Origin of the sequence: Aureimonas jatrophae, assembly GCF_900104035.1 — a bacterium.
Classification (GTDB): Bacteria; Pseudomonadota; Alphaproteobacteria; order Rhizobiales; family Rhizobiaceae; genus Aureimonas; species Aureimonas jatrophae.
Genome location: NZ_FNIT01000017.1, coordinates 1 through 52048 on the forward strand (window position 1 = coordinate 1; position 52048 = coordinate 52048).

The window sequence follows — 52048 nt, forward strand, 5'->3', positions numbered from 1 at the left end:
ATGCATCTTGGGATCATCGGGGACGACTTCACGGGGTCGTCGGATGCGGCGAACACGCTGGCGCGGGGTGGCTTGCGGGTCGTGCAGTATGCGGGGGTTCCGTCGGGTCCGGCGGAGCGGGGTGTCGAGGCGGGCGTGGTGGCGCTGAAGTCGCGCACGATCGCGGCCAGTGAGGCGGTGGCCTTGTCGCTGGGTGCGCTGGACTGGCTCCTGGCGCAAGGCTGCCGGCAGATCCTGTTCAAGGTGTGCTCGACGTTCGACTCGACGCGGAGCGGCAACATCGGCCCGGTGGCCGAGGCGCTGCGGGCGGCGCTGGCGGCGCGGCTGGGTGCGGGAGCGGCGGCGATGGGCCCGGTCCTGGTGTGCCCGGCCTTTCCGCGCGCGGGGCGCTCGCTCTACCAGGGGCACCTGTTTGTCGCCGACGCGCTCCTGTCGGAGTCGGGCATGCGCGACCACCCGCTCACCCCCATGCGCGATCCCGACATCCGGCGCTGGTTGGGCTACCAGACACAGCTCGGTGTCGGGCACGTGGCGGCGTCCACGGTGTTTGCCGGGGCGGACGCGATCCGCGAAGGCGCGCTAGCGGAAGCCGCGGCGAACCGCCCGCTGGTGGTGGTGGACGCGATCCGCGACGAGGACCTGCACGCGATCGGGCAGGCGGCCGCCGACTGGCCGCTTCTGGTGGGGGGCTCAGGGATCGCGCTGGGCCTGCCGGAGAACCTGCGCCGGGAGGGGCTGGTCCCGGTGCGCGGCCCCGACGCGGACGCCTGGGCGGGCTCGCGCGGTCGGGCGGCGATCCTGTCGGGCTCGTGCTCGGTGATGACGCGCGCGCAGGTGCGCCGCCATCTGGCGGACGGCGCGCCGGGGCTGGAGGTCTCGGCCGACGAGATCGTGGCCGACGGGGCGGGGGCGGTCGGGCGCGCGCTGCGCTTTGTGGACGATCACCCGGGGCCGGGCGAGGGCGGCGAGGGAGGCAACGGGGCGGGCGGCGCGGCGGCGGGCGCTCCGCTGGTCTACACCTCGGCCGATCCGAGCGTCGTGCGGGAGGCGCAGGCGCGCTTTGGACAGGAGCGCGTGGCAGGCGCGGTGGAGGGCTTCTTTGCCGAGCTGGCGCGCCGGCTGGTGGCGGGGGGCGTCACGCGCCTCGTGACGGCGGGCGGCGAGACGTCCGGGGCGGTGGTGGAGGGCCTGGGCCTAGCCTCGCTGGCCATCGGCCCCGAGATCGCGGCCGGCGTGCCGGCGGTGCGCGCGGACGGGGTGGGGGAAGCCGGGGGCGCCGGCGGCGGGCGCCCGCTCTGGCTGGCGCTGAAGTCGGGCAACTTCGGCGACGAGCGCTTCTTCGCGCAGGCGCTCGACGTGCTCGGGCAGACCGTCCCGGAAGCGGGGCGACCGGAAGCGCGACGACCGTGAGCGGGGTGATCGCAAGCGACGCCCGCGCCGAGAGCCAGCTTCGCGAAGACGTCTGCCGGCTGGCCGCCAGCCTGTTCGACCGCGGGCTGACGCAAGGGGCGTCCGGCAACGTCTCGGTGCGCCTGCCCGATGGTGGGCTGCTCGTCACCCCGACCGGCCGCTCGCTCGGCCGCCTCGACCCCGGGCGCCTGGCCAGGCTGGGCGCCGATGGGCAGCTCGTGTCGGGCGATGCGCCCACCAAGGAGGTGCCGCTTCACGCCGCCTTCTACCAGACGCGCGGAACGGCGGGGGCGGTGGTGCATCTGCATTCCGCCCATGCGGTGGCCTGGTCGACGCTGCCCGAGGTGGACCCCGAGAACGCGCTGCCCGCGATCACCCCGTATGCCGTGATGCTGCTCGGGCGCGTCAAGCTTCTGCCCTTCTTCGTGCCGGGCGACCCCCTCACCGGCGAGGCGATCCGGGGCTTGGGGGGCCGGCGCTCGGCGGTGCTTCTCGCCAACCACGGGCCGGTCGTGGCCAGCCGCGACCTCGAGGCGGCGGTCAACGCCATGGAGGAGCTGGAGGCCACCGCGCGCCTGGCGCTGCTCACGCGCGGCCACCATCCGCGCCTTCTGTCGGAGGGCGAGGTCGCGCGCGTGGTGAAGCGCTTCGACGTGGAATGGGACGGGTGAGGGAGGCGAACATGATCGAGCTGTCGGCCAATCTGGGCTTCCTGTGGAGCGAGCTGTCGCTGCCGGACGCCATCCGGCGCGCCGGGGCGGCGGGCTTTGCGGCGGTGGAATGCCACTGGCCATACGAGACGGATGCAGGCGCGGTGGCCGACGCGCTTGCCGAGACCGGCCTGCCGATGCTCTCGCTCAACACCCGTCGCGGCCAGCCCGGCGAGAACGGGCTCGCCGCCCTGCCCGGGCGCGAGGGCGAGGCGCGCGAGGCCATCGGGCAAGCCTTCGAGTACGGGGCGCGGATCGGGGCGCGCTGCGTGCACGTCATGGCGGGCGCGGCGCGCGGGCAGGCGGGGGCCGAGGCGACGTTCCTCGCCAACCTCGCCTATGCCGCCGATCTCGCCTGCGACACCGGCATGGGCGTCCTGGTCGAGCCGCTGAACCGGCGCGATGCGCCCGGCTACCTCCACGCCACGGTGGAGGAGGCGGCCGCGCTCGTGCGCCAGCTGGCGCGCCCCGAAGTCCGGATCCTGTTCGACTGCTACCACCAGCAGATCATGGGCGGCGACCTCGTCACGCGCTTTGCCGCGCACAAGGACCTTGTCGGCCACGTCCAGTTCGCAGCCGTCCCCACCCGCGCCGAGCCTGACCGGGGCGAGGTCGACTACCCCTGGCTCCTGCCCGCCCTCCAGGCCGCCGGATACGCAGGACCCTTCGGCGCCGAGTACAAGCCAACGGGCGCAACCGACGACGGACTGGCCTGGATGAGGGGGTTCGAGGGCTGATAGGGCATGGGTGTACCGACGTGAGCGAGCTGCTTCGGGCGGTCAGTTTTCTAGCGTCGCTCGGCGGTGGCGGCTGGAAAGCGGACCGTCTGGGTTGCGGCGAGGGGGACGGGAGGCGTGCGATCTCGTGCGGAAGGGTCCTGACCGCACGCTTGGCGACCACCCGCCTTTGATCCTGCTGCCTGTGTACCAGGGGAACAGGATGCCACGGTCGGGCTCCACGCCGATGCCATGGTGCTACCTAGACCGCGATATAGCACATAGTCCGGCAAGTCCGCCGGCACGACAAACGCGACGTTGCCGCGACCGACGCGGGGCATCAAGCCGATGCCGAAACGCCGCGATCAGCGACGTCGGCAGCCCGGAATGCAGGAAGTCGCCGCCCCAAAGCGTCGAGCAGGCCGCAAGCTCGCAGGACGGGTCGCTTGGCGGAAGCTCGTCGTGGTGCCCGGATCCGGCCCTGTCGACCGGCGTGATCTGACAAGCGAGCGTCCCGTCCACAGCCCGATAAGACGAGGCGCCCACGCGGCGCCTGCTCGACGTCGACCGGCCCGGCCGGGGACCAGCCGTTCGCTCATCGTCCGCGACGCCGCATCGCCATCATGCCTTTCCGGGCGTCGAATGCGTGACCTCACCGCCGATTCGCGCTAGGCCATGGCCGGAACTCGACAAACCTGTCGAACGTCGGTTCCGCATTCTTGGTCGGCACGATGTTGGACATGCGCTCCCACCACCTCCACGCCGGTCGCGTCGACGCGTTGCGCCGCAGCGGCCTGCTCCAGCGCGCCTCCGAAGACGAATTCGGACACCTGACCGATCATGTGCGCGACGTTCTCGACGTGCCGGTCGCCATCATCACCCTTGTCGACGAGGACCGGCAGGTCTTCGCGGGCCATAGCGGGTTGCCGGAACCATGGGCCGAACGCGGCGAGACGCCGATGACCCATTCCTTCTGCCAGCATGTCGTGGACCGGCAAGCCCCGCTCGTGACCAGTGACGCCCGGCTCGACCCGACGCTGCGCGACAATGCGGCGATCGGCGACATCGGGGTGGTCGCCTATCTCGGCGTTCCGCTAACCCTTCCCGACGGTGAGATCGTGGGCGCGCTCGCCGCGATCGACACGCAACCCCGGTCGTGGACCGAAGCGGACATGCGTCGCCTGCGCTCGATCGCGCGCACGGTCGACAAGGAGATGGCGGTCCGCATCTCGGAAAGCCGCTGGCGTTCCATGTTCGAAGGCTTGCAGGAGGGCTTCATCCTGGGCCGGGTCGTCAGGGACGAAACCGGGCGTATCATCGACTGGATGTACGAGGCGGTGAACGCCGCCTGGCATGACCTTCTCGGCGTACCGCATGGAACGGCCGTGGGACGCACCGTTCGCGAACTTCTGCCCGGCGTCGAGGACGCCTGGGTGGACGAGTTCGCCGGTGTCGTGGAAACCGGCGAGCCTGCGCGCTTCACACGCCGGGTCGGCACGCTGGATCGCTGGTACGACGGCGTCGCGCAGCCGATCGGCGGCGACCGCTTCACGGTCATCTTCATCGAGGTCACCGAGCGGATCCGGCGGGAGCGCCGTCAGGCGACGCTTCTGACGCTGGCCGACGAGTTGCGCGGTCGCTCCGACCTCGAAACCATCGTGACGGCTGCCGCGCGCTGCCTCGCCGACGGGCTCGAGGTCGACCGGATGGGCTCGGGCCTCGTGAACCTGCGGGAGGACACGATCGATGTCGCCTCCGACTGGTGCGAACCCGGCATGTCCAGCGTCGTCGGTCAGCACGACTTCTCGTCTTATGGCTCCTACATCGCCGATCTCAAGCGCGGTGCCATCGTGGCCGTCGATGACGTTGCTTCGGACCCTCGCACGAGCGGGCGACGGGCAAGCTTCGACGCCATCGACACCCGATCCTTTCTGGATCTGCCGATCAGCTTCGACGGCCGCCTCTACGCGGTTGTCTTCGCCCATTCGCGAACGCTCCATGCCTGGACGGATGGCGAGCGCCAGTTCGCCGAGCAGGTCGGCGACCGGGTTCGAGCGGCGCTGGCTCGCCTGCGGATGGAGGACGCCCAGCGCGTCCTGACGCAGGAGATGTCGCATCGGATGAAGAACGCGCTGGCGATGGTCCAGGCGATCGCTACGCAGACGCTGCGCCAGGCTCAGACCATGGACGAGGCGCGAGAGGCCATCTCCAGCCGGTTGTCGGCTCTGGCCCGGGCGCAGGACATCCTGACGCGCACGAACTTCACCGAGGCCGACGTGCGCGAGGTTGCCGAGGCCGCCATCGCCCCGCACCGCCTGGCAGGCGATCGCATCGCGATGTCCGGACCGCATGCGGACCTGACCGCGCAGCGAGCCTTGGGCCTTAGCCTCGCGATCCACGAGCTCGCGACCAACGCGGCCAAGTACGGTGCCCTGTCGAACGCGATGGGCCGGGTCGATGTGACCTGGGACGTGGTCGATGGAGCGTTCGCGTTCCATTGGATCGAAAGCGGCGGTCCGCCCGTTACGGCACCGGAACGACGCGGGTTCGGCTCCAAGCTGATCGAGCGCATCGTCAGCAGCTACTTCGATGGCGAGGGTCATATCGACTTCGATCCCGCCGGTATCCGCTTTACCCTGACGGGCGCGCTTGCGCATCCCGCCAGCCAACCGAACGTTTGACCCTGCAACCATGGCTCAGTCCTTTGACCCCTCCCGTTACGCCGTTCTGATCGTGGAAGACGACGCCCTGGTGCGGGCGGAAGCCGTGGACCTGTGCGAGGAGGCGGGCTTCACGGCTTACGAGGCCAAGAATGCGGACCAGGCCATTCGCATGCTGGAGCGTCATTCCGAGATCCGCGTCCTGTTCACCGATGTCGAGATGCCCGGTACCATGGACGGGTTGAAGCTCGCCCGAGCCGTTCGCGACCGCTGGCCACCGGTCGCGATCATCGTCACATCGGGGCGCATGAAGGTCGAGACGACGGACATGCCGGAGAACGGGTTGTTCTTCGCCAAGCCCTACCCGCCGCGGGGCATCATCAAGGCGCTCAACGACATCGCCGCGCAGATCCAGAACTGACGTACCGGGGATCGGTCTGACATGCGGGCCACCGTTGCTCGGCGTTCCGGGTCTCGAAGGGATCATGGAGCAGATCAGCCATTCGCCGGCCCCTGACCTGCCAGCGTCCCTTGGCCCCGTCCCGCGCCGCCGCGCCGTAGCAATTCCCGCGCGAGACCGCACTTCAGCGGGACGCTTCCGTTGTGCGAGTCACGGCAAGGCAGAACAGGCCAGCCTTCAGCGAAGCGAACGCCTTCGGCGCTCGTCCGACGATCACGTCTAGCCGCAGCGCTGGGCCGGAAGCGCCGATCCACACGGTCGGCTGGTGGGACGATCGTCTTCCATCCCCGATGATCGCGCGAAGGCGTCGACGCAGGCCGGAGCTGCCCAGCCGGACGACCCAGGGATCGTCGCGCTCGACGGGTGGTCGGCATGTTGCGCGCATGAGGCGGCGAGCCGGACTCGCCTCGGCGGAAGCGCGGCTGCGACCGCCTCGACCCGATGCTCGGATGTCACCGACCCGCGGTCCGGCGTTGTTTCCGGATGAGAGCGCGCTCCGTAGGTCATTGGTCCGCCAAGATACGGCATTCGTTACCGGTTCCCCGGCGAAAACCCGAATAGGGACATCTCTTCCGACCGAGACGTCCCCATGCCGGCGAACCCGCTATTGCGGCGGCGCTGCCGTGGTCTGTTGTTGAGCCGCCTGGAAGGGGTTCAGCGCGCGCCGGATATCGGCTCCTGCCGAGTCCGGCACATAGAGGATGTCGCCCTTTCGCATGGGGAAGTTCTGCATCGCGAAGAGCGAGGCGGGCTGCTTCATGTCGATCCGGTAGATGATGGGCACCAGTCCCGTCGTCGGATCGCCGGGGGGCAGGACACCAAGGTTGCGGGCGACGTCCGCCGGTTCGGAGCGCAGGAGATACACGCGCCGCGCGTTGGCGCGATCGTTCAGAAGCCCTCCCGAGCGCGCCACGGCCTGGGCCAGCGTCAGCTCGCCCGGCTGGAAGCGGAACTCGCCGGGACTGGCGAAGGCCCCGAAGGAGGTGAAGCTCGTGGCATCACGTCCCAGGAAGATCTGGTCGCCGGGTTGAACGAAGATATTCTGGGCCTGATCCAGAAGGAGCCTATCCATCGAGGCGGAGGCGCGGTCGCGGCCCCGGATCACGGTGACCTCCGTCTCGCCAGAAGGCGAGGAGGGGCCTCCCGCAAGGGCGATCGCGTCCAGCACGCGTTCGCCCTGCGTCGTCAGGTTGAAGCGCCCGGCCTGGTTCACCGCGCCGTTCACCGTGAAACCGCTGCTGCCCGTTTCCGACACGAAGACGGTCGCCTCGGGCGAGATCGACGAGCCCTTCAAGCCGCTTGCGATCCGGCCCTGCAGGGCGGACGGCGTCGATCCGGCCGCGCGCAGGCGTCCCGCGTAGGGGACGTCGATGAAGCCGCCGTTGTCGACCTTGAAGGAGCCGAGATCGAGCGACGTGGCCGAGGCGGTGGACACGAGGCCCTGCTCGCTCGTGTCGAAGATACGGACCGTGACGGTGTCGCCGGGACGCAGGATGCCGCCGTTGAACTTCGCCGCCGCAAGACGCGCGAGACCCGCTTGGCTTCCGGGGGAGGAGCGAGCCGGGGTTGCGGCGACGAGGTCCACGACCGGCGCCTGACCGGTCGAGGCGAGCCGCACCGAATTTTCCAAGGAGGTCGCGCTCGGTCCCGATCCCGGCGAAGCACATCCCGCCAGCAGAACGGAACACAGCCCGAGGATCGTGACGTTCCTTCGGCAAAAAAGCGTCGAACGGATGTTCGTCTTCGCGACAGGCAGCATCGACAAAGTTTCCACGGGGCTCTTACCGTCGATCGGAACCACAGCACGACCCGTTCCACAACGGATCAGAGCCGAGAGATAACTCGACCTGATGACTTCATAAGTCTCGAAACTGATTCGTTGCTGGATGTCGCAGCGGTTTTCGCGTGGGTTGTGTCCTTCGCGCCGCAGGTCGCCAGGAGCCCGATGGTTTCGCGCGCCGACTGCGGCCTGTCGCTCGGGTTCGTCTGCAGAAGAGAACCGAGCAGCGGCTCGAGTTCCGCCCGCGCGTCGGGCACGCAGGCGACGGCTAGAAGGCGGCCGAGCGAGAAGAGATCCGATGTCACGTCGGCTGGGGCACCGGGGGATCGGGCTTCCGGTGCGGCAAAGCCAGGGGTCCATGCCTGTTCGAGATCGGCCTCGTGGGGGCGTGCGCCGATGCAACGCGCGAGGCCGAAGTCGAGAAGGATGGCGGCCTCGGCCCGGCCCCCCGGCAGAAGGACGTTGGCGGGCGATACGTCGCCATGAATGAGTCCCGCGGCGTGGACGGCTTCCAGCGCTGCCGCCAGGCGCAACGCCAGCGCGATGCATTCGACCGATCCCAGATGCCGCTCGCGCAGCACCGTCGCCAGCGTCGGGGCGTCGACATAATCCAACAAAAGGGCCGGGCGCCCGTCCGCAAGGCGAAGCGCGGCGCGCAGCGCAAGGCAGGCGGGGTGGCGGACGCGCTCCTGATGCCGCGCCTCGTCGAGAAGCAAGCGACGCAGGAGGGGAGCCGAGCCGCGCTCGGGACAGAGGGTCTTCAAGGCGTAAAGCGTGCCGAGATCCCGTTGCCGGACGAGGAGGATCTCGAACGACGCTCCGCGATGGAGCCTTTCAAGACCCGTGAAGCTGTTGGCGATCAAAGGGGCGTCCGTCGGCGTCGCGGCGTCCCGGTCCAGGACATCTCGCACGCCGTCGCGGATGATCGCGCGGTCCACCCCGTCCGAAACCTGATCTATCGCATCGCGCAGGGCCGCCAGGCGATCCGCAACGCGGGCCAGCGCGGGGTCCGTCATCGCAGCCCCGCCACGATCACCGACAGGTTCTCGCGGACGCCTGCTACAAGGGCATCGTCCAGAAGCGCCCGCGCCGCCGCCTCCGGCTCGGCCGCCATCAGGCGTCCGGCGATCTCGCGCTCGGGCAACGCCCGCGTCAGCGAACCGGTGGCCAGAAGAAACACGTCGCCCGGCTCCGTACGGCCGCCCGCGACATCGCAGCTGAACTGCGCCGAACCGCCGAGACTGCGCGTCAGACGTCGCTCGAGACCGATACCGACATGGTCGCGCGTCAGAAGGCGCATCGTGCCCGCCCGCAGGAGGTAGCATCGCAAGTCCCCGGCCCAGACGGCAGCGAAACCATCGGAGGCCAGCGCCAGCGCGACGATGCCGATGCCGCCCGGCGGGAGGGCCTCCCCTCCTTCCCGCCGCATCAGGGTATTCGCATTGCCAAGAGCGCCCTTCACCTCCGCGGTCAGGTCGGCGATCCGATCCGAGGGCAGGACGCGGGAGACGCGCTCCAGCGCGAGACGGGCGGGGGCGGGCGTGGCGGTCAGCGATCCCTGACCGCCGGCTATCGCATGGAGATGTCCGGGTTCCGCGACGAACACCGCATCGGCATCCACGCGGAGCCGAGTTCCGGGATGGGAGCGCGTGGCGACGCGAAGCGCGAAGTTTTGCGGTGATGCCGGAGCGGACAGGGGCGGCGGTGCCGCTCCTGGCTTGCGCTCCGGCTCGCGGACCGCCCCCATGGCGTCCTCCGCAAGGAAATGCCCGAACTCCTCGGGTGCGGGAAACCCGTTGGCGGCGAAACGGCGGGGCGGGTTCCCGTCGGTCCACCAGAAGGAACGATCGCGCTCCTCGCGGCCCGAGCTCCCCGCGCCCTCGTCGCTACCCGCGCCGGGATCGGGCCACAGCGAGGCGAGGTTCCGGTCCAGCCGTTCCAGCGGCATCGTCGTACCGCGCGCCTCCAAAGCCAGCGCTTCGGCGGTCTCGAACCAGCGCCGCTGGCGCGCCAGGAGTCGCACCGGTCCGCGATGATCGGCCATTCGGGCGCCCAGAAACAGCGGGAAGGGACGACCGACGCGGTCCTGGCTCGGCACCATCACGCCGATGGCCGGTTCGCCGCCCGCCAGCGCCGCGCCCAGCGCGAAGCGCCAGGGCGGCATGGCCAGAAAGGCCTGCTTCCAGCTCTCGCCCCGTTCGCGCCGAGCCTGGGCCAGCGCGCGCTGGGCCCAGCGATCCAGGGGATCGCGCAACGAGCGGTCGAAGCGGCTCGCCACGAAGTCGCCCTGGCTCGGGACCTTGCCGAAGAAGCCCGCGCCCGGCACGCCTGCCTCAAGCGGCCGCCTCATCGTTCAGAACCCCGCCGGGCAGCGGAAGCCCGAAAGCGCATCGGTCGCGAACGGGTTCAGGATCGAGCCCACCTGCACGTCGAACTCGGCGCTGCGCCCATCCACCGTGAAGCGGGCACGAAACCGGTCGTCGGACTGCGGATCGCGACGACTCGCATCGAACAAGCGCATGGCCGACCAGGGACCGGTTCGCGTCAGCGCGTTCTGCCAGCCGCCCGGCTGAATGATCACGCGCGACTGCGCCGCTCCCTCCGGCGAGGGCCAGACGAGGGAACGCGACTGGATCGGACCGTGAAAGTAGGCGACGCGCCCAGAACCGATCTCGAGGATCACCGCCGAGGCGTCGTCGGACAGAGAGACCGGCGTGACGTTGAGGCTGAGGCTCGGACGTGGGCCCGACGTGAAGAAGGCCTCGCGAATGGCGCGGGCGGTGGCGAACTGCTCGAGCGCCTCGCTTTCCTGGCCCGCCGCACCGAACGTGCCGCGCCAGCGCCAGGGCTGCGTCGAGGTATCCACGAAGGGGGCGAGCCGATCGCGCAGGAAGGTCTCGAAGACCCCGTCCGGTCCGAAGACGCGGGTGAAGTCGTCGAGCGCCACCTCGCTCTGCGCATCGCGACTGAACGGATACCGCCCGGCGATCGCCTCCTCGCACAGTCGAGCCCCGCCGGCCTGCCATTCGGCGCGCAGCTGCGTGCGGGCCGTCGACACGGCGAGCTGATCGACATCGGCCGCGAGGCCCCCGACCCAGTTGTCGAGCGGCGCCGGCAGGCGCCGGGCCTCGGCGACCAGCGCCTGATTGGCCTCGTTGAGCTGACCCTTGGTGTCGAAGATCGCCGCGACCTCGGCCGACGAGGCGCTGGCCCGCGACAGCTGCTCGTAGAGCGTCCTGATCAGGGGCTGCAGCGCGGATACGACCGTGGGCGGTTCCTCGCCGTCGGCTGGTGCCGGCGCACCTGGTGCCGGCTCGCTCAAGGCCTGTCGCAGCGGGGCGAACGGATCGGGCGCGGTGCCGAGGTCGAGCCCCAGGCTGACGGCATCGACGCCATCGGGCAACGCAAGCTGCGCCGTGTCGGCGAGCGAGCGCGACAGCGCAGGCAGCGGCGGGGGCGCGCCGGCCAGAACACGGGCGGTCTCGGTCATGGCCGACAGGTCGGCGCCCGGGCGCACACGCAGGTCGCTCGCGAGCGCCCGCCAGCTTTCCTCGAACTCGGCGTAGTAGAGCGCCAGGATCTCCCGCGCCGTCGCGCTCGCACTGGTGTTCGGCGGATTGGCGCGTCCACGCACCCATTCCTCGTCCACCGCTCGCGTCGCCGCGGCGTTGATCCCGGGCAGAACGGCGGTGGCAAAGCCAGCCTTCGTGAAGAGGCCGTCGATGCCCTCGCGCAGCGAGGCGCCGGACGCGCGGTCGAACGCCGCCTCGCCGCTGGAGCCGACCGCCCCCGCCGGGGTCCAGGCCGCCAGGTTCTGCGCCTCGGCGCGGCGCTTCAGAATGTCGTAGCCACGCTCCGCGATCGACTGGTTCTCGACGCGTCGGCGCGCATCCTCGACGAGGCGACGGTCGGCCGGGATCGAGCTGATGGGGCGGGCCACCAGCGCATCGAGATGTTCGCCCAAGCGGTCGCGGGCGTCCCGCATGCCTTCGCCCGGGTAGAGACGGGCGAAGATCCGCCGGCCTTCGGCGGAGGCGTCTGCGGGGTCGAGAACGCCGATGCCGCCCAGCATGGCGTAGAGATGCAGCGCGTCGAAGGTGTCGCGCACGGGCGCGTCGGTTCGGGCGAGGTCGTTCTGAAGCGCCACCATCAGCCGCGGCAGGAGAAGGGTGTTGAGTGCCCGCCCGTAGGCGAGGCGATGACTGCCTTCCGTCTTGGCGGACTGGTCGAGACCGAAGTCGAAGCCGAGCGGCGCACCGGAGGCGAAGCGCGCGTTGGCGCCGGCGATGGTATCGAGCGCCGGCAGAACCGACAGGAAGTCCGTATCCGAGACGTCGCGCGTCGGGATCGAGGCGGCCAGGTTCTCGAAGCGCTCGGTTTCGGTCGCGGCATAGGCGATGGCCGAGCGGTTGTTGAGATAGGCGGCGATCCAGCCGGCCAGGACGAAGGCGACCAAAAGCCCCGCCACGGTCAGCGCCGCGCGGCGCAGGAGTAGCGCGCGACCCGACAGGCGCTTGTCGTAGCTGACGAGCGCGGCCTCCTCGAAGATCACCTCGTGGAACAGCCGCGACAGGAAGTAGGAGCGGCGCATGCTGCGCCCCCGGGCGCCGGCCGCCTCGGGCGACAGCGCTCCGTCCTGCGTGCCCGAGGCGAGATACACGCCGCGCACGAGCGGGGCCGAGACGAGACGCGAATGCGAGACGAGCTCGGTCAGGACTTCGTGCACGGGCTCGCGCAGGAGCGAAACCTGGGCCGGCAGGCGGAAGATCTGTCCGCGCTGATCGATGTCCGGCTCCTGCTGGAGGCGCTCCAGGAGAAGGGCGTCGATGCGCTCGCGCAGGAGATCGAACTCCTCCAGGAACCGGTCGGGAAGCGCGCGGGGCTCCTGGCTCATCGACAGGTCGAAGGTCATGCCCCAGACCTGGTCGCGGTCCGTGCGCGACAGCGCATCGAAGAAGGGCACGAAGCCTTCCAGAAGATCGGCCTTGGTGAGCAAGAGGTAGACCGGGACCCGCGCGCGCAGGACATCGTCCATCTCGGCCAGGCGCTGCCGGATGGCGCGCACCTCCTCGAGGCGTACCGCGGGATCGCGATGCAGGAGATCGGGGACCGACAAGGTGACGAGGACGCCGTTGACCGGCTGCGAGCGCCGGTAGCGGCGCACGAGCTGGAGGAAGCCGTTCCAGCCCGCCTTGTCCACGCCCCCGAAATCGCTCTGCACCGTGTAGCGGCCGGCCGTGTCGATGACGATCGCTTCCTCCGCGAACCACCAGTCGCAGTGGCGAGTGCCGCCGACCCCGCTGACCGGCTCGCCGTCGGAACCGGTGCCGAGAGGGAACTTGAGGCCGGAATGCACAAGGCCCGTCGTCTTGCCCGAGCCCGGCGCGCCCATCATGACATACCAGGGCAGCTCGTAGATGTAGCCGAAGCGCCGGCCCACGACCTTGCGCAAGCGCGCCATCGCCTCGCGCAGGCGCGTGCGCAGAACCTCCACCTCGGCACGCTGGTCGGCGCCCGGGTCCGCCGCACCGTCCTCGGCGATGGCATCGATCATCGCGCCGTCCGCGCGCTTGCCCCGGACATAGGCGACCGCGACATAGACGAGCCAGGCCGCGAACAGGGCGGCGATCAGGATCAGGCGGTTCTGGGCGGGCTCCAGCGGGCGGAACGTGCCCGCGCCGATCATCGGTCCATAGAACCAGACGACCACCGCGATCGCGACAACCCAGATCAGCGACAGGAAGCGCCGGCCGAGGATCCCCGCATAGGAATCGACATAGGCCCGGATCGTGTAGAAGAGGTTCAACGGGTTCACGGGTCGACCTCCAGACCGCTGTTCGCACCCGTGCCGGTCTCGCCCGCCCGACCGGGTGCCGGCGCGACGCCGGTTCCGGCGGCGCTGGCGGCGCCCACGACCAGGATCTCGGTGCGCCGGTTGGCCTCGCGCCCGTCCTCGGTCGCGTTGTCGGCGACAGGCTCCGTGTCGGCGCGTCCCTCCGCCGTCACGGTGCCGGGGCCGGCATACTCCGTCAGGATCGATGCCACGGCCTTGGCGCGCGCTTCCGACAGATGCCAGTTCGACGGATACTGGACGGTGTTGATCGGCTGGTTGTCGGTATGGCCGATCACGACGGCGCGGAAGTTCTCGGCCGCCATTGCCGTGCCGATGCGCACCAGAAGGCCACGCAGGTTCGGCTCGACCTCGGCGCTGGCGACGGCGAAGAGGCCGGCGTTGCGGATGCGGACCAGAACCGAGTCTCCGTCGCGGGTGAGCGTGACGAGACCTTCGCTCACTTCCGGGTTCAGGAATTCGGCAAAGCTTGCGAGCGGATCGGGTCGGGGCGGGTCGGGCGGCTGTTCCGCGGTTTGCGCCGGGGCGGTGTCGGGCGCCTCGTCCGCTGTCGCGATGCTCGGGGTCGCGAGCGCCGCGACGGTCGGCGTGGCGTTCGGCACGGCGTCGGCATACGCCTTGAGCGTCGCGTCGGAGTCCCGGTTCAGCGCCAGAAGGAACAGGACGTAGCCGAGGGCGAAGAACAGGAGCAGGGCCCCCAGCAGGCCCCACAACGCGGCGGCGTTGCGCAAGGGTTTGTGCCGAGCCGCCTCGCCGCGCCAGTGGGGCGAGAGTTCGCGCTCAAACTCGCCGAACTGGCCGCGCAGCGTGCGGTAGAGACCGTCGCGGATCTGCGCGAGCTCCAGGGCGCCGCGCGGGCTGACGCGCGTACGGCCCTCGAAGCCGAGCGACAGGCAGAGATAGATCAGGAACAGGATGTCCTTGTTGGCGCCGGGATTGCGATGGAAGTGGTCGAGAAGATCGAACACCCGGTCGCCGCCCGTGACGTCCATATGGAAGGTCGAGACGAGGCCGGAGCGCGCCCAGCCGCTTTGAACGCCCCAGGGGCGCGACAGGACGATGTCGTCGATCATGGCGCAGGCGACGTAGTGCGCCGCGCGCGCGCGCTCGGGCGCGATGCGCGCTCCCGACAGGTTGCGCTCGTATTCGCGCACGGTGGCGAAGCTGAGCTGGCGCAGAGCCTCCACGTCCGGTTCGGCGCCGGACTCGCGAACGGCGACGGCGAGCGCCATGACGGGGGCCGCTGCGCCCACCAGGGGCGGCAGTTCCTCGCCGAAGCGGAAATCCTCCACGACCCGCCGGAAGTCCACGCCCCCGCGCGTCGCGGGTGCTTCACCCGGCCGGCTGGCGGGACGCACATCGTCGAAGATGTCGGCCAAGCCCGCCGCCAGGGCCGCGCGGCGCTGCCCTTCCGCGGAGGGCTCGATGATCGTGGGCTCGTCCTGACCAAGACCGGAGGGCGACATGCGGCTCATTCCTTGAGGGCCCAGAGTTCAAGCTCGAGACCCGGGAACTCGCCGGCCAGATGAAGCGCGATGGCACCGGACGTTTCGAGCTGCTTCCACATCGGAGCGCTCGTATCGAGCTCGAAGTAGACCGTGCCGGTACGATACGGCAGCTGGCGCGGGAGGACCGGGAGCGGGCGCACCGGAATGCCAGGCAGCGCCACGTTGACGAGTTCGGCAATGCGTTCGACCGGGCCGACCTTGACCTGGTTGGGCAGGGTCCGGCGCAGCGTCTCCGCCGCCATGTCGGCCCGCACCGCGAGAACGAAGCCGGTGTTCTGCAGGAGCGTGCGATCGTTGATCGTGCCGACGCGCACGCCGTAGCGCCGCTCGTCGAGCGGGATCTGGATCGCCGCCTGTTCCAGCACGGCCGAGAGCGAGGCGCGCAGATCGTCGAACACGGCCCCGAAGGTCGCCTGCAGATCGTCGTGGCGATAGGGCGGGAAGTCGGTGGCCCGCTTGGTGGCGGCCGTGAACGTCGCCAGTTCGCCCGCCAGCTGCAGGCAGGCGCGGTAGAAGTCCTCGGGATGGATCTGGCGGGCGTTCGCGGCCAGATGCGCCAGCAGCGGCTCGGCGCGGTTCAGGGTCTGAAGAAGAAGGAAGTCGCCGACCTCGGCCGTGCCGCGCACCGTGGGGTCGCCGATGCGCTGCGCGATGGCTTCGGCGCGATGGCGAACGATGCCGAGCAGCTCGGTGAGCATTGACAGGAGGCGTCCGCCGGCATCGCAGTTGAGGGCGGGCGGTATGAAGCTCTCGTCCAGCACCACCGCGCCGTCGGTGCGCACCTCGACGATGCGCGCGAGCGCGATCAGGTCGAAGCCGCCGAGCTCGTCGCCTTCCACCAGATGGCGCAGACGCAGGCGTCCGACCTCGATCGGCGCGGAAAGATCGCTGCCGGCATTCGCATCCGGCGCCTCGAAGGCGCTGGACAGCACCCGGACGGCGGAGGAGGGCGCGGCATCCTCGGCGGCGACGTCCGCTCGGCCCGGCCGGCGCATCGGCAGGGCGAGGTAGACCAGCGCGTTCTTCACGGCCGGGGACAGCGGAGCCGGCGGCGGCAGGTCGGCGTCGCCGGGGGCGTCGAACACCGTGCCGTCCGGCAAGGTGCCGCTGGCCGCCGACAACGCGAAGCGACCGATATGCAGCGCCTCGCGGTCGATCTCCAGGCTCGACAGGCCCCAGGGGAAGGGCGCGAGGTCGCGCGTCGCCGCTTGCACGAGCCGCTCGGTCCAGCGGTCCGCCTGCTGGAAGTGCTGCACGCGAAGGAACATCCCCTCGGTCCAGGCCACGCGGTTGCCATGCTTCATTCCCAGTCTCCACCGCGCGGGCGGTCCGCGCTCAGTTCCACGAAGTCGTCGCCGCTCGGATCCCCGGACGGACCGCTCCGCAGGCGACGGTTGAAGCGGCTTCTCGGACTGCCCGCCTCGTCACCCTCGAAAAGCCGGCGATGAAGCGCGAGAACGGCGCGCTCGGCCCCGCCCGGCAGCGGCAGCCGCGCGGCCAGACCTCTCGGTGCCGCACCGTTGTCGACGCGCGCCTGCATCGCGAGGCGGCTTGGCGCCATCGCATCGGTCTCGGCGAGAAGCGTCCGCAGCGCCTCGAGAAGCCGCTGCTGACGGGCCGGCAAGGTCTCGAGGCCGTCAGGCGACGCTTCGACGCCGGCTTCCTCCTCGACATCACCCAAGGCACGGTCGAGACGCGCGAGCGCACGGCGCATGTCGCGATCCGCCCGGCCGGCCTCGCGCAGGGCAATGAGCGGATCGCCGGCGCTGGCCGTACCGCCACCCTGCAGAAAGGCGTCCAGGGCGTCGGCTGCGCTCGGGCCGTGGATCCGGGCCGACGCCTCGGCCGGAACGGGATCGCTGCCTGGCGGCCGGGGCACGCGCATGCGCGTCGAGGTGGCCACGCGATGCTCGGCGCGCGTCGAGGTCGCCGCTTCGGTGTCCCAGTCCTCGGGCAGGCGCGAGCCCCCGGTGATGGCGAGATCGATCGGCTCGCGCCATCCGATCACCGGGCGGCTCGCCCGGTCCGCCTGCGCCTGCGGCGCGCTTTCACGTGCGTCGAGCGCGGCCAGCCAGTCCTCCTCGCCGCTGCGCCCCGGCAGCACGCCGCTCGCGGTGCGTCCGCCCGGCGACACGTCGGACAGGATCGCCGTGATCGAGGGCGCATCGTCGCTGAGCGCGTAGCGCGCCTCGGGATCCTGCCAGTCGGGCTCGACCTCGCCCGTGATCTCGGCCGAAAAGCGCTGGTTGCAGACGTCGATCACCGAGCCGGTCTGAAGGCGTGCCGTCTGTCCATGCGCCAACGGACGACGGTCGACGCTCATGCCGTTGGTGCTCTCGTCGGTGACCGTGAAGCCGGTGGCATCGCGCCGGATGCGGCAGTGGATCTTGGACACGGTGCGCGAGGGATCGGGCAGGACCCAGCCGCAGGACGGATCGCGGCCGAGCGTCAGTTCGCCCCGCTCCAGGAGCCGCCAGCCCTTGTCGGTTTCCGGCAGCGGCGTTTGGGCGACGAGACGAAGGCGCATGACTCCCCACACGCCTCCTCAGGCCGTCGCCGCGACGATGGCGTCGCGGCTGTCGACGGCGCTCGGCGCGACGCGCGCCCACGAGTTCCAGCCGAGACGGGCGGGAATGGCGCCCTCGCCCAGACGGCAGAAGGGCACGTCCTCGCGCCGGAGCACGACCTGAACGTCGAAGCGCAGGCTGGGTCCGACATACAGGCGGACAAGCTGCATCAACTCCTCCATGCGCGGTTTACCCGGCTCGAAGGACAGGTAGTCCGCATAGCCGACCGGCCCGACCACCACGCGAAAGGCACCGGCGTAGTCGCGGATCGCCTGACCGGCCGCCGCGTCCACGCCGAGCCGCGCGCCGCGCGATGCGCCCAGCGCGGTCTGCTCGGTTACCGGGATCGGAACCCATCGCGGCGAGAACTGCTCGATCTCCACCGGCAGACGCAGGTGCGCGGCCAGCATCGAGCCCAGCCCCGAGGCATTGCGCGAGCGCGTGGCGAAGAGCCCGGCATACCGCAGCACGGCCTCGTCGCCGAGCGGGTTCAGCCGGCGCGTTTCGGGCGTGCGCACGCCGGCAAAGGCGAGCAACGCACCCACGATGCGGTTGCCGCCCGACAGTTTTCGCCAGCGCAGAAGACGCGGCAGCCGGTACTTCTCGTTCGCGTCCACCATGAGGCGCGCGATCGGATCGGCGAAGACGTCCAGAAACGCGCGGAAGGCGCGCGAGCGGTGCCGCTCCTCCTCCAGCACCGTCTCGGTATAGCTCGGCGGCAGCGCACCCAGCGCGCCGACGAGGCCGGGCAGCGTGGACCGCAGCATCACCCTGTCGCTCCGACGTGTCACGGATGCGATCGCGGCGGGCGCGAGGCGCGTCGAAACCTCCGAGCCGATCTCGAGGCTGGCCCCGGCCCGCTCGGCGATGCGGATCGCGGTGGTCGGCTCGAAGCTCTGCGGATCGGCAAGAAGGGCCGACACGAGCGGGTCCACCGCCCCGTCGTCCGCGGGTTTGGCAAGGGCGCTCACAGAAGCGGCCTTTCGGCCAGCCGTGCGGGAAAGAGCGCGACCGGCTCGTCCTGGCCGCGCATCTCGGCGCGCAGGCGCGTGAAGGAGTTGATCGTGGCGTAGAGACCCAGGAAGCGGTCGATGACGCTGGCAAAGAGATAGGCCGCGCCGCGATCGATCAGGCCCGGCTCGAAGACAAGCGTCACGTCCGTGCCCGGCACCATTCCGCCGCTTCCCACGCGTGAATGGGTGGAGCGCGACGAGACGCCGACGATCGCGTCGATCAGGAGGTTCGCTTCGCGGCGTTCGGGCCGCACGTAGAGGCGCAGCATCTCCTTGAGCGCGCTGCCGTCGCCGCCGGTGAGCGACAGGTGGTTGAGGTTGAGGTGTGACAGGAGACGCCACTGCCGGTCCTCGTCGCCCGCAAAGCGCAGCGCGCCGGTCGGTGCGCTGAGCGCCTCGATGCGTCCGATCGCGGCCTGCGCGTCCACGGGCACGAGGTGGGGATGGCCGCCACCGAAGGGCAGGCGCTCGGGCAGGTCACGGTTGAGGCAAAGCGTCTCGATGCCGGCGACGAGCTCGTCGTCGCCGTCGCCCGCAAAGGCGATGGTGACGTCGCTCGTGTTGTCCAGCGGATCGAAGCGCCGCCGGAGCTGCCAGGCGGGCGCATCCGGGCTGCTCCCCTCGAAGAAGCGGGGGGCCACAAGACGGACCCCGGACCGGTCCGTGAGCGTGACGCTCTCGACGCCGTAGACCTCTCGCGTCTGGTGGCGCCTGGCATCGGGCACGAGCGCGTATTCCGTGCGCCGGCCGTCCACGACGATCGGTTCGGCCCGCTGGCGGAAGAGGTTGACCGCGGGCGCCGCGTTGAGCGCGAAGGTCTCGGCCGAGACGAGGCGCTCCAGCGCCGGGTCGGTCCGGTCGAGATACACGAAGACCTCGAGCGTCTCGCCGCTCCATCGCTCCAGGCCCGTCAGCTCCACGAACAGGAACTTCTGCGGAAGAGCGAAGAACTCGCTGAGAATGCGATAGCCGGTGAAGCTCGACGGAGGATAAGGCAGCATCGCCTCGTCCGTCTCGAAACCTCCGGCGCGGAGACTGGAGGACGGCAGGAAGACAGGCTCGCGGTCGCCCGAGTGGCGCGCGAGCGCCACGCCGAGGGTGTGGTTGCACAAAAGCTCGTGCAGCGCCGAGGCTTCTCGCAGCGGCGCCTGAATATGAAAGGCGAGGCGCCGGAGCCCGAGCGCGGCAACGGAGGGAACCGGTGCCAGAGTGCCAAGCTTGAGACGCAGGCATGCCGCCGCGCTCCAGCGAGGCGCGAGCGGCGCCTCGATCGGCTGGCCGCACAGGTCCGCCTCGGTCACGCGCACGGGCGCAAGGTCGATCGCCTGCGTCAGGCGGAAGCGGCAGCGCTCGTCCTCCACCGGTTCAGCCGCGATCTCGGTATGGCGCGCCACGCGCTGGATGCTTTCGAGGCCCGCGACCGGATGGAGGCGCACCATCATCATGGACGGGACGGGCGCGAGATAATGGGGGTAGAGGGTTTCCAGGAGGCTGCCGGTGAGTTCCGGGAACTCGTCGTCGAGCTTTTGCCGCACGCGGGCGCTTGCGAAGGCGAAGCCTTGGAGAAGGCGCTCGACATGGGGATCGTCCACCTGCTCGCCCGAGATGCGCAGGCGCCCCGCGATCTTGGGATGGGCGCTGGCGAAGCGAGACGCTCGCTTGCGCAACGCGCCGAGCTCTTCGGCATAGCGCTGGAGGAAACCGTCAGCCACGGCTCGCCTCCACACGAAAACGCTGGGTCGAGGGATCGACCGCCGTCTCGAACGCGATCGGCGGCATGCCCTCCTGAGCTCGATATACGGCCTCGATGCGCAGGCGAAGCGTGCGCTCGGAGGGATGGCGGGGCGCCAGGACCGAGACGGAAAGCTCGGCAAGACGCGGCTCGAACAGGCGGATGCGCCGCTCGGTGGCCCGTGCGAACTCGGCGCGCTGATGATCGGTCACGAGGCCGGTGACGAAGAAGCCGTCGACGCCAAAGGTGGTCAGGGAGTCCGCCAGCTCCTCCGCCTCCGCCGGCGGGGAGACGGGTGGGCGGCGCGTGTTGAGGAGGCGTTCCAGGTCCTGCCTGAGGTTCTCGCGAAGCTCGCTCAGCTGCTGGCCGATCGTACGCGGCGCATCCGCGGCGAGATCGGGATCGGCGTCGCAGAGCCGGTCGAAGACCGAGCGCGACAACGTCTCGCCGGTCGGGCGATAGCGCTCCAGCGGATCAGCCATGGACCGTCTCCGCCGGGGCGGACGCAATCTCGATCGACACGCATTCGCCGAGCGCGCGCACCGTTTCGCCGACAAGGAGACAGCGCTGGCCCCGACCCGTCACAAGCCCTCCCGGCGCGTCGCGCCACTCCGTCACGCGACCGAGCCGCTCGGCGGGTTCGAGATCCGGCGCGTCGTAGATCAGGGGAAGAAGCACCTCGGCCTGCGAGCCGTCGGAAAGCTCCAGGGACGCCCGGCGCCAGGCCAGGTCCCGCGGCCGGGCGGCGGGTGCCAGCGTGAGCGAGGCGATGCGCGTCCAGTCGATCCAGAGATAGGCGCCGCCATCGGTCACGGCCTCGAGCGCATGGGGCAGGCGATCGTCGAGATCGCGCAAGTCGTTCGCCGCCTCGCCGTCCACCGTGACGCTGAGCGATCCCCGCGTGTGGTCGAGTTCGAGCAACCGATCGGCCGCGTCCGCCCCGTCGCCCGCGCGCAGCGCGAGGGCCATGCGCAGCGCGATCTGATCGGCGGCACTCGGACCGCCGGGAAAGGCGGGCACCGCGCCCTCCGTGTGCCAGAGGCGGCGTGCCTCCATGCCCCGCACGAGGCCGCGCAGGCGGGCGAGGCCGACCGCCTCGCCCGGAAACAGGCGGGCGGCGATCTCGGCCTGCGCGTCGGCGCGCGCGTAGTCGCCCGACAGGATCAGGAGATCAATCAGAAGAAGCCGGGCCGCCATGTCCTGGGGCCGTGCCTTCAGCGAGGCGACGGCGGCCGCCATCGCGTCGCCCAGCCGGTTGTCGTCCAGAAGCGTGCCGATCGCGCCGGTGTCCGTCATCGTGGTCCTCAGGCGCCGGCCGCGGCGAGGGAGCGGCTACCGGGCAGCGCGGTGGTCTCGGCCAGGAGGTGGAAGCTGGTGGCGATGTCGTCGAGCTGGAAGTGGGGCTGGAGCCGCACCGCGCAGGAGAAGGCGCCCGCGCGTCCCGCCTGCTCGGCGACGGTGACGCTGGCCAGGCGCAGGGGAAAGCGGGTTCGAAGCCCCAGATCCGCGTCGTCGTTGCCGAGCGTGTAGTGCGCCAGCCACTCGTCGAGACGGCGCTGGATGCTCACCGTGTCGGCCAGACGACCGACCTCCTCGCGCAGGATCACCTTCAGGTAGTGGGCAAAGCGCGAGGCGCAGAGAACGTATTGCAGCATGGCCGAAAGCCGGGCGTTCTGGTTCGCCCCGGCTTCGGAATAGGTGGCCGGACGGTGGAGCGACTGGTTGGAGTTGAGGACGCAGGTGTCCGACAGGTAGCTCACCGAGATCGGCACGAGTCCGAGTTCCGCCATCTCCTGATCCTGCAGGCTGGTCAGCCGCACCTCGACCGGAGGCTGCGCGGAGCGCCCGCAACTTTCGGAGCCGTCGTCGAACGGGTCCAGCACCGAGACCAGCCCGCCGCCGTCCTCGTCCTGGGGCGCGCCGCGCAGGTCCGCGAACCAGCCCGACGAGCGGAAGCGACGGATGGCCACCGCGCCGAAGGCGAAGGCGCCGTTGCCCCACAGGAGATGGGAGCCGTCGCCCTCGATCCGCTCCTGGAAACGAAACCCGTCGGTGCGGCGACGCGAGTCGGCACGGTAGGGACGGCGCAGGAGGATGCGGGGCGCGACGAGACCGAGGAAGCGCGTGTCCTCGCGCCGGCGCAGCCGATCCCAGCGAACCAGCGCGGGGTCCTCGGCCAGACGCGACAGATCCGGCAGGCGCGAAAGGTCGGCAAACGAGTCGAGCTGAAGGAGGCGCGGGGAGGCGCCCGCCACCAAGGGGCAGAAGGCGGCCGCCGCCACGCCCGCCGCGGCCGACAGGATGCCGATCGGGTCGCGTCCGCCCTCGTCCGGAACATGCGCGACCTCGTAGTCGGCGACCAGCAATCCGAAGGGTTCGCCGCCCGGCATCCCGAACTCGCCGGAGTAGACGAGCTCGAAGAGCCGGCTCTGGTCGAATTCGGACGCACGCTCCATGGACCGCCCGAACTCCAGCCATGACGCCGACAGAAGCTTCAGCTTGACCTCGTGCGCCCCGCCGGCGGCGCGAACGAGAAGCGCCACGCCGCGCCAGCGCGCCTCCATGGCCTGGAAGCGCGGATGGTGGAGGATGGCATTGACCTGGGCGCCGATCGCCGCGTCGAGGCGAGCCACGAGCCGCTCGGCTCGCAGCACCGCATCGTCCTCGCTCCGGTCCACGCGGCTCCAACCGTCCATGATGGCGCTGCCCGCCCGGCTCAGCTCTTCTCGGGAATGCGCGCCACCATGCGCAGCGAGGTCGTCAGCTCCTCCATCTGCAGCCAGGGGCGCATCCAGGCGACCGCGTTGTAGGAGCCGGGCTTGCCGGCCACCTCCTGCACGGTGACCTTGGCGTCGCGCAGCGGGAACTTCGCCCGCATCTCCTCGCCCGCCGCCTCGTTGGCGTTGACGTAGCCCGAGATCCAGCGGTTCAGCCACCGCTCGCAGTCCTCGGCCTCCATGAAGGATCCGACCTTATCGCGGCCCATGACCTTGAGGTAATGGGCGAAGCGTGAGGTGGCCATGATGTAGGGCAGGCGCGCCGAGACGGCCGCGTTGGCGGTGGCCTCGGGCTTGTCGTAGATCTTGGGCTTGTGGGCGGTCTGGGCGCCGAAGAACACGGCGTAGTCGGTGTTCTTGTAGTGGCACAGCGGCAGGAAGCCGAGCTTGCCGAGTTCGGCGTCGCGCCGGTCGGTGATGCCGACCTCGGTCGGGCACTTCACGTCGAGGTCGCCGTCGTCGGACTGGAAGAGATGCATGGGCAGGTCCTCGACCTTGCCCCCGTTCTCCGCGCCCCGGATCGCGGTGCACCAACCGTTCAGCGAGAAGGCGTTGGTGAGGCGCGCGCCGAGCACGTAGGCCGCGTTCATCCAGGTGTAGTTGTCGTGGGGCAGCTGGCCGTTCTCGCGGCCCACCGTCTCGTCGTAATCGAACTCGTCGATCCGCACCGTCTCGCGGCTGTAGGGAAGGCGAGCTAGGACGCGCGGCAGGGCGAGCGTGACGAAGCGCGAGTCCTCCGACTCCCGGAACGCACGCCACTTGATGTACTCCGCCGTCTGGAAGATCTTCTCGAGGTCTCGGGGACGCGCGAGCTCGCGGAAGTCGTCGAAGCCGAAGAGCTGAGGGCTCGCGGCCGAGATCAGGGGCGCGAAGGCCGCCGCCGAGATCGCGGCGAGCCCCTGCAGCAGCTGCACGTCCTCGAACGAGTTCGAGAACTCGTAGTCGCCGATGATCGCGCCCATCGGCTCGCCGCCGGGCGTGCCGAACTCGTCCTCGTAGATCGACTTGAAGAGCCGCGACTGATCGAACTCGACGGCCTTGGACAGGTCCCGCGAGAGGTCGCGCTTCGAGGCGTTGAGGACGCGGATCTTGAGGTTGGCGTTGGTCTCGGAGTTTTGGACGAGATGGTGGAGGCCGCGCCAGGCGCCCTCGAGCTTGGTGAATTTCTCGCTCTGCATGATCGCGGCGAGCTGGCGCGAGATCTTCTCGTCGATCGCCGCGATCGCGCCGTTCAGCGTCAGCGTGAGGTTGCGGTCATAGGTGACCGTGCCCTTCATCGCTTCGTCGGTCAGCGTGCGCAGGAGGTCCTGCGTGCGATCCGGCGCGGTCTGACGCGTGGCGGCGATCACTTGGTCGAGGAGGGGAGCGGGCGCGTCGAGGGTCTGGGCGCCGCCTTGGACTTGCGTCTCGGTGCTCATGGACGTCGTTCCTTCCGAGTCAGCTGCGCGGCGCGGCGGCGGGGCCGCCCTTGCGCTTCAGCTCATCGGCCAGCGCCGACAGATCGCCCCGGTTCTGGAGGATGTTCTCCAGAAGCGTCTCCAGTTCCTCGGAGCGGTCGGCCTTGGCCAAGAGGTCGCGCAACTCGTTGCGCGCATCGAGCAGCGCCTTGAGTGCGGGCACCTGGGCCGCGACGGCCGCCGGCTCGAAGTCGCTCAGCTTCTCGAAGCGGAGCTGGACGGCCATGTCGGTGCCGTCGTCCTGCAGCGTATTGGGGACGGCGAGGTTCAATCCCGGCGTCATGCGCCGCATGACCTCGTCGAAGTTGTCGCGATCGATCTGCGTGAACTTGCGCTCGCCGAAGGGCTTGAGCGGTTCGGTCGGATCGCCCGAGAAGTCGCCGAGCACGCCCACAACGAAGGGCAGCTCCTTCTCGATCATCGCGCCTTCGGTCTCGACCTCGTACTTGATGTGGACGCGGGGCTTGCGAACCCGCTCCAGCTTGTCGTGCACACTGGCCATGCGTCGGTCTCCGATTGGTCGGTTCAGAGCAGCGCGCGCGGGGAATGCGCGCACAACTCGCCGTTGAGGCGGGACGTGATCGTCACATTCCGCCTGATTCTGGTCTGATACCCGCCGCAATCAAGATGTTACGGCGGGTATGTTCGTCCTCCACGAGCTCGGCGAGGAGCTTCGAGAAGTCGAGGCGTCCCCTGGCGACCACGGTCTCGATGGCGTCGGCCATGGGAGATTGGGGTTCGGCGGCCCGGAAGTAGCGTGCGACCTCGGTCAGCCGCTCGAAGGCTTCCTCGCGTGTGCGGATGGGGCCCGGCCTGACGGCGGCGCCAGGGGCAGCTCCGTCAACCGGTACGGGAGCGACGCTGGTGGCACCGGCCGCTGCGACGATCGTATCGCCGACCGCCTCGTCCGGGCGAAGGCCCGACAGGTTCAGGATCGCCAAGCGGACCTCCTCCAGGACCGCGCGAATGTTGGATGAAGCGGGGGCCTCGGGTCCACAGGCGGCGTCCAACGCCGCCGTCAGCTCGGCAAAGGCCGAAAGGCATCCCGTCACCGCGTCGAGATGCGCGCGCATGGCCGCCGGGCCCACGGCGTGAACCTCGTCCTGGAGCGTCTTGAGACGCTCCGCCTCACCGGGCCGCTGTCCGGTCTGGTAGTCCCACAGCGTGTGGCGGAAGAAGGATGCGTCCGGCACCAGCGGCGACAAGCGAAGCGGCTGGATCAATGTGCCCTCGCCGCCGACGCCGTTCAGACCCGCGAACGGCGACACCTTGTCCTCGATCCCGTCGCCGTCGATCGAGTGAAGGGCGGGGAAGTGTTCGGCGACAAGGCGCGAGCCGAGTTCGAAGCACCGCTTCAAACCGCGGAAGCCTTCCAGCCGGAGCTCGGCCTCGCACAGCCAGCACAGGACCTCGATATCCTTCGAGATGGACTGCAGGATCTCGGTCGCGATCGAGCGGACGTCGGACCACGCGGGCGACAGCCGGAAGGCTTCGCCGGGGTCGATGTTGCGCTCCTCCGCCCGCGCCGCGGACCGCGCGTCTTTCAAGCGGTAGTAGAGATCGACACGCACGCCCGAGCGAACATCCTCGCCGGTCGGCATCGCTTCGCTGATCGGTTCTGCAAGTTCCTGTACGTTGAAAGCCAAGCGTACTCCCTTGCTTAGAGATAATCGGATAGCGGCGGGAGAGGTAGGACGATATCGGAACAGGTGCAACCCGAGCCTTCCAAGTTTTCGCATAGGAACGGCGCGAATTTTCTTGTCGCCAAAAAATTTAGTACTTCCAATGGGTTCGTCAGTCATACTTCGGATTCGAACGATTTCGTCGCGATACGACCTTGCTTGTGCCTCCTCAAGGCCACATTTCGCCGAGAGTTAGGGCGCCACGAAACGGACGGGAGAACCGTACGGAATGTCGTCGATCGACCTGCAGCACCTTGTGCAGCGCATGTCTGTCCCCGTTCGCGCCTCGCTGGAAGGCGCGGCGGCGCTTGCGGTACGTCACTCGCACGATGCCATCGAGCTTCATCACTGGTTGGGCGCCATGGCGCTGGATGCCACGTTTCGGGAGCTTCTGGAGCGCGTCGGGGTTTCGTCGAACAACTTTGCCAACGAGATTAATCGCGAGATAAATACTTTGCCCCGCGGGACGGGCGGGACGCCCGCCTTTTCCGGCAACGTCATCTCGCTTGCACGCGAGGGTTGGGTCGCGACGTCGCTCGGAAGCGGCCGTACGAGCATCGCCTTTGCCGATCTCTTGGCCGTGCTGGCGGACGACGCGAGCCTGCGCTCCTTATCGCGTGCGATCAGTCCCAGCCTGCGCGGCCTGGATGCCGCGCGGCTCGAAGCCGAGCGCGCCCAGGCGGTCGAGCCCGTTGCGGCAGCTCCTCGCCCCGGCAACGCCCGGCCCGGCGTCGGCGCGGCGTCCGGCGAAGACTTTCTGGCTCTCTACACACAGGACATGACCGCGGACGCCATGGCCGGGCGCGTCGATCCCGTGGTGGGACGCGAGGACGAACTGCGGCAGGTGATCGACATCCTCCTGCGCCGTCGCCAGAACAATCCGATCCTGGTGGGAGAGGCGGGCGTCGGCAAGACCGCGGTCGCCGAGGCCTTCGCACTGAAGCTGGCGGCCGGCGAGGTGCCCGAGAGCCTTCGGGGGACGCGGCTTCTGTCGCTGGATCTCTCGCTGCTTCAGGCCGGAGCCGGTGTGAAGGGCGAGTTCGAGCGTCGTCTGACGGGTGTCGTGGACGCCGTGAAGGCCTCGCCCGAGCCCGTGATCCTCTTTATCGACGAGGCGCATGGTCTGGTCGGCGCCGGCAACCAGCCGGGGCAGGGCGATGCCGCCCATATCCTGAAGCCGGCGCTGGCGCGCGGCGAGCTGCGCACGATCGCGGCCACGACGTGGGGCGAGTACAAGCGCTACATCGAGCGCGACGCCGCGCTGACGCGGCGCTTCCAGCCCGTGAAGGTCGGCGAGCCCGACGAAGAGACGGCGGTGCGCATGCTGCGCGGCGTCGTCGACATCCTGCAGTCGCATCACGGCGTGCGCATCCGCGACGAGGCGTTGCGCGCCGCCGTGCGCCTGTCGGCGCGGTATATTCCCGCCCGGCAGCTGCCCGACAAGGCGGTCAGCCTGATCGACACGGCTGCCGCCTCGGTGGCCTTCGGGCGCGCCGGCGAGCCCGCCAGGCTGGAGGACGCGCGGCGCGAGCACGAGCATCTCGTGCTGGAAGGGGAGCGACTGGCGCGCGAGCCGGGTGACGAGGCCACCGCCGAGCGTCAGGCGACGATCCGGGCACGCCTGCCCGAACTTGAGACGCAGATCTCGGAACTGGAGGCGCGCCTCGCGACCGAGCGCGAACTGGTCTCCGAGGCCGACCGCATCGAGACCGAGATCGAGCAGGACGACGCGACGGCGCGAACGAGCTTCCGTGCAGCGGCCGGCCGTTTGGCCGAGGTCCAGGGCGATGATGCTCTGATCCACCGCGTCGTGGATGCCGAGGCCGTCGCCAGCGTCGTCGCCCGGTGGACCGGCGTCCCGCTCGGGCGTCTCGTCAGCGACCAGCTGGCGGCCGTCAACGAGCTGGGAGCGCGCCTCAAGGCCCGCATCGTCGGACAGGACGATGCGCTGGATCGTCTGGCCGCCGCGATGCGCGTCGCCCGGGCTCGCTTGTCGGATCCGCGCCGGCCGACCGGCGTCTTCCTGATGGTGGGCATGTCGGGCGTCGGCAAGACCGAGACGGCGCTGGCGCTCGCCGACATCCTGTACGGCGGGCCGCAGAGCCTCACCACGATCAACATGTCGGAGTTCAAGGAGGAGCATAAGGTCTCGATGCTCCTCGGCTCGCCGCCGGGCTACGTCGGCTATGGCGAGGGCGGCGTCCTCACCGAGGCCGTGCGCCGGCGACCCTACGGCGTTCTCCTGCTGGACGAGATCGACAAGGCCCATCCCGGCGTTCAGGACGTCTTCTACCAGTTGTTCGACAAGGGAACGATCCGCGACGGCGAGGGGCGCGACATCGACTTTCGCAACACGCTGATCCTCCTGACGGCGAATACGGGTTCCGAGGTTCTCCAGGCACTGTCGGCCGATCCCGAGACCATGCCGGAGGGCGATGCGCTGACGGCGGTCCTGAAGGATGCTCTTCTGACCCAGTTCAAGCCGGCCTTTCTCGGGCGCACCGTGGTGCTGCCCTACCGGCCGCTGGGCAAGGATGCGCTGACCGGCATCGTGGACCTGCAGATCGAGCGTGTCGCGGATCGGCTGCGGGCGAACTACGGCGCCGAACTCACGCTCACGCCTGCCGCAAGGACGGTGCTGGTTTCAACCGCCTCGGCCGGCGATACCGGCGCGCGCGCCATCGAGAGCACGATCGCGCGCGATCTCCTGCCGGTGCTTTCCTCGTTTTTCCTGGATGCGACGATCGCGGGCCGCAAGCCCCGCGACGTGTCGATCGATCACCGGGACGGCGCCTTCACGGTCGCCTCCCGTCCCCTCGCCGCGCAAGCGGTGGACCTGGCCCCTCCCTCGAAGCCCGCGCGCCAGCGCCGGCGGGAGGCGGTCTAAATCCGTGCGGTCCTCCCGCGCGACATGAGAGTGCCAACGCCAATCCAAGCGAGACACAAGAGAGGTTTCATGCCGATTTACCTGCAGATCGACGGCATCCAGGGCGACGCCACCCATGAGCAGCATCGCAAGTGGATGGATATCGAGGCGATCCACTGGAACGTCGCGCGCAACCTGAACACGGCAGCCGGTTCGGCCACGAACCGCGAGGCCTCCGAGCCGACGATCTCCGAGATCGTGCTCACCAAAGTCAGCGACTCCTCGTCCACCAAGCTCTTCCAGGAGGCCGTCGCCGGCCGCCAGGGCAAGCGCGCGGTGATCCACCTCGTGACCACCGGCAGCCCCGGCGAGACGTATATCGAGTACAATCTCACCAACACGCTGGTGGCCAACTACTCGATCGACTCCAACGGCGACCGGCCGCTGGAAACCATCAAGCTGAACTTCACGAAGCTGGAAGTGAAGTACACGCCGTACGACGAGAACAACAAGCCGCAGTCGCCGATGATCGCCTCCTACGATCTGTCGACCACGCGCGCGGGCTGACGAACCCATCGCGCGAGGGCCCGCGCCCGCAACGGCGGGCGCGGGCCGACGACACCGAACGACGCCAATGAGGCACGGAGGCTTGAGCTATGTCCGGTAGGGTCATCGATAGCGAGGCGGACGGTGAAGCGGCGGTCACGCTGGCGGTTTCGCCCGAGCAACTGGCCGCCGTCCTGGACGGCGAGACGCTGCAGCCGGGCGCAACGCTCGGCAACCGCCTGATCGGCGGGTTGCGGCTTCTCGGATGCGCGGGCGAGGCGGGTCTGGCCTCCGGTCTGGCGCTTGTTCCCGAGCCGACGCTTCTCACCAAGGCGGCCAGTGTGGGCGTCGGCCTGCACGCGGCCGACCAGTGCACGACCGGCGGACGCCAGCTGTGGACCGGACGCGACGAGCGCTCGCTCACCGAGCGGGCGTCGAGCGGTCTGGCGCGACGCCTCGGCGCCAACCCCGCCACGGCCGAGACGATCGGCCTGGCGACCGACTTCATGGTTCCGATCGGCGGTGCCGCGCTCGCCGGCGCGGTCCGGGTCGCCGCCGTCAACAGCGGTCGCCTGTCCCTGCGCCAGCACGAGGCGCGCGCCTGGGCCAAGGGTGGGCCGGGCGGCCATACGATCCGCCTCCATATCGGGCAGAGCGAAACGGCGTTGCGCCAGCGCATCGCCGAGACCGCGGGTCCCACCGGGCGCCCGCGCTTCATCTCGTCCTTCTCGACCTTTCAGGTGGCGGAAACCGAAATATCCCGCGTCCTGCAGGTGAACCGCAGCGCCATCGAGGCCTGGTCGCGCACGGCCCGACAGGGAATTTCGCGCAGCTTCGAGCTGGATGCGGGACAGATTCTCGGCCACGGCGTGGTGCGCGAGGGAGGCGAGTACATGGCGATGAGCCGCTTGCGCGTCGTGATCAAGAAGGAAAGCTTCCGGGGCATGCCGCACTACATCCTCACGGCCTACCCGATCCTCTGAGCGGAAGGCGCAAGGCTTGAGCGAAGCGGACGACCTATTCGAACTGGATCAACTGATCCGCGCCTACCTCCATCAGGACATGGAGCTGGAAGCCGCCAGCGTGCCAGAGGCGATCGGCCGTTACGCCCGGTTGAACGACGAGCGCACGAAGGCGTCGTTGGCGGCCGCGATGGATCTTTTTCTTCACCGCTTCCACAACGATCTCCATGCCGAGTTCGCGCGACGCTACCGCTACGACTTCATGCCCGACGAACTCGGGCTCGACGTGCCCGGCTTCTTCCAGATGGTGCGGGCGATCCTCGCCGATCCCGCCGCCTACCGACGCTACGAGACGGGCGGCAGGGCCGCCCATGGCTGAGCGAAAGAGGCGCGCGATCGGCTCGATGCGGGAGTTTCGATGAGTGACCAATCCTTTCTGAGCGGCGCCCTGAACGACTTCGTCCAGGCCGACCGGCTCCTGCGCATCTCGACCCCGCTCGGGCAGGACGTCTTTCTGGTGGATGAATTCCGGGGGACCGAACAGGTCAATGGCCTGTTCGAGTTCACCGTCGCGGTTCGCGCCAAGCGCGACGACGTGCGCGCAGACGAGATCGTCGGCGAGCGGGTGGACGTCTCGCTGGATGTCGGAGGCGGTGCGCGAAGACGCTGGAACGGCCTCGTGACCGCGCTCGACGAGGAGCCCCGGCTGGCGCGCTCGCTGCGGGCCTACGTGCTGACGCTGCGCCCCGACCTGTGGCTCCTCGGCCAGAAGAGCGACTGCCGCATCTGGCAGAACCGCACCAGCGTCGAGGTCGCCGAAACGCTTCTGTCGGAGCATGGCCTATCCGCTCCCGACACCGCCGGTATCCATTCGCCGCCGTCGCCTCACGAATACGACGTCCAGTGGAACGAGACGGATCTGGCCTACCTCCTTCGCCGGCTGGAGGAGGACGGCATCGCCTACTGGATCCGGCAGGAGGACGGGGCGCAACGCGTGGTTCTGGCGGACGCGGCAGCGGGCTGGGACAAGGGAGCCGACGGCGACGCGGGTCGCGAGCGTTTCTCGTTCGGCTCCAGCGACCGCAACCATGTCTCGTCCTGGCGACGGCGCTTCACGTTCACGCCCGGACAAAGAGCCGGACGGGACTGGAACTTCGAGACGCCGGGAACGGTCCCGGAGGCCGGCACGCCCTCCACCGTGAAGCTGCCGAGGAACGGCGCGTACGAACTCTACGAATACCCCACCCGCGCGCTCGACACGAGCGGCAACGAACGAGCCCTGAAGCTGCGCATGCAGTCGGTCGAGTCCGACCACGAGGCCGTGCAGGGCACGTCCACGGTGCGCACGCTCGCGCCCGGCGCCAAGCTCACGCTCTACGACATCGCCCATCCTGAACATGTCTTCGAAACCGCGGCCATCCAGTCGGTCACCCACGAGGCGGCGGATGCGACCTACGAGACCGGACCCGGCGAGCCGTCCTACACGAACCGCTTCACCGCGCTGCCGGCGCGATTGCCGGCCACACCCCACCGGTCGACCGCGCGCCCGCGCATCGACGGCTCGCAGATCGCCCTGATTGCGGGACCGGCCGGCGAGGAGATCCACACCGACCAGTACGGCCGCGTGAAGCTTTGGTTTCCCTGGGACCGGCGGGCGAAGAAGGACGGCTCGGACACCAAGTGGGTGCGCGTCGCCCAGCCCTGGGCCGGTGGCACCTGGGGCGCGCAGGTCATTCCGCGCATCGGCATGGAGGCCGTGGTCACGTTCGAAGGGGGCGATCCCGACCGCCCGATTGTGACCGCGCTCGTGCCCAACCCGCAGAACGGCGTTCCCTACGACCTTCCGGCCAACAAGACGCGCATGACGCTGCGATCCAACACCCACAAGGGGACGGGTTTCAACGAACTCTCGATGGAGGACGAGGCAGGCCGCGAGAACATGTTCCTGCATGCCCAGAAGGATCGGACCGAACGCGTCCTCAACAACCGCACGAAGCGCATCGACGCCAACGAGATCGCCTCGATCGGCGCCAACCGCGCGGTCGAGGTCGGCGGCAACCAGAAGCAGGAGGTTGGCGGATCGATGAACCTGACGGTCGGCGGCACCGGGGCCGCCGCGTTGGGTCTCATGGCGCAGGTGGCAGGCCTTGGCGGCCAGACCGCAAGCCTTCTGAACCAGGCCGGTCAGATTGCCGGCGGCGGTGGACCGGGCCTGGCCGCCTTCGCAGGCACGATCGCCTCCTCGGCGCTCGGCTTCTTGGGCGGTGGCGGCCTTTCGGCACGCGAGGGCGTCGTGTCGGGACCATCTCCTCGCGCGGATGCCGGTACGGCACTGGCGGGGTCGGGTTCGGGCGTCGGGGAGGCCGCCGGCAGCCTCTTCCCCATGTCCGGCATCCTGAACACGGTGGTCGGTTCCTTCAAGTCCGACACGGTGGGCGTCGCGCGCACCGAGCAGATCGGCCTGTCCAAGGTCACCAACGTCGGCCAGAGCCAGATCACCAACGTGGGCAAGGAACAGCGCACCACGGTCGGCGAGACTGTTCATGTCCAGAGCGGCAAGCTCTACCAACTGATCGCGCAGGAGAAGTACGAGGGCGAGGCCAAGGTCTGGGAGATCCGGGCCGAGGACCGGCTCCTGATCTCGGCACCGGGCGGCTATATCGAGATCAACAAGGAGGGCATTCGCATTCGCGGTCTGAAGGTCGACATTGAAGGCAACCAGATCAACTTCAAGCGCGGCGGTCCGGGCGAGGGGGCGACATGCCTTCGCGAGATGGCGAAGAATTCGACGCCGTTCGTAAGGGTGTGAGTTCATGAGCGATCTCAAGACCTTGCGAACCTCCATCCGCTTGTTGGAAGGCCCGGTCTATGCGGTGCTCGATGGCGCACAGTTCGAGAACCTGCCCGAAGCGCTGACCGGAGCCGGAATCCTCGCTCGCAGTCTGTATCTCGACAGAGGTGACAACCATCCCGAGCGCCTTATCACGGCGCCGCATATGATCGGGCCCCTCGAAGGCGCGACGCTCGATGCGGTGCTGCGGATGCTGGAAGCTGCTCACCCGGCCGCAGCCGTGTTCTGGGAGTGCGGAGACGGAGGAGAAGTTCTCTTCCGGCACCTGCGCGGCATCAACATGGTGCTTGTGCCACCGGATACGAACGTCGAAGGACCCCCATCCTACGCAGGACCAGCCGTAGCCGACGACCTGGACGTCGGCAGTTCCACGCAGATGCTGGTCTTGTTTCGCCACGCCGACGCGAACGTCATCGGTCAGGTTCTTCCGACACTCGATGCGCTGCAGCGCCGGCGCTTCTTCGGTCCCGCCAGCACCGTCATCGCCCTTCCGGCACCCTTGTGGAATGGCGATGCGTCTGGCCTGTGCGTGGAGCGCGAAAAGGGGGGCGAGACGCGCCCCTCCGGACCGCTTCGACTGGATCGCCGCAACATCGCGGAGATCATGCACGGGCGATGGAGCGGTCTTGAGCGTAAGGTCGCCGAGCAACTGCGTCGGATTGCGCCTGAGCGCACGGGCATGCTGGAAGAAGACAGTTTCAGAGACTTCGTCCAAGGGTCGCTGGAACAATCGCGGCAACTCGGTATCCAAACCGACGGCGGCCATTTCCGGTGGGCCTACATGTCTCTCGTCACGCGTGGCCGGCTTGGCGACAATCCGAGCGTGAAGGCTGCGATGAGCGCTGATGCGCCGGGATACAGTGCGGATATGCGCGTCGCGATGCTCATGCGCTACGCAATCGCATCGATGAAGAACGACGTCGGTCCGGCGGGGGATAGTTGACATGCCCCTGCTCGCACTTCCCCTTATCCCTGCAGCGCTCGCCGCCCTCGGCGAGGCGGCGCTCTTCGTCGGGTCAGCGGCTGCGGTCGGCATCGCCGGCGGCTATGCGATCCGCGAGATGCGGAAGGCCAACGAGGAAGCGGACACGCAGGCCACCACGCGCACCGCAACCGTCACCTGCGCCCGCTGCGCTCAGAATCCCTGCGCTCATCTCGCTTGCGGCGTACCCGGAAGCGCCTATCGGGGTGGCGCGCACGGCTGCATGACAGGTACGCCTGAGACGGTGGGCGACGGTCTCGACAGCCATCACATGCCGGCAAACTCGAAATCGCCGCTTGCGACTCCCGTTGGGCCGGCTGTCCAGATGCGGCCGGAAGATCATGCGCAAACGGCATCCTTCCGTGGCCGGGCGAACGGGGGGACCTATGCCCCGCAACGGGCCCTTCTCGCGCGTGGGCAGGTTTATGCGGCATTCTTGCTCGATGTCGCCGACGTCAAGCGTATCGCAGCCGCACAGGGCGACCCAACACGCTATAATGCCGGTCTGGCTCAGGCATCCGCCTATGCGACCTGTCTGAAGAAAAACGGAATCATAAAGTAAGGATCCCGACCATGTCGCCAACCGCTGACGATTGGACCATCGAACCGGGACAGGGACTCGGACGCCTTCGCTTCGGCATCGCGCCAGCCGCCGTGGAAGCTTTGTCGCAAATCTATGGGAGCGCGACGAGCCGCATGGAGGACCGCATTTCCGACAGCATCCTCCAAGACACGATCGCCGAGCTCGGCGATAGTCTGACGGAAGAGGAGAAACGGGACCTTCTTCAGGTCTATGCCGAACAGGGGCCGGACAATTCCAGCGTGACGGAGGTCCGCGACGATGGTGGGCTTGTCCTGCGCTACGAACATGACCGGTTGGTCGAGCTCACGGTCCTGGCCCGGCGAACGGAGGTTCGCATCGGCGAGGTTCTGGTCTTCTCGGATGACGTTCCGGCTGTTCTGCAGGCTGCCGAAGCGATCAATCGTGCACCGGGCCTCTACAGCGGTACGGCCGCAGCTTTCCCGCACGCCAAGCTGATGATCGAAGGTTTCACGGAGCGAACCACGGTCGATCCCGTCGTGATGTCCCGTCGCGACGAGCGCTATGCGCAGCGCTCCCTGTCCATGTTCGAGACGATCGATACGAGCGGCGATTTTGTGCCCTTCACTTGGCGAAAGGACTGATAGAATCGCCCGATCAATGGTTCGATCGCGTAGTTCGATCGGATTCCTCCTTATCGCCACGACCGCGATCCTGAGAGGATATGGGCACGTCCGACCGGCGAAGGATCTGCAGCCGCGCCCCTTGCTCGCGGTCCCGATTTTGGAAAATCTCCTGGCTGTCGCCGGTTTGGGGATCCCATCCATCGGCGATGACGCGCCGATGGATGGGGCGGGTGCCCACGCCATCGAGAAGGGTTCCGTTAGGCTCCTTCTCGCCTACTTGAGCAACACGGTCGCGCATGCCGATGAAAATGCCATCGTCAAAGAAGATGTCCGCTGAGGTGCCTATGGTGCAGATCCCGAGCGAGGTTCTGGCCTTCTGGAATGACGAGCCGACGCAGCCGGCGAGTTCGGATGAGATCGACCATCTGGAACAGGTCTGCGGTCAGGCTCTTCCTGCGGTCTACCGCGACTTCCTCCTGCGCTACGGGTACAGCCAGTTCGACCTCATAGGCGCCTGCGTCGTCGATGCGCGCTACGACATGAACCCGGACATCGTCACCAAGCCTGTTTCGCTCAGCTTCATATCCTCGCCTGAGAATGCCGAAATGAACCTCCGGGTCTTCGGCACCCCCATGGAGCTCTACGACGACATCGGTCCCCGTATCCCGACGGGAATGCTACCGATCGGACAGGCGATGGCCGAGACGTCGGGTTTGATCCTGATGCAACTGGACGAAAAGAATTATGGAAGCCTTTGGTACTGGGAGCGCGTCGACGAGACTTGGGGTACCGGAAGCAACACGTTGCTGGGCGCGCTCGGCCGCGACATCGAGGACATGCTGGGCAGGGTCAGGCAGACCGAGTGAGCGCAGAGAGCGACCCGACGGCCGGCCGACGCGATCGCTGCCTGCCGGTCGCGAGCCGGGACGTGCTTTCCACGGACTACGGCCGATGGCCCGAAGAGCTTCGAGGATTGGCGGTGGTCCCATTGGCGGAGCGCGCGATCTCCCTAGACGAGTTGCGGGCGTTCGTCGCGAAGGAAAGGGGTTCGCGCGTTTCGTGGATCGTGCCCGATCTCGGACGGCCAGTCTTTCCCAAGATCGCGGTTGTCAGCTGGAAATGCTTCCCATGGCTGGTTCCCGCAACTTACGGCGTCGATCTGGCAGGGTTCTGCAGCGAGCGCATGCGGACGGTGCTCGGCCACTGGCTCGCATCGCAGCGCGCGCCCATTCTTCGATACTTTCCGGTGGTCGATTACCGCCATGTCGTGGAGTTTCGCTTCGATCTGTTCCATGGCACGGAAACGTTGGAGCGCAGCATCGCGAGAACCAGCGTCGAGCCGAACGATGCGATGACCGATAGAGCGCTTGCGCTACTGGAAGTCGTTCGACGTCACGTCGGGGACGTTCGCGTCGATATCGCTGTTCCCCAGGACCCAAGCCGACCGGCGTGGCTCGTAGAGATCAATCCCCCTCGTACTCGTCCCTCCCGTACCGGCAACGACGCGTTGAACTGACCCTTTTCCGACCCCGATGGAGGTCCGATGGCCGCTCCCGTTTCCCTTCGTGGACACATGCATATCTGCCCGATGGTGGATCCTGGACCTCGTCCGCATATCGGCGGACCCGTCGTCGATGTCCGACAGAGCTTCGTGACGGTGGACGGGGTGCCGATCGCAACCGTTGGCGATGCCTGCCTTTGCACAGGCGTACCAACGAAGGATCCCATCACGAGAGGGTCCGCGATCGCCTCAATCGAGGGACGCCGCATCGCCCGTCAGGGCGATGCCTGCTCCCATGGCGGCCAACTCGTGCAAGGTGTTCCATGGATCACCTTCGAGTAAGACGTCCCGCTTGTTGATGGTCCTGCGTTGAGGAACGGATAGAGATGCTTCCGGTCTATCACTTGGTGTTCCCCATCCGGGAGATGGCGTGGATGCCGATAGAGCGGCGTTCCACCTGATCTTCGATTCAACGGTTCGTTGAATCGAGATCGCTTGTCTGCGCAGAGGAACCAGGTTGGTGCGATGATGTCGGTTGGCGGTCTATCTGTTGTCGCGACGGACGTGGTCTTACGCAGGAGATCAACCGACATTGGGAGGAATTCCCCTTGGATGGCCTGGACGTGCCGCCTGGATACGAGCAACGGCTGGTAGAACCGATGGCGGCCTCTCGTGACGGCGAAATCGACGCTTGCGCGCCTCTCGTGCCGAGCCCATCCCCCGCAAGGGCGGAACGGCGTGAGACAGTCGAGGCGGCCGCGCAAGCCGGTGACAAGGAGAAGGTTTCGAGGCTCCATGCGTCCCGATCCGCCACCGGTCGGCTCGCCGAAGGACGGCCTCCGCGGGGACAACGCGCGATGGCGCATGGTCGGCGTGCCGGCGGCGAACGGCGACGCTCCGAAAGCCGCCCATCTTCGCGATAGCGTCTTAGAAGGCGACCGCCAGGTCGGGGTCGTCGGCACGGCTATTCTCATTCCCCTGGAGCTTCTGCGTCGAGAGTTCCACGGTCTGCCGCGAACGGACCCGCGACACGCAAAGCGCAAGCCACAGAAGTCGCGTCGGTCACGCAGGTCTGCATCCGCTTGATGTGTTGTGGGTTGACGACCCGTTCAAGATCGTTCTGGACGACGACCGTTCATCCGCACAACCTCGGCAGCGCATGGATACTGGGCGCACGATCATTGCGATTGCGCTGGGCGGTGACCGTCTTGATTATCTCGATCGTCGCGGACGCGCACACAAGACCGGGATGTCGGACGCGGATCCGGTGGCGGTGGGGACGGAGTTCCTGACCGTCGGCCGCCACCCCCGGCGCGAACGCACGGCCTGAGGAAACAGAGATGATCGAGTTCACCCGCGCCTGCGCCCGTTCCTCGACGGTCCTCTGCGTGACGGCCGTGCCCGAGGGTGCGGAGGCGTTCTCGCCCGAAACGCGCATCTTCCGCTACGAGCATGACGGCGCGCCCGGCGAGCGATGGTACTTCGACGATCTCGACTTCGACGTGGCCGATATGGCTCTCTTCCAGAACCCGGACGTCGATCCCGTCGCCGACTACCCGATCTATCTCTCGTCCGAGGGCGAGGTGTATCACGCCTGGTGGAAGGGAAACTTCCGGGAGACGATAAGGGGTGCCGGCGTATCACGCGACGATGCACGCGGTTACGGCCGGCTTCTGAGGCTCCGCCAGGTGGGAAGCCGGCTCTACGCCTGCGGCGATGGCGGGCAGATCTACGTTCGGGAAGGACGTGACGCCTGGCGTCTCCTGACGGACAGCATCCTGTTCGATCCCGACGCCCATCAGCGACTGAGCGTCCAGGCGCCACCGACCGACGATCCGGCCTTCCTGACGTGGCTCGACGATTTCGAGGCCAACGCGCCGCGCAGCATCCTCCTGAACGGGCTCGGCGGCGTCTCGGAGGACGCGATCTACTTCATCGGCGAGGACGGCACGAAACCGGCCCTCTTCGTCTGGGATGGTTCCGTTCTCCACCAGCTCGAGACCAACGTTGCGGAAGGAGCCCTGACCGATATCTACGTCGCAGATGCCGACAACGTGTGGATCTGCGGTCGCGAGGGTCTGCTGCTTCACGGCTCGTGGGCAAGGGGATTCTATCCTGTCGGCGCCCCGACCCGGTTGAACTTGTTTCACACCCTGACGCCGCTCGACGGGAAGCTCGTGCTCGCGTCGAGCGTTCGCCCGGGAGGGCTCTACGAGGTGAACGCCCGAACCTCGGACTTCGGTCGCTTCAAACCGGCGCTTCCGCGGCTGCGCGGCGCGTTCATCTTTTTCGCCGGCACCGTGGGAGACGTCATGTGGGTCGTCGGACACAAGGACATATTCCGGTTCTCCGGCAACGAATGGGAGCGGATCGAGCATCCGGACCTTCCGTGAGCTCCGAGTTCGACTTCCACGCGAGGCTCGATGCCGGGCGACTTTAACCCCAAGCTGCGTTGCGCCCATGCCATCGATCGGGATCGGTTCGCGCTGGTCTACGGCGAACTGGAATACGACGATACCTTCTCGATCATGCTGTTTCATGACGGCGCCTTCGAGACGCCGTGGCGGCGTATCGACGTTGCACGCGAGATCAATGCCGTCACGTCATTCGGCCCGGCGGTCGCAGGCGCGAGAGGGGAAGCCTATGCCCTTCTGAGCAATGAGGGAGATGTCTACTTTTCCGATCCCGGCTTCCCTGCCGAAAAGATCGCGGGAGCCGGCATCCAGTCGCCGGACGCATCGGGTCGCGGAGCGTTGTACGCCCTGGCAGCTCATGGCGATACGCTCTTTGCTGCCGGCACGAACGGGCAGGTCTATCGGCGCGGGCGGGATGGAGTCTGGATTGCGTGGGGGGATGGCCAGTCCGGCGAGGAGGCCATTGCGCAGGTCGCGCTCGCGGCGATCCAGGCCTTCGGGCCGCAGGTGCTGATGGTGGTCGGTGGCGTTCTGCCGGAGGCACAGGCCTACGACGTCACCGAAGATCCCACCTTCTTCGACGACATGAGCATCGACGACCTGGCGGCCTTGTTCGAGCGACAGTTGGCGCTCGAAGCATCCACGCTCGAAGCGTCGGGCAAGGCGTTCCGGATGGGGGACGGCGGCGTCCTTTCGCTTGTTCCGGCGCCTGTCCCCAACCTCAGGGCGTTGTGCGTCGAGACGGCGGACAGCATCTGGATCGTCGGCGAGAACGGCGCGATCCTGCACGGCGGCCTGGAGCGACCGTTCGAGATCGTCTCCTCCGCGGCCGACCAGCAGACGCTCCTGTCCGTAACCCGTTTTCGTGGCGAGACCATCGTGGCCTCCGAGGACGGGCTTCATCGCTTCGACGGTCACCGTCTTCAGCCGCTGCAGCGGCGTCTTGGGGAGGTGGTCGACAGCGGCGTGCCGAGCCCGCTCAAGGTCCAGGCGGTCGGCGATTTCCTGTTCTACTTCGACGCCAAGCATGGCGTCCGCCTGTGGGACGGGGATAGCTGGGAGGCGGTTCGCGTTCCGCCGGAGCTCCTGAGGCGTGAGTTTCGTGATCCGTCGTGAAACCGATTGGGCCGGGAAACGGACTTGAGTGGCGGATGGCACGCCTGAGTGAACGCATTCCGGCGAGACGCGATGACGATCGACGCGGGTCAGAACCGACCTGTTCGGGGACGACCTCGCCGCGCGACGCGAAATGCGGTTGGCTCATTTCGTTTGCGTCATGGGTTCCTGCGAAGCGCTTCGATGAAGGCGGCAAGGATGGGCCGCATCTGCCGCCGCGTCGGGTAGTAGAGGTGAAATCCGGGAAACGGCGGTAGCCAGTCTTCGAGAAGACGGACGAGGCGACCGTCCTCCAGCGCTGCCGCGACTTCATGATCGAGAAGGTAGCCAACGCCCAGGCCGTCGAGCGCGGCATCGAGCATCAGTTCCGGCTCGTTGAAGGTGAGCGGCCCGGACACGCCGACATCGAGCGTCTGCCCGTCCTTCTCGAACTCCCAGGCGTAGATCGTGCCGGAGCCCATCATCCGGTAGTTGATGCAGCGGTGGTGGACGAGGTCGCGTGGATGCAGGATCGGCTCGCGGGCGGCCAGATAGCCGGGGGCCGCAACGACGGCCATGCGGAGATCCGGCCCGACCCGCAAGGCGATCATGTCGAGCTCCAGCTTCTCGCCGAGGCGGATTCCGGCGTCCAGCCTGTCGGCCACGATGTCCCGATAGGCATAATCGACCAGGACCTCGACCACAGCGTCCGGATAGGCCTGCAGGAAGCTCGGCAGCGCCGGACGGATAACGGCCTCGTAGGCTTGGCGGGTCGACGTGATACGCAGCGTTCCCGATACCCGCTCGCGCCCCTGTTCCAGCGCCTCGAGCGTTCCGCTGATCAATCCCAACGCGGGCTCGAGGTCGCGCAGAAGGGACTGACCGGCTTCCGTCGCCGAGACGCTGCGGCTGGTGCGCTGAAGCAGACGATAACCGAGCGCTGCCTCCAGGCGTCGCATCGTGTGGCTCAGATTGGAGGTCGACGTCCCGAGCTCCGCGGCCGCGCGGGTGAAGCTGCCGGTGCGGGCCACGCGCGCGAAGGCCGCGAGGTCGTCGAGACTGGGCTTCGGCATCGTGCAATCCCGTTCAACGACCCCTGCAATCCAGACGATCTAATCGAACAAAGCGGCGTCGGCTATCTCATGGGCCTTCCCAACGGCAACAGGAGACAGGTCCATGGAAGCCAAAGACGCCGTCTGGTTCATCACGGGTGCATCGCGCGGTCTGGGTCGCGCGCTCACCCACGAAGCGCTGGCCGCCGGTTATCGGGTGGTTCTCGCGGTTCGTCGCCCGGAGGATGTCGCAGACCTCGTGGCCGCGTTCGCGGATCGGGCGATGGCCCTGCGGCTCGACGTGACGAACGACGCCCAAATGCATGATGCCGTCACGCAGGCCACCGCGCGGTTCGATCGGATCGACGTCCTCGTCAACAATGCGGGCTACGGCTACCTCGGTGCGATCGAGGAGGGCGAGGACGCGGCCGTGCGTGCCCTGTTCGACACGAACCTCTTTGCGCCCGTCAGCCTCATCAAGGCGGTTCTTCCGGCGATGCGAGCCCGGCGCAGCGGGCATATCGTCAACATCAGCTCGATCGGCGGCCTCGTGACCTATCCCGGTGTCGGCTACTACAACATGGTGAAGGCCGGTGTCGAAGCCTTGTCGGACGCGTTGGCGAAGGAGGTCGCGGCACTGGGCATCCATGTGACGGTCGTGGCGCCGGGCGCTTTTCGCACGGACTTCCGCGGACCGGAATCCTTGCGGATCGCGCCGCTCGAGATCGCCGACTACGCCGAGACGGCGGGGCGGGCCCGCGCGGGAACGCGGGCGGGCCACGGGCTGCAGCGGGGCGACCCGGCCAAGGGCGCGCAGGCGATCATCGCGGCGGTCGAGGCCGAGCGTCCACCCGTCCACCTCCTGATCGGCGGCGATGCCCTCGACCAACTGCGCGCCAAGCTCGATGATCTGCGTGCGGAGACCGACGCGTGGGAGGACGTGACGCGCGGAACCGACTTCGCCGCCGCTTGATCCCGCGAGTCGCAAGGGCCGGGGGCGGCTGTCCCCGTTCGTCCGTGAGCCTCCGTTGATCCGTCCCGTTCCGGGGGGCGGGAAGGGGGCTCACATCAGCGGACCGCGCTCTCCCACCGGGCATAGGCGTCCATGAGCCGGGGAAAGTCGTCCGGCGCGGGAAAGCGCTCGAAGCGGTGCGGAGCCACAGGCGCGACGAAGGGCAGCCGCTCCGACGTGAAGCTTTCCACAAAGGGCGCGAACGCAGCGGCATCCTCGAACAGGCTCGAGCGAACGACGACGATGTCGCCGAGCCCGGGCGGGCGCGTGAAGACCCAACTCCCGCACGCGACGCAGCCCTGGTGGCCCGCCTCCGGACGAGCACCGATCGGCCGCGTCTCGCCGGCGTCGAGCGCGATCGCTCCCGAGGGGTAGATCGCTCCGAGCGAGTAGGGCCCGCCTGTCATTCGCCGGCATCCCGCGCAATGGCAGGCGCCGGTGGCGAGAGGAGCACCTCGCGCGCGCAAGCGGACCGAGCCGCAGCGGCAGGTCGCCAGATGGTCGTCCGCCTGTTTCATGTCGGCCTCCGGGACGCTTGCTACGGACGTCGCTCTCCCATGGCTCGCGGGAGCCGGATCAGGCAAGCTCGCGAATGTCGAAGCGTGTCACCCGGCCAGCCTCGAACCGGAAGAGATGACCCACGAGCTTGTCCTTGAGCCCCTTCTCCTGAACTGGGTTCCCGGTCAGATCGCGAATGGTTTGTCGGACCTCGACCAGAACGGAGTCGGGCTCGGTCTCCTCGAAGCGCAAAGGGTCGACGTGGGGGTCAACAACGGACCATTGGCGCAGCCAGTAGTCACGGATCCCGGCGTGTCCTTCGACATGGCCTCCGTCCATGCCGTTGGCCCAGGCGACATCCTCGGCGAGCATGGGAAGGATGGCATCGATATCCTTGGCGTTGAACCGGTCGTAGAGGCGTCGAAGGGTCTGGATGTTCGGGTTCGTCATCACGGCGTCTTTCACGGGAGCGGGAGGACTGCCTCGAGGCGCTGTCCGAAGCAGGATGGGCCGACGGCGTTCTTGCCGCCGACCGTGCAGCCGTTTATATAGGACCCTATATTATTTGGATAGGGTCCTATGCGAAAATCCCGCGCCATGATCGACGTACTGCGCAGTCCCGGCCATCTCGTCAGTCTGGCCGCGCGCGGGTTTTCGCGGCTTAGCGAGGCTCGGTTGAAACCTTTGGGGTTCGGGGTCGGGACGCTGCCGGTGCTGATCGCATTGGAGGAGGGGCGGGCCCACACCCAACGCGACCTTGCCGACTTCGCCAGGATCGAGCAGCCATCCATGGCGCAGATGCTGGCACGGATGGAGCGCGACGGGCTGATCCGGAGAACGCCGGATCCCCGGGACGGACGATCCAGCCTCGTCGCGTTGACCGACGCGGCCCGGACGCGTCTTCCGGACGCTTGCGCGGTTCTTTTTGCCGGCAACGATGAAGCGCTCGCGGGCCTCACGCAGGCGGAAGCCGTTCAGTTTGTCGCTCTGCTCGAACGCGTGATCGACAACCTCGACCAGATCGCGAAGAAGGGCGACGCCGGTCGTTGAGCTCGTCCGGCGAGGGGGCGGCGGCGCCCGCTTCCCCGGGACGGCTCGCTTGGTGCGGGACATCGCCGACACGGATGGGGGCGCCGTACCCACCACTCCCGCAATAAAGCCCAACTCAACCAGGTGTTCGTGGAATGCTTGCCTTCGAGAACAGGTGCCGAGCGGTGCGCGAGACCGGGAACGACCTCGGCACGATGTCCGACTGCCAAACCCGCTCCCGAGATCAACGACCCGCTCAGCCCGGGAGCAGCCCGAACGGTCGGACGCCAAACGCGCGGATGTGGCCGGCACCTCCGTGCATCGCGCCATCCGACAATGGGTCGGGATGCGGTTGGTGCCGGCTTCGCTCGCCGGTCAGAAGTCGATCGATGCGGAGACGAGGAATGTCCGGGGAGCGCCGGCCGCCAGGAAGCCACGCGCCGACGAGGCCCAATAGGATTCGTTGAACACGTTCTCGACGTTGAACGTCACCTCGACCGGCTTGTCGTAGGGTCCGACGAAGCCGTATCGCGCGCCGAGATCGAAGCGCGTCCAGTCCTCGACGCGTTGCGTGTTGGCCTGGTCGTAGCGCGTCCCGCCCGTATGCAGCATGCGGCCCGTGACGGTCAGTCCCGGTGCGAGCCAGTCCACGTCGTATTCTCCGTAGAGGTTGAAGGCGACCTTGGGTACGCCCGGCACGCTGTTGCCGTCGAAGCGGCCGCCCGCGGTCTTCTCCAGTTCCGCCTCGATCAGGGTGAGGCCGCCGAGCAGCCGGACGCCTTCCACGATTTCGCCGAAGACCGTGAACTCGGCGCCCCGGTTCGACTGGAGCCCGTCGACCGAGAAGAGACGCGAGGCCGGGTCGGTGAAGCCGCTCGGCTGCTCGATCTGGAACAGCGAGGTCGTGAAGCCGAAGCTGCCGAAGTCGTACTTGATGCCGACCTCCTTCTGCTCGCTGACGACGGGCGCGAAGACCTCGCTGGCGTTCAGCGCGGTCGCCGGAGCGGTCGGGCCTTCCGTCAGCGCCTCGATGTAGTTGCCGTAGACCGAGAAATGCTCGGTCAGGCGCACCACGGCGCCGACCGCCGGGCTGAAGCGGGAGTCCTCGTAGTTGTAGGTCTGGTCGCCGAGCGTCGGCCCGACCACCGTCGAGAAGCCGCGCGAGCGGATGTCCTGGTAGCGCCCGCCCAGCGTCAGCTGAAACCGCTCCTCGGCCACGGACAGCGTGTCGGATACCGCCAGACTGGTCAGAAGCAGATCGGCGAACAGCGGCCGGCCGCTCGCGAGCGGGAAGTCGAACGAGCCGACGCGGCTCGCCGGCAGGAAGCTCGGTTCGTAGATGTTGGTGCGGAAGGTCGGCAACGTGATGCGCGGGAAGCCGCCGCGATAGTTCTCGTTGATCGCCCGCGATACCGAGACGTTGAGCTGGTGGCCGACGAAGCCGGTCTCGAAGCGTGAGCGCACGCCCACCTCTCCCGTGCGCCCCTCGATCTGCTGGGGCTGAATGGCGAGCGTTCCCGTCGCGTTCCCCGCCACGTCGTTGATCAGGTAGGACGAGGTCAGGAAGTCCTCGCGGTACCGACTGGCGCCGCCCGCGGCATAGACCGTCGTGTTCTCGAGCACGTCGAACTCCACGCGGCCCGCCGCCATGTCGTAGACGCTGTCGATGTACTCGAACGAGTTCGCCGTGTTGATGCGGCCGTCCGGCGCGCGCGGGATCGGAATGCCCGGTGCGGCCGCGTTGAACAGCGAGATCGGGGCGTCGATCTTCTGGTCGGAATGGTTGAGATCGAGCGAGGCGCGCAGGCGCTCGCCGCTATAGTCGAGGCCGAGCGCGCCGACCACGACCTCGTTTTCGTTGCGGTCGAGCGGCGTGTCGCCGGCGCGATACGAGCCGTTGACGCGAATGCCCCATTCGCCGCCCTCGCCATAGCGCCGGGCGACGTCGAAATGCGGCCAGACCTGCGAGTCGCTGAGATACGTCGTCGTGAGTCGGTTGAGGGGTTCGTCCGGCGCGCGCTTGGGAATGAGATTGATCGTGCCGCCGACGCGTCCGACACCGCCGTTGAGGAGCGCCGTCGGACCCTTCAGGATCTCGACCCGCTCGATGCCCTCGAGAAACTGCCGGCGCGGGTTGGCAATATAGAAGAGGCCGTCATAGGCCGTGTCAAGATTGGTGACCGAGAAGCCGCGGATGAAGAAGGCATCGCGCTCGGAAAAGGCCGGTGCGTCGTTGCGCACGGAGGGGTCGTTCAGGACGACGTCAGCCAGCGTGCGGGCCTGCTGGTTGCGGATCAGCTGTTCCGTGAAGCTCACGACATTGAACGGCGTCTCGAGGATCGACCGGTTGCCGAGCGCCCCGAGGCGGGCGCCCGTCGCGACCTGTCCCCCAGCATAGGGGGCGGGCGGCTGTCCGACCGTTCCGGTCGCCGGAGGCTGTCCAGCCGCACCGTCCACGACCACCTCGTCGAGAAGAACCGACTCCGGTACGCTTGCCTCCTGTGGGCGGGGACGCCGCGCGTCCTGCGCGTAGGCCGACGCGCAACCCAGCGCCAGGAGCGATACCCCGAACAGAGCGGAACGGAACGGGGTTGCGCGGCTGGGCGGTCGCATGGGGCGTCTCCGGGACCTCGGCGGACCATCCGCGCAGAAGTTGTGGTTCCGGCTTAGGAAGCGAGGGGGCTCGACCACAAGAAAGAACGCCTCTAAAACATGACGAATCAAGTCATGTTTGCAGATCTGCAACAGCAAATCACGAGCCCGTCATCGCAACGGGTACTGAGCCTGGTTCTGCTCGTCCGTCATGGCAACCGCGGTCATAAAACTGGACAAATCCACTCCAGTCTAAGAAACCTCCCCGGGCGGCCGAAACGGCCGTGCCGGAGATCCACTGTGCCCATGACCCAGCTACGGACCGCTGCCTTCCTCGCCATGCTCGCATGGGCGGGCGCCGCATCGCCTGGCCATGCCGAGCCGACAGTGGTTCGCCACGCGCAAGGGGCCACGACGCTCGACGGCGTGCCGCGAACCGTCGTGGTGACCGACTGGGCGGCGTTCGACAACCTTCAGGCTCTCGGCGTTCCCGTCGCGGGCGTGCCGGCCTCGGCGACGCCGCCCTACCTCGCCGACCTCGTGCCGACGGAAACCTTGCGGGTCGGCTCGCTTCAGGAACCCGACATCGAGGGTATCGCGGCCGCCCAACCCGATCTGGCGATCGTCGCGAACCGCTCGCGCCGCGCCTATCCGACGCTCACGGAGCTGACGCCCACGCTCGACATGACCGTCGACAACGCCGACATCGTCGGTGGCGTCAAGGCAAGCCTCGTTCAGTACGGCGCGATCTTCGGGCTGGCGGCTCGCGCGGCCGAGCTGACGGCGGCGCTCGATGCCAAGGTGGCCGAGGCGCGCGCGGCGGCCCAAGGCAGGGGAACGGGCCTCGTGATCGTCACGAACGGCGGCCGGCTCGGGGTCTACGGGCCCGGCTCGCGCGTTGCCTGGATCTACGACGCTCTCGCCATCCCCTCGGTCTTCGCGAGCGTCGACGACGGCGACCACGGCGGCGATGCCGTCTCGTACGAGTATCTCCTCGACAAGAACCCGGACTGGCTCTTCGTGGTGGATCGCGATGCGGGCATTGGCCAGGAGGGCTCCGCGCGCGCGACGCTCGACAACGAACTGGTTCACGGCACGACCTTCTGGCGCAAGAACCAGATCGTCTTTCTCGACCCGGCCGCCGCCTATGTGACGATGCACGGCTACACCGGGCTGATGCTGCTTCTGGATCAGGTCATCGCGGGATATCGCGGCGGCGCGTGAGGACGCTCGCCGTCCGGAGCCCGCTCCCTTGAAACTCCTCGTTTGCGCCGTCCTCGCGGTTGCCCTGCTCGCCGTTGCCAGCCTCTTCGTCGGCGTCGGCGATGTCTCGCCGGGCGCGCTCCTCGGTGTCTCGACGGACGATCGAGCCGTGCAACTGCTGCTGGCGAGCCGGGTCCCGCGCACGCTCGCGATCCTGCTCGCCGGATCCTCGCTGGCGATCGCAGGCCTCGTGATGCAGATGATCGTGCGCAACCGCTTCGTGGAGCCTTCGACCACCGGCACCACGGAGGCCGCCTCGCTCGGCTTCCTGGTCGCCACGATCCTCGCTCCGGGCTGGCCGATCATGGGCAAGATGCTCGTCTCGGCCCTTTTCGCGCTCGTGGGGACCGCGCTCTTCCTGCGCGTCCTTCGCGCCGTGCCGCTTCGCGATGCGATGCTGGTGCCTCTGGTCGGCATCATGCTGGGCGGCGTGACGGGGGCGCTCGCCACCTTTCTCGCCTACCGCTTCAACCTCCTTCCCTCGCTTCTCGCCTGGACGACCGGCGACTTCTCCGGGGTCCTGCGCGGGCGCTACGAACTTCTCTGGTTCGGGCTCGGCGCGACGGTCCTTGCCTATCTCGCCGCCGACCGGTTCACCGTCGCGGGTATGGGCCGCGATGTCACGATCGGGCTCGGCCTCAGCTACGAGGCGGCGATGACGCTGGGGCTCGTTCTCGTCTCGGTGATCGCGGCGGTATGCCTCGTCTCAGTCGGCGCGATTCCGTTTCTCGGTCTTGTGGTTCCCAACCTCGTCAGCCTGGCGGTGGGCGACAACATGCGTCGTTCCGTGCCCTGGGTGGCAGTGGGCGGTGCCGGCCTCGTCCTCGTCTGCGACCTCGTCGGGCGTCTCGTGCGCTACCCCTACGAGATCCCGATCGGCGTCGTGATGGGGGTTCTCGGCAGCGTGGTCTTCCTCCATCTCCTTCTGCGCGCGAGGCAGCATGCCGCGTGATGGGGGCGGCCTTCCGGCGGGCGGACCTCCGTTTGCAGTCGTTCGTCGGCTGGCTCCGATCGAGCGTGCGCCGCTCGTCCTCGCAATCCTCGGTGTTCTTGCCCTCGCGTCAGCGCTCGCCTTCCTGACGGTCGGTGCCCGCGGTTCCTGGAGCTTCGTCCTGACTTTCCGCGGCGGACGGCTGCTGGCGCTTGTGCTGGTCGCCTATTGCATCGCGGTCTCGACGGTTCTGTTCCAGACCGTGACGCGCAACCGCATCCTGACGCCCGCCATCATGGGCTTCGATGCGCTCTATATTCTCGTCCAGACCACCGTTGCGTTCTTTTTCGGCGCCCACGTGCTGGGGCTCGCAGACCCGCATCTGCGGTTCCTCGGCGAGACGGCGCTCATGGTCGGCTTCTCCGTTCTTCTCTTCCGCTGGCTGTTCCTGGGCGAAGAGCGCAGCCTCCATCTCCTTGTGCTGGTCGGCATCGTGTTCGGCATCCTGTTCCGCTCGCTTTCCACCTTCCTGCAGCGGCTGCTCGACCCCAATGCCTTCCAGGTCCTTCAGGACTCGCTGTTCGCAAGCTTCGGGACGGTGGACACGACGCTTCTCGGCCTGTCCTACGCGCTAGCCGCCGCAGCGACGCTGGTCCTGTGGCGACTCGGCCCGGCGCTCGACATCCTCGCGCTCGGCCGGGACCACGCGATCAATCTGGGCGTCGAATACGGGCGTACCGTGCTGGCGATCCTTGTGGTCGTCTCGGTTCTGGTTGCGATCTCCACGGCTCTTGTCGGCCCGGTGACCTTCTTCGGTCTTCTGGTCGCCAGCCTCGCGCACGCACTGGTCGGGCGCTCGCGCCATCGCGACGTGCTGCCGGCGGCCGTGCTCCTCGGAGTGGTCGCTCTGGTCGGCGGCCAGTTGGTGCTCGAGCGCGTCTTCCGCTTCGACACCGCCTTGTCCGTGATCGTCGAGTTTCTGGGCGGCATCGTCTTCGTCGCCCTCGTCCTCAGGGGAGGCATGCGGTGATCGAGGTCGAGAACGTCAGCAAGAGCTACCGCGGGTCCCTGGTCGTAGACGACGTCAGCCTGCGCATTCCCGCGCGGGGCGTCACCTCGATCATCGGCGCGAACGGTGCCGGCAAGTCGACGCTTCTCTCGATGATCGCGCGGCTCGTCGGGCTCGACGGGGGGCGCATCGTGGTGGACGGGTTGAATGTCGGCACGACCGCCGGTCCGGTTCTGGCGCGGCGTCTGGCGGTTCTGCGGCAGGACAATCACATGACCGCCCGACTGACGGTCCGCGAACTCGTGGCCTTCGGGCGCTACCCGCACTCGCGCGGGCGCCCCGTCGCGGGCGACGCGGAGCACGTCGCGCGAGCCCTGCGATACCTTGATCTCGACGATCTCGCCGACCGGTTCCTGGACGAGCTGTCCGGCGGACAGCGGCAACGCGCCTTTGTTGCCATGGTCCTGTGTCAGGACACCGACTACGTCCTTCTCGACGAGCCGCTCAACAACCTCGACATGCGCCACGCGGCGGCGATGATGCGCATCCTGCGCCGGGCCGCCGACGAGCTCGGCCGGACCGTCGTGGTCGTGTTGCACGACATCAACGTCGCGTCCTGGCACTGCGATCACATCGTCGCCATGCGCGCCGGTCGCATCTGCCGGCAGGGTACGCCCGACGAGATCGTATGCGAGCCCGTGCTGCAGGAGATCTATGGCGTTCCCCTCAAGGTCGAGCGGATCGAGGGGCGACCGGTCTGCTTGTTCTGGCGGTAAGTCGGGCCCGCACACCAACGTCGAGCCGTGAACGCCGACACGGTCGATCAAACCGCCGCGGTCTCGGCGACCGAGCTGAGCACGGGGGCCTTTGATCGGGTTCCGAGACGGGCCCCTCTGCGATCCCCAAGCCGGTGCGCCGGACCGAGGCGCGGCTGTTCGGCCAGTCTCAAGGCGAGACGCTTCGCAAGATCGCTCGACGATCCGCCCGGTTCATTCGCCACTCCGACAGCGGTGGGTGCCGCAAGCAACGGCCGCATCCCCACAACCTGCGAAACCGTCGCCGGGCACACCGCCGAACTTCACCGTCGTGAAGCCTTCGACAGGTGAACAAGCGGTGGAGCACATGGAGCGAGCCGTTCAGCGGCCCTGCCGAGCCACTCGGCCCCTTGTCCGGCTACCGAGCAACGTGTCGCTCCATGTCGAGGCCGCTCTGCCGAGACGGGGCGTGTCTGGGCTCACAGCGCCGAGCTCGTCTGGGAGGCCTGCGCCTTATCAAGCGGGCGCATCACGCACGGTTGGACGATGAAGGATCGATCGCACGCACAACCGAATCCCGTTACCGACAGGCACGAAGGGCTCACGCAATGCGGGCAGGTTGAATGGTGCCGCTTAGGTGACTCGAACACCTGACCCCATCATTACGAATGGTGCGTTCAGGCATTGAATCGGAAATCGATTCGAATGTGAATCGGCAAGTTGACGATCGGTGAACGTTGATTCGCAATGATCTCAGCGAATCCTCGACACGAATCGGCAGAAGCCCCAAATTGAGCAGTTCAAGCTCGTCGTGTCCCCACGTGTCCCCAGAGTTGCCCTTGCCCGAGATCCTGACACAAAAGCATGTCGAAGTGGCCTGCCCCGGTTAGGTGGCCCGGTTTCAATCTAATGCATGGTGGGCTTGCAGGCGACGGTAGAGGTGGCCGGCGAAGCAGGTTGGGGTGGCGCAGCCGGCCACGGCACGGTGGCTGGAGCGGGTGGCCGGTAGCCGAGCGAGGAGTGCGGTCGCTTGGTGTTGTAGTGGCAGCGCCAGCTCTCGATGACGATCCGGGCTTCGGCTAGGCTGTAGAAGATCTCGCCGTTGAGGAGTTCGTCGCGGAGCTTGGAGTTGAAGCTTTCGCAATAACCGTTCTCCCAGGGGCTGCCCGGCTCGATGAACGCGGTCCTGGCCCCGACCGC

46 protein-coding genes are annotated in these 52048 nt (G+C 68.2%); 26 read left to right on the forward strand and 20 right to left on the reverse strand.

What is annotated here, in order from left to right; genetic code table 11:
* The 5 genes from otnK to BLQ76_RS20630 all read left to right on the forward strand — a co-directional run.
* The coding region (gene otnK / locus BLQ76_RS20610) for a 3-oxo-tetronate kinase (protein WP_090676043.1) at positions 1 to 1410 on the forward strand (1410 nt) is incomplete at its 5' end.
* Positions 1407 to 2081 carry a 3-oxo-tetronate 4-phosphate decarboxylase gene (gene otnC, locus BLQ76_RS20615; protein WP_244519706.1) on the forward strand — a complete coding sequence of 225 codons (675 nt, stop codon included), beginning with the start codon at positions 1407 to 1409 and terminating at the stop codon, positions 2079 to 2081. The genes otnK and otnC, both read left to right, overlap by 4 nt.
* 11 nt (positions 2082 to 2092) lie before the next feature.
* Positions 2093 to 2857: a hydroxypyruvate isomerase family protein gene (locus BLQ76_RS20620; protein WP_090677144.1), complete on the forward strand. Its 765-nt coding sequence runs from the start codon at positions 2093 to 2095 to the stop codon at positions 2855 to 2857.
* Between the two features lie 719 nt (positions 2858 to 3576).
* Positions 3577 to 5517: a GAF domain-containing protein gene (locus tag BLQ76_RS20625; protein ID WP_170842701.1), complete on the forward strand. Its 1941-nt coding sequence runs from the start codon at positions 3577 to 3579 to the stop codon at positions 5515 to 5517.
* Between the two features lie 10 nt (positions 5518 to 5527).
* Entirely contained in the window at positions 5528 to 5917 is a 390-nt protein-coding gene (locus BLQ76_RS20630) for a response regulator (protein ID WP_090677083.1), read from the forward strand.
* 643 nt (positions 5918 to 6560) lie between these two features.
* Here the strand turns inward: BLQ76_RS20630 and BLQ76_RS20635 are convergent.
* The 15 genes from BLQ76_RS20635 to tssA form a co-directional block, all read right to left on the reverse strand.
* Entirely contained in the window at positions 6561 to 7586 is a 1026-nt protein-coding gene (locus BLQ76_RS20635) for a polysaccharide biosynthesis/export family protein (protein WP_170842702.1), read from the reverse strand.
* Between the two features lie 194 nt (positions 7587 to 7780).
* Positions 7781 to 8752 (reverse strand): protein kinase domain-containing protein, encoded by a 972-nt coding sequence (locus tag BLQ76_RS20640; RefSeq protein WP_170842703.1) that lies wholly within the window; start codon positions 8750 to 8752, stop codon positions 7781 to 7783.
* Entirely contained in the window at positions 8749 to 10086 is a 1338-nt protein-coding gene (tagF, locus tag BLQ76_RS20645; protein ID WP_090677086.1) for a type VI secretion system-associated protein TagF, read from the reverse strand. The genes BLQ76_RS20640 and tagF overlap by 4 nt, the downstream gene beginning before the upstream one ends.
* A 3-nt stretch (positions 10087 to 10089) precedes the next feature.
* Complete coding sequence (gene tssM, locus BLQ76_RS20650; RefSeq protein ID WP_090677088.1) at positions 10090 to 13551, reverse strand: type VI secretion system membrane subunit TssM; 3462 nt, start codon at positions 13549 to 13551, stop codon at positions 10090 to 10092.
* Positions 13548 to 15053 (reverse strand): type VI secretion system protein TssL, long form, encoded by a 1506-nt coding sequence (gene tssL, locus BLQ76_RS20655; RefSeq protein WP_170842704.1) that lies wholly within the window; start codon positions 15051 to 15053, stop codon positions 13548 to 13550. Before tssL ends, tssM begins: the two co-directional genes overlap by 4 nt.
* A 5-nt stretch (positions 15054 to 15058) precedes the next feature.
* Positions 15059 to 16399, reverse strand: a complete 1341-nt coding sequence (gene tssK, locus BLQ76_RS20660) for a type VI secretion system baseplate subunit TssK (RefSeq protein ID WP_090677090.1) — start codon at positions 16397 to 16399, stop codon at positions 15059 to 15061.
* On the reverse strand, positions 16396 to 17622 hold the full coding sequence (locus BLQ76_RS20665; RefSeq protein ID WP_090677092.1) for an FHA domain-containing protein: 1227 nt from the start codon (positions 17620 to 17622) through the stop codon (positions 16396 to 16398). The genes tssK and BLQ76_RS20665 overlap by 4 nt, the downstream gene beginning before the upstream one ends.
* 18 nt (positions 17623 to 17640) lie before the next feature.
* Positions 17641 to 18633 (reverse strand): type VI secretion system baseplate subunit TssG, encoded by a 993-nt coding sequence (tssG, locus tag BLQ76_RS20670; RefSeq protein WP_090677093.1) that lies wholly within the window; start codon positions 18631 to 18633, stop codon positions 17641 to 17643.
* Positions 18630 to 20387, reverse strand: a complete 1758-nt coding sequence (gene tssF, locus BLQ76_RS20675; RefSeq protein WP_090677094.1) for a type VI secretion system baseplate subunit TssF — start codon at positions 20385 to 20387, stop codon at positions 18630 to 18632. Before tssF ends, tssG begins: the two co-directional genes overlap by 4 nt.
* Positions 20380 to 20889, reverse strand: a complete 510-nt coding sequence (gene tssE, locus BLQ76_RS20680; protein ID WP_090677096.1) for a type VI secretion system baseplate subunit TssE — start codon at positions 20887 to 20889, stop codon at positions 20380 to 20382. Before tssE ends, tssF begins: the two co-directional genes overlap by 8 nt.
* Complete coding sequence (locus tag BLQ76_RS20685; protein ID WP_090677097.1) at positions 20882 to 21703, reverse strand: type VI secretion system accessory protein TagJ; 822 nt, start codon at positions 21701 to 21703, stop codon at positions 20882 to 20884. The genes tssE and BLQ76_RS20685 overlap by 8 nt, the downstream gene beginning before the upstream one ends.
* Before the next feature lie 8 nt (positions 21704 to 21711).
* A complete protein-coding gene (gene tssC / locus BLQ76_RS20690) occupies positions 21712 to 23103 on the reverse strand; it encodes a type VI secretion system contractile sheath large subunit (protein ID WP_090677098.1) in 1392 nt (463 codons plus the stop codon).
* Between the two features lie 20 nt (positions 23104 to 23123).
* Positions 23124 to 24602, reverse strand: coding sequence for a type VI secretion system contractile sheath large subunit (tssC, locus tag BLQ76_RS20695; protein WP_090677100.1), 1479 nt, complete (start codon positions 24600 to 24602; stop codon positions 23124 to 23126).
* Between the two features lie 19 nt (positions 24603 to 24621).
* The gene (gene tssB, locus BLQ76_RS20700) at positions 24622 to 25143 is read right to left on the reverse strand and encodes a type VI secretion system contractile sheath small subunit (protein ID WP_090677101.1); all 522 of its coding nucleotides are present in this window, start codon (positions 25141 to 25143) and stop codon (positions 24622 to 24624) included.
* A gap of 82 nt (positions 25144 to 25225) precedes the next feature.
* Positions 25226 to 26287 (reverse strand): type VI secretion system protein TssA, encoded by a 1062-nt coding sequence (tssA, locus tag BLQ76_RS20705; RefSeq protein ID WP_244519759.1) that lies wholly within the window; start codon positions 26285 to 26287, stop codon positions 25226 to 25228.
* A 265-nt stretch (positions 26288 to 26552) separates the two neighbouring features.
* On the opposite strand from tssA, the gene tssH reads away from it, so the two are divergent.
* The 15 genes from tssH (at position 26553) to BLQ76_RS20775 (ending at position 40728) form a co-directional block, all read left to right on the forward strand.
* Positions 26553 to 29210 (forward strand): type VI secretion system ATPase TssH, encoded by a 2658-nt coding sequence (tssH, locus tag BLQ76_RS20710; RefSeq protein WP_090677104.1) that lies wholly within the window; start codon positions 26553 to 26555, stop codon positions 29208 to 29210.
* Positions 29211 to 29279: 69 nt separating this feature from the next.
* Complete coding sequence (locus BLQ76_RS20715) at positions 29280 to 29756, forward strand: Hcp family type VI secretion system effector (protein ID WP_090677105.1); 477 nt, start codon at positions 29280 to 29282, stop codon at positions 29754 to 29756.
* Positions 29757 to 29845: 89 nt separating this feature from the next.
* Positions 29846 to 30718 (forward strand): RNase A-like domain-containing protein, encoded by an 873-nt coding sequence (locus BLQ76_RS20720; RefSeq protein WP_090677107.1) that lies wholly within the window; start codon positions 29846 to 29848, stop codon positions 30716 to 30718.
* Positions 30719 to 30734: 16 nt separating this feature from the next.
* Positions 30735 to 31076, forward strand: coding sequence for a contact-dependent growth inhibition system immunity protein (locus BLQ76_RS20725; RefSeq protein WP_090677108.1), 342 nt, complete (start codon positions 30735 to 30737; stop codon positions 31074 to 31076).
* 39 nt (positions 31077 to 31115) lie between these two features.
* Entirely contained in the window at positions 31116 to 33506 is a 2391-nt protein-coding gene (locus tag BLQ76_RS20730; RefSeq protein WP_090677109.1) for a type VI secretion system Vgr family protein, read from the forward strand.
* 4 nt (positions 33507 to 33510) lie between these two features.
* Positions 33511 to 34491, forward strand: coding sequence for a DUF4123 domain-containing protein (locus tag BLQ76_RS20735; RefSeq protein WP_090677111.1), 981 nt, complete (start codon positions 33511 to 33513; stop codon positions 34489 to 34491).
* 1 nt (position 34492) lies between these two features.
* The gene (locus BLQ76_RS20740) at positions 34493 to 35092 is read left to right on the forward strand and encodes a hypothetical protein (protein WP_090677112.1); all 600 of its coding nucleotides are present in this window, start codon (positions 34493 to 34495) and stop codon (positions 35090 to 35092) included.
* An 11-nt stretch (positions 35093 to 35103) separates the two neighbouring features.
* Positions 35104 to 35715, forward strand: a complete 612-nt coding sequence (locus tag BLQ76_RS20745) for a hypothetical protein (RefSeq protein WP_090677113.1) — start codon at positions 35104 to 35106, stop codon at positions 35713 to 35715.
* Between the two features lie 121 nt (positions 35716 to 35836).
* Positions 35837 to 36034 carry a hypothetical protein gene (locus BLQ76_RS21870; RefSeq protein WP_170842705.1) on the forward strand — a complete coding sequence of 66 codons (198 nt, stop codon included), beginning with the start codon at positions 35837 to 35839 and terminating at the stop codon, positions 36032 to 36034.
* A gap of 7 nt (positions 36035 to 36041) precedes the next feature.
* Positions 36042 to 36563 carry an SMI1/KNR4 family protein gene (locus BLQ76_RS20755; protein WP_170842706.1) on the forward strand — a complete coding sequence of 174 codons (522 nt, stop codon included), beginning with the start codon at positions 36042 to 36044 and terminating at the stop codon, positions 36561 to 36563.
* Positions 36564 to 36625: 62 nt separating this feature from the next.
* On the forward strand, positions 36626 to 37213 hold the full coding sequence (locus BLQ76_RS20760) for a hypothetical protein (protein WP_170842707.1): 588 nt from the start codon (positions 36626 to 36628) through the stop codon (positions 37211 to 37213).
* 27 nt (positions 37214 to 37240) lie between these two features.
* Entirely contained in the window at positions 37241 to 37540 is a 300-nt protein-coding gene (locus tag BLQ76_RS20765; RefSeq protein WP_090677119.1) for a PAAR domain-containing protein, read from the forward strand.
* A 748-nt stretch (positions 37541 to 38288) separates the two neighbouring features.
* On the forward strand, positions 38289 to 38528 hold the full coding sequence (locus BLQ76_RS21875) for a hypothetical protein (protein ID WP_139184085.1): 240 nt from the start codon (positions 38289 to 38291) through the stop codon (positions 38526 to 38528).
* Between the two features lie 10 nt (positions 38529 to 38538).
* Positions 38539 to 39591, forward strand: a complete 1053-nt coding sequence (locus tag BLQ76_RS20770) for a beta propeller repeat protein (RefSeq protein ID WP_090677121.1) — start codon at positions 38539 to 38541, stop codon at positions 39589 to 39591.
* A 30-nt stretch (positions 39592 to 39621) separates the two neighbouring features.
* Positions 39622 to 40728 (forward strand): hypothetical protein, encoded by a 1107-nt coding sequence (locus BLQ76_RS20775; RefSeq protein WP_090677122.1) that lies wholly within the window; start codon positions 39622 to 39624, stop codon positions 40726 to 40728.
* 158 nt (positions 40729 to 40886) lie between these two features.
* Here the strand turns inward: BLQ76_RS20775 and BLQ76_RS20780 are convergent, their stop codons facing one another.
* Positions 40887 to 41780, reverse strand: a complete 894-nt coding sequence (locus BLQ76_RS20780; RefSeq protein ID WP_090677124.1) for a LysR family transcriptional regulator — start codon at positions 41778 to 41780, stop codon at positions 40887 to 40889.
* Positions 41781 to 41883: 103 nt separating this feature from the next.
* On the opposite strand from BLQ76_RS20780, the gene BLQ76_RS20785 reads away from it, so the two are divergent.
* Entirely contained in the window at positions 41884 to 42732 is an 849-nt protein-coding gene (locus tag BLQ76_RS20785) for an oxidoreductase (RefSeq protein WP_090677125.1), read from the forward strand.
* Positions 42733 to 42827: 95 nt separating this feature from the next.
* Here BLQ76_RS20785 and BLQ76_RS20790 read toward each other — a convergent pair whose 3' ends face one another.
* Positions 42828 to 43289, reverse strand: a complete 462-nt coding sequence (locus tag BLQ76_RS20790; RefSeq protein ID WP_090677127.1) for a GFA family protein — start codon at positions 43287 to 43289, stop codon at positions 42828 to 42830.
* A gap of 58 nt (positions 43290 to 43347) precedes the next feature.
* Positions 43348 to 43719 (reverse strand): nuclear transport factor 2 family protein, encoded by a 372-nt coding sequence (locus tag BLQ76_RS20795; RefSeq protein ID WP_090677129.1) that lies wholly within the window; start codon positions 43717 to 43719, stop codon positions 43348 to 43350.
* 147 nt (positions 43720 to 43866) lie between these two features.
* Here BLQ76_RS20795 and BLQ76_RS20800 point away from each other — a divergent pair, with 147 nt between their 5' ends.
* Positions 43867 to 44319, forward strand: coding sequence for a MarR family winged helix-turn-helix transcriptional regulator (locus BLQ76_RS20800; protein ID WP_170842708.1), 453 nt, complete (start codon positions 43867 to 43869; stop codon positions 44317 to 44319).
* A 354-nt stretch (positions 44320 to 44673) separates the two neighbouring features.
* On the opposite strand, the gene BLQ76_RS20805 is transcribed toward BLQ76_RS20800, so the two are convergent.
* The gene (locus BLQ76_RS20805; protein WP_090677133.1) at positions 44674 to 46911 is read right to left on the reverse strand and encodes a TonB-dependent receptor; all 2238 of its coding nucleotides are present in this window, start codon (positions 46909 to 46911) and stop codon (positions 44674 to 44676) included.
* A gap of 285 nt (positions 46912 to 47196) precedes the next feature.
* On the opposite strand from BLQ76_RS20805, the gene BLQ76_RS20810 reads away from it, so the two are divergent.
* From BLQ76_RS20810 to BLQ76_RS20825, 4 genes are read left to right on the forward strand one after another with little or no spacing between them, the layout of a single operon-like run.
* Positions 47197 to 48114 carry a siderophore ABC transporter substrate-binding protein gene (locus tag BLQ76_RS20810; protein ID WP_170842709.1) on the forward strand — a complete coding sequence of 306 codons (918 nt, stop codon included), beginning with the start codon at positions 47197 to 47199 and terminating at the stop codon, positions 48112 to 48114.
* 28 nt (positions 48115 to 48142) lie between these two features.
* A complete protein-coding gene (locus BLQ76_RS20815; protein WP_090677139.1) occupies positions 48143 to 49105 on the forward strand; it encodes an ABC transporter permease in 963 nt (320 codons plus the stop codon).
* Positions 49095 to 50114: an iron chelate uptake ABC transporter family permease subunit gene (locus BLQ76_RS20820; protein ID WP_090677141.1), complete on the forward strand. Its 1020-nt coding sequence runs from the start codon at positions 49095 to 49097 to the stop codon at positions 50112 to 50114. Before BLQ76_RS20815 ends, BLQ76_RS20820 begins: the two co-directional genes overlap by 11 nt.
* Positions 50111 to 50869: an iron ABC transporter ATP-binding protein gene (locus BLQ76_RS20825; protein WP_090677142.1), complete on the forward strand. Its 759-nt coding sequence runs from the start codon at positions 50111 to 50113 to the stop codon at positions 50867 to 50869. The genes BLQ76_RS20820 and BLQ76_RS20825 overlap by 4 nt, the downstream gene beginning before the upstream one ends.
* A gap of 885 nt (positions 50870 to 51754) precedes the next feature.
* Here BLQ76_RS20825 and BLQ76_RS20830 read toward each other — a convergent pair.
* A partial coding sequence (locus BLQ76_RS20830; RefSeq protein ID WP_139184086.1) for an integrase core domain-containing protein occupies positions 51755 to 52048 on the reverse strand: 294 nt, incomplete at its 5' end.

Coding starts and splice junctions, on each gene's coding strand:
- BLQ76_RS20620 (WP_090677144.1), top strand. CDS start 2,093: ATGATCGAGCTGTCGGCCAATCTGGGCTTCCTGTGGAGCGAGCTGTCG.
- BLQ76_RS20625 (WP_170842701.1), top strand. CDS start 3,577: ATGCGCTCCCACCACCTCCACGCCGGTCGCGTCGACGCGTTGCGCCGC.
- BLQ76_RS20630 (WP_090677083.1), top strand. CDS start 5,528: ATGGCTCAGTCCTTTGACCCCTCCCGTTACGCCGTTCTGATCGTGGAA.
- BLQ76_RS20640 (WP_170842703.1), bottom strand. CDS start 8,752: ATGACGGACCCCGCGCTGGCCCGCGTTGCGGATCGCCTGGCGGCCCTG.
- tagF (WP_090677086.1), bottom strand. CDS start 10,086: ATGAGGCGGCCGCTTGAGGCAGGCGTGCCGGGCGCGGGCTTCTTCGGC.
- tssL (WP_170842704.1), bottom strand. CDS start 15,053: ATGTCGCCCTCCGGTCTTGGTCAGGACGAGCCCACGATCATCGAGCCC.
- tssK (WP_090677090.1), bottom strand. CDS start 16,399: ATGAAGCATGGCAACCGCGTGGCCTGGACCGAGGGGATGTTCCTTCGC.
- BLQ76_RS20665 (WP_090677092.1), bottom strand. CDS start 17,622: ATGCGCCTTCGTCTCGTCGCCCAAACGCCGCTGCCGGAAACCGACAAG.
- tssE (WP_090677096.1), bottom strand. CDS start 20,889: ATGGCTGATCCGCTGGAGCGCTATCGCCCGACCGGCGAGACGTTGTCG.
- BLQ76_RS20685 (WP_090677097.1), bottom strand. CDS start 21,703: ATGACGGACACCGGCGCGATCGGCACGCTTCTGGACGACAACCGGCTG.
- tssC (WP_090677098.1), bottom strand. CDS start 23,103: ATGGACGGTTGGAGCCGCGTGGACCGGAGCGAGGACGATGCGGTGCTG.
- tssC (WP_090677100.1), bottom strand. CDS start 24,602: ATGAGCACCGAGACGCAAGTCCAAGGCGGCGCCCAGACCCTCGACGCG.
- tssB (WP_090677101.1), bottom strand. CDS start 25,143: ATGGCCAGTGTGCACGACAAGCTGGAGCGGGTTCGCAAGCCCCGCGTC.
- tssH (WP_090677104.1), top strand. CDS start 26,553: ATGTCGTCGATCGACCTGCAGCACCTTGTGCAGCGCATGTCTGTCCCC.
- BLQ76_RS20715 (WP_090677105.1), top strand. CDS start 29,280: ATGCCGATTTACCTGCAGATCGACGGCATCCAGGGCGACGCCACCCAT.
- BLQ76_RS20720 (WP_090677107.1), top strand. CDS start 29,846: ATGTCCGGTAGGGTCATCGATAGCGAGGCGGACGGTGAAGCGGCGGTC.
- BLQ76_RS20730 (WP_090677109.1), top strand. CDS start 31,116: ATGAGTGACCAATCCTTTCTGAGCGGCGCCCTGAACGACTTCGTCCAG.
- BLQ76_RS20735 (WP_090677111.1), top strand. CDS start 33,511: ATGAGCGATCTCAAGACCTTGCGAACCTCCATCCGCTTGTTGGAAGGC.
- BLQ76_RS20740 (WP_090677112.1), top strand. CDS start 34,493: ATGCCCCTGCTCGCACTTCCCCTTATCCCTGCAGCGCTCGCCGCCCTC.
- BLQ76_RS20745 (WP_090677113.1), top strand. CDS start 35,104: ATGTCGCCAACCGCTGACGATTGGACCATCGAACCGGGACAGGGACTC.
- BLQ76_RS20755 (WP_170842706.1), top strand. CDS start 36,042: ATGGTGCAGATCCCGAGCGAGGTTCTGGCCTTCTGGAATGACGAGCCG.
- BLQ76_RS20765 (WP_090677119.1), top strand. CDS start 37,241: ATGGCCGCTCCCGTTTCCCTTCGTGGACACATGCATATCTGCCCGATG.
- BLQ76_RS20770 (WP_090677121.1), top strand. CDS start 38,539: ATGATCGAGTTCACCCGCGCCTGCGCCCGTTCCTCGACGGTCCTCTGC.
- BLQ76_RS20775 (WP_090677122.1), top strand. CDS start 39,622: ATGCCGGGCGACTTTAACCCCAAGCTGCGTTGCGCCCATGCCATCGAT.
- BLQ76_RS20780 (WP_090677124.1), bottom strand. CDS start 41,780: ATGCCGAAGCCCAGTCTCGACGACCTCGCGGCCTTCGCGCGCGTGGCC.
- BLQ76_RS20785 (WP_090677125.1), top strand. CDS start 41,884: ATGGAAGCCAAAGACGCCGTCTGGTTCATCACGGGTGCATCGCGCGGT.
- BLQ76_RS20790 (WP_090677127.1), bottom strand. CDS start 43,289: ATGAAACAGGCGGACGACCATCTGGCGACCTGCCGCTGCGGCTCGGTC.
- BLQ76_RS20795 (WP_090677129.1), bottom strand. CDS start 43,719: ATGACGAACCCGAACATCCAGACCCTTCGACGCCTCTACGACCGGTTC.
- BLQ76_RS20800 (WP_170842708.1), top strand. CDS start 43,867: ATGATCGACGTACTGCGCAGTCCCGGCCATCTCGTCAGTCTGGCCGCG.
- BLQ76_RS20805 (WP_090677133.1), bottom strand. CDS start 46,911: ATGCGACCGCCCAGCCGCGCAACCCCGTTCCGTTCCGCTCTGTTCGGG.
- BLQ76_RS20810 (WP_170842709.1), top strand. CDS start 47,197: ATGACCCAGCTACGGACCGCTGCCTTCCTCGCCATGCTCGCATGGGCG.
- BLQ76_RS20820 (WP_090677141.1), top strand. CDS start 49,095: ATGCCGCGTGATGGGGGCGGCCTTCCGGCGGGCGGACCTCCGTTTGCA.